The organism is Actinomadura sp. NPDC049753 (assembly GCF_040674655.1).
GTDB lineage: Bacteria > Actinomycetota > Actinomycetes > Streptosporangiales > Streptosporangiaceae > Spirillospora > Spirillospora verrucosospora.
Genome location: NZ_JBFARL010000050.1, coordinates 1 through 43,155 on the forward strand (window position 1 = coordinate 1; position 43,155 = coordinate 43,155).

The 43,155-nt window shown below is 71.6% G+C and carries 47 protein-coding genes; 29 read left to right on the plus strand and 18 right to left on the minus strand.

Annotation, left to right across the window (positions count from 1 at the left end):
- From rho to AB0K37_RS15790, 7 genes are all read left to right on the plus strand, one after another.
- The coding region (rho, locus tag AB0K37_RS15760; protein ID WP_363980742.1) for a transcription termination factor Rho at window positions 1-1,517 on the plus strand (1,517 nt) is incomplete at its 5' end.
- A gap of 209 nt (window positions 1,518-1,726) precedes the next feature.
- Window positions 1,727-3,112 (plus strand): sensor domain-containing protein, encoded by a 1,386-nt coding sequence (locus tag AB0K37_RS15765; protein ID WP_363980745.1) that lies wholly within the window; start codon window positions 1,727-1,729, stop codon window positions 3,110-3,112.
- 40 nt (window positions 3,113-3,152) lie between these two features.
- The gene (locus tag AB0K37_RS15770) at window positions 3,153-3,800 is read left to right on the plus strand and encodes a response regulator transcription factor (RefSeq protein ID WP_345182627.1); all 648 of its coding nucleotides are present in this window, start codon (window positions 3,153-3,155) and stop codon (window positions 3,798-3,800) included.
- Window positions 3,801-3,987: 187 nt separating this feature from the next.
- Window positions 3,988-4,206, plus strand: coding sequence for a 50S ribosomal protein L31 (rpmE, locus tag AB0K37_RS15775; protein ID WP_121434040.1), 219 nt, complete (start codon window positions 3,988-3,990; stop codon window positions 4,204-4,206).
- Between the two features lie 112 nt (window positions 4,207-4,318).
- The gene (gene prfA, locus AB0K37_RS15780) at window positions 4,319-5,383 is read left to right on the plus strand and encodes a peptide chain release factor 1 (RefSeq protein ID WP_363980750.1); all 1,065 of its coding nucleotides are present in this window, start codon (window positions 4,319-4,321) and stop codon (window positions 5,381-5,383) included.
- Between the two features lie 106 nt (window positions 5,384-5,489).
- Window positions 5,490-6,350 (plus strand): peptide chain release factor N(5)-glutamine methyltransferase, encoded by an 861-nt coding sequence (gene prmC / locus AB0K37_RS15785; RefSeq protein ID WP_363980753.1) that lies wholly within the window; start codon window positions 5,490-5,492, stop codon window positions 6,348-6,350.
- A gap of 61 nt (window positions 6,351-6,411) precedes the next feature.
- Window positions 6,412-7,233 carry an L-threonylcarbamoyladenylate synthase gene (locus AB0K37_RS15790; protein WP_363980756.1) on the plus strand — a complete coding sequence of 274 codons (822 nt, stop codon included), beginning with the start codon at window positions 6,412-6,414 and terminating at the stop codon, window positions 7,231-7,233.
- Here the strand turns inward: AB0K37_RS15790 and AB0K37_RS15795 are convergent.
- The gene (locus AB0K37_RS15795; protein ID WP_363980759.1) at window positions 7,230-7,547 is read right to left on the minus strand and encodes a hypothetical protein; all 318 of its coding nucleotides are present in this window, start codon (window positions 7,545-7,547) and stop codon (window positions 7,230-7,232) included. The two genes, AB0K37_RS15790 and AB0K37_RS15795, sit on opposite strands and share 4 nt — an antisense overlap.
- Before the next feature lie 113 nt (window positions 7,548-7,660).
- On the opposite strand from AB0K37_RS15795, the gene AB0K37_RS15800 reads away from it, so the two are divergent.
- A complete protein-coding gene (locus AB0K37_RS15800) occupies window positions 7,661-8,029 on the plus strand; it encodes a hypothetical protein (protein ID WP_363980762.1) in 369 nt (122 codons plus the stop codon).
- Between the two features lie 221 nt (window positions 8,030-8,250).
- The gene (locus AB0K37_RS15805; RefSeq protein WP_363980765.1) at window positions 8,251-8,637 is read left to right on the plus strand and encodes a hypothetical protein; all 387 of its coding nucleotides are present in this window, start codon (window positions 8,251-8,253) and stop codon (window positions 8,635-8,637) included.
- 83 nt (window positions 8,638-8,720) lie between these two features.
- On the opposite strand, the gene AB0K37_RS15810 is transcribed toward AB0K37_RS15805, so the two are convergent.
- Window positions 8,721-9,149: a hypothetical protein gene (locus AB0K37_RS15810; protein WP_363980768.1), complete on the minus strand. Its 429-nt coding sequence runs from the start codon at window positions 9,147-9,149 to the stop codon at window positions 8,721-8,723.
- A gap of 238 nt (window positions 9,150-9,387) precedes the next feature.
- On the opposite strand from AB0K37_RS15810, the gene AB0K37_RS15815 reads away from it, so the two are divergent.
- The 14 genes from AB0K37_RS15815 (at window position 9,388) to AB0K37_RS15880 (ending at window position 21,945) form a co-directional block, all read left to right on the plus strand.
- Entirely contained in the window at window positions 9,388-10,467 is a 1,080-nt protein-coding gene (locus AB0K37_RS15815; protein ID WP_363980770.1) for a DUF2207 domain-containing protein, read from the plus strand.
- 87 nt (window positions 10,468-10,554) lie between these two features.
- Window positions 10,555-11,721, plus strand: coding sequence for an MraY family glycosyltransferase (locus tag AB0K37_RS15820; protein WP_363980773.1), 1,167 nt, complete (start codon window positions 10,555-10,557; stop codon window positions 11,719-11,721).
- A 228-nt stretch (window positions 11,722-11,949) separates the two neighbouring features.
- A complete protein-coding gene (locus AB0K37_RS15825; protein WP_363980776.1) occupies window positions 11,950-12,366 on the plus strand; it encodes a hypothetical protein in 417 nt (138 codons plus the stop codon).
- A gap of 87 nt (window positions 12,367-12,453) precedes the next feature.
- Entirely contained in the window at window positions 12,454-12,678 is a 225-nt protein-coding gene (locus tag AB0K37_RS15830; protein ID WP_185027641.1) for an AtpZ/AtpI family protein, read from the plus strand.
- Between the two features lie 61 nt (window positions 12,679-12,739).
- A complete protein-coding gene (gene atpB, locus AB0K37_RS15835) occupies window positions 12,740-13,531 on the plus strand; it encodes a F0F1 ATP synthase subunit A (protein ID WP_363980779.1) in 792 nt (263 codons plus the stop codon).
- Between the two features lie 103 nt (window positions 13,532-13,634).
- The gene (gene atpE, locus AB0K37_RS15840; protein ID WP_089310093.1) at window positions 13,635-13,868 is read left to right on the plus strand and encodes an ATP synthase F0 subunit C; all 234 of its coding nucleotides are present in this window, start codon (window positions 13,635-13,637) and stop codon (window positions 13,866-13,868) included.
- A 32-nt stretch (window positions 13,869-13,900) separates the two neighbouring features.
- A complete protein-coding gene (locus tag AB0K37_RS15845) occupies window positions 13,901-14,458 on the plus strand; it encodes a F0F1 ATP synthase subunit B (RefSeq protein WP_345182602.1) in 558 nt (185 codons plus the stop codon).
- Window positions 14,455-15,276 (plus strand): F0F1 ATP synthase subunit delta, encoded by an 822-nt coding sequence (locus tag AB0K37_RS15850; RefSeq protein WP_363980783.1) that lies wholly within the window; start codon window positions 14,455-14,457, stop codon window positions 15,274-15,276. Before AB0K37_RS15845 ends, AB0K37_RS15850 begins: the two co-directional genes overlap by 4 nt.
- Window positions 15,277-15,317: 41 nt before the next feature.
- A complete protein-coding gene (gene atpA, locus AB0K37_RS15855) occupies window positions 15,318-16,952 on the plus strand; it encodes a F0F1 ATP synthase subunit alpha (protein ID WP_363980786.1) in 1,635 nt (544 codons plus the stop codon).
- Window positions 16,953-16,957: 5 nt separating this feature from the next.
- A complete protein-coding gene (locus AB0K37_RS15860) occupies window positions 16,958-17,854 on the plus strand; it encodes a F0F1 ATP synthase subunit gamma (protein ID WP_363980789.1) in 897 nt (298 codons plus the stop codon).
- Between the two features lie 7 nt (window positions 17,855-17,861).
- A complete protein-coding gene (atpD, locus tag AB0K37_RS15865; protein WP_363980792.1) occupies window positions 17,862-19,292 on the plus strand; it encodes a F0F1 ATP synthase subunit beta in 1,431 nt (476 codons plus the stop codon).
- Window positions 19,293-19,370: 78 nt separating this feature from the next.
- A complete protein-coding gene (locus AB0K37_RS15870; RefSeq protein WP_363980795.1) occupies window positions 19,371-19,757 on the plus strand; it encodes a F0F1 ATP synthase subunit epsilon in 387 nt (128 codons plus the stop codon).
- 22 nt (window positions 19,758-19,779) lie between these two features.
- Window positions 19,780-20,244, plus strand: coding sequence for a DUF2550 domain-containing protein (locus AB0K37_RS15875; RefSeq protein ID WP_363980798.1), 465 nt, complete (start codon window positions 19,780-19,782; stop codon window positions 20,242-20,244).
- Window positions 20,245-20,403: 159 nt separating this feature from the next.
- A complete protein-coding gene (locus tag AB0K37_RS15880; protein WP_363980859.1) occupies window positions 20,404-21,945 on the plus strand; it encodes a M28 family peptidase in 1,542 nt (513 codons plus the stop codon).
- Window positions 21,946-21,972: 27 nt separating this feature from the next.
- On the opposite strand, the gene AB0K37_RS15885 is transcribed toward AB0K37_RS15880, so the two are convergent.
- From AB0K37_RS15885 to AB0K37_RS15895, 3 genes are all read right to left on the minus strand, one after another.
- Window positions 21,973-22,539, minus strand: coding sequence for a DUF4913 domain-containing protein (locus AB0K37_RS15885; RefSeq protein WP_363980801.1), 567 nt, complete (start codon window positions 22,537-22,539; stop codon window positions 21,973-21,975).
- Window positions 22,540-22,648: 109 nt separating this feature from the next.
- On the minus strand, window positions 22,649-23,581 hold the full coding sequence (locus tag AB0K37_RS15890; RefSeq protein ID WP_363980804.1) for a DUF4097 family beta strand repeat-containing protein: 933 nt from the start codon (window positions 23,579-23,581) through the stop codon (window positions 22,649-22,651).
- Between the two features lie 122 nt (window positions 23,582-23,703).
- Entirely contained in the window at window positions 23,704-24,318 is a 615-nt protein-coding gene (locus tag AB0K37_RS15895) for a cob(I)yrinic acid a,c-diamide adenosyltransferase (protein ID WP_363980806.1), read from the minus strand.
- 70 nt (window positions 24,319-24,388) lie between these two features.
- Here AB0K37_RS15895 and AB0K37_RS15900 point away from each other — a divergent pair, with 70 nt between their 5' ends.
- The 3 genes from AB0K37_RS15900 to AB0K37_RS15910 all read left to right on the plus strand — a co-directional run bounded on the left by AB0K37_RS15900 (window position 24,389) and on the right by AB0K37_RS15910 (window position 27,961).
- Window positions 24,389-25,981 (plus strand): GMC family oxidoreductase N-terminal domain-containing protein, encoded by a 1,593-nt coding sequence (locus AB0K37_RS15900; RefSeq protein WP_363980809.1) that lies wholly within the window; start codon window positions 24,389-24,391, stop codon window positions 25,979-25,981.
- A gap of 417 nt (window positions 25,982-26,398) precedes the next feature.
- Complete coding sequence (locus tag AB0K37_RS15905; RefSeq protein WP_363980812.1) at window positions 26,399-27,493, plus strand: DUF6745 domain-containing protein; 1,095 nt, start codon at window positions 26,399-26,401, stop codon at window positions 27,491-27,493.
- Window positions 27,494-27,526: 33 nt separating this feature from the next.
- Window positions 27,527-27,961: a hypothetical protein gene (locus tag AB0K37_RS15910; RefSeq protein ID WP_363980815.1), complete on the plus strand. Its 435-nt coding sequence runs from the start codon at window positions 27,527-27,529 to the stop codon at window positions 27,959-27,961.
- A 40-nt stretch (window positions 27,962-28,001) separates the two neighbouring features.
- On the opposite strand, the gene AB0K37_RS15915 is transcribed toward AB0K37_RS15910, so the two are convergent.
- The 4 genes from AB0K37_RS15915 to AB0K37_RS15930 form a co-directional block, all read right to left on the minus strand.
- Window positions 28,002-28,481, minus strand: a complete 480-nt coding sequence (locus AB0K37_RS15915) for a GNAT family N-acetyltransferase (RefSeq protein ID WP_363980818.1) — start codon at window positions 28,479-28,481, stop codon at window positions 28,002-28,004.
- Window positions 28,482-28,534: 53 nt separating this feature from the next.
- The gene (locus AB0K37_RS15920; protein ID WP_363980821.1) at window positions 28,535-30,034 is read right to left on the minus strand and encodes an aldehyde dehydrogenase family protein; all 1,500 of its coding nucleotides are present in this window, start codon (window positions 30,032-30,034) and stop codon (window positions 28,535-28,537) included.
- Between the two features lie 66 nt (window positions 30,035-30,100).
- Window positions 30,101-31,459, minus strand: a complete 1,359-nt coding sequence (locus tag AB0K37_RS15925) for a carotenoid oxygenase family protein (RefSeq protein ID WP_363980824.1) — start codon at window positions 31,457-31,459, stop codon at window positions 30,101-30,103.
- Between the two features lie 37 nt (window positions 31,460-31,496).
- On the minus strand, window positions 31,497-32,114 hold the full coding sequence (locus tag AB0K37_RS15930; protein WP_363980827.1) for a hypothetical protein: 618 nt from the start codon (window positions 32,112-32,114) through the stop codon (window positions 31,497-31,499).
- A 95-nt stretch (window positions 32,115-32,209) separates the two neighbouring features.
- On the opposite strand from AB0K37_RS15930, the gene AB0K37_RS15935 reads away from it, so the two are divergent.
- Window positions 32,210-32,770 carry a PadR family transcriptional regulator gene (locus tag AB0K37_RS15935; protein ID WP_363980830.1) on the plus strand — a complete coding sequence of 187 codons (561 nt, stop codon included), beginning with the start codon at window positions 32,210-32,212 and terminating at the stop codon, window positions 32,768-32,770.
- Between the two features lie 24 nt (window positions 32,771-32,794).
- Here the strand turns inward: AB0K37_RS15935 and AB0K37_RS15940 are convergent, their stop codons facing one another.
- The gene (locus tag AB0K37_RS15940; RefSeq protein WP_363980833.1) at window positions 32,795-33,616 is read right to left on the minus strand and encodes an NAD(P)H-binding protein; all 822 of its coding nucleotides are present in this window, start codon (window positions 33,614-33,616) and stop codon (window positions 32,795-32,797) included.
- Between the two features lie 82 nt (window positions 33,617-33,698).
- Between AB0K37_RS15940 and AB0K37_RS15945 the strand changes: the two genes are divergently transcribed.
- Window positions 33,699-34,322, plus strand: a complete 624-nt coding sequence (locus AB0K37_RS15945; protein WP_363980836.1) for a TetR family transcriptional regulator — start codon at window positions 33,699-33,701, stop codon at window positions 34,320-34,322.
- On the opposite strand, the gene AB0K37_RS15950 is transcribed toward AB0K37_RS15945, so the two are convergent.
- The 6 genes from AB0K37_RS15950 to AB0K37_RS15975 all read right to left on the minus strand — a co-directional run bounded on the left by AB0K37_RS15950 (window position 34,319) and on the right by AB0K37_RS15975 (window position 38,952).
- Window positions 34,319-35,140 (minus strand): site-2 protease family protein, encoded by an 822-nt coding sequence (locus tag AB0K37_RS15950; RefSeq protein ID WP_363980839.1) that lies wholly within the window; start codon window positions 35,138-35,140, stop codon window positions 34,319-34,321. The genes AB0K37_RS15945 and AB0K37_RS15950 overlap by 4 nt on opposite strands.
- A gap of 52 nt (window positions 35,141-35,192) precedes the next feature.
- Entirely contained in the window at window positions 35,193-35,780 is a 588-nt protein-coding gene (locus tag AB0K37_RS15955) for a TetR/AcrR family transcriptional regulator (RefSeq protein WP_363980842.1), read from the minus strand.
- A gap of 31 nt (window positions 35,781-35,811) precedes the next feature.
- Window positions 35,812-36,219: a DUF3224 domain-containing protein gene (locus tag AB0K37_RS15960; protein WP_363980844.1), complete on the minus strand. Its 408-nt coding sequence runs from the start codon at window positions 36,217-36,219 to the stop codon at window positions 35,812-35,814.
- 22 nt (window positions 36,220-36,241) lie between these two features.
- Complete coding sequence (locus AB0K37_RS15965) at window positions 36,242-36,655, minus strand: GNAT family N-acetyltransferase (RefSeq protein WP_363980862.1); 414 nt, start codon at window positions 36,653-36,655, stop codon at window positions 36,242-36,244.
- A 207-nt stretch (window positions 36,656-36,862) separates the two neighbouring features.
- Complete coding sequence (locus AB0K37_RS15970; RefSeq protein WP_363980847.1) at window positions 36,863-38,290, minus strand: amidase family protein; 1,428 nt, start codon at window positions 38,288-38,290, stop codon at window positions 36,863-36,865.
- Window positions 38,291-38,511: 221 nt separating this feature from the next.
- Window positions 38,512-38,952 (minus strand): nuclear transport factor 2 family protein, encoded by a 441-nt coding sequence (locus AB0K37_RS15975; RefSeq protein WP_363980850.1) that lies wholly within the window; start codon window positions 38,950-38,952, stop codon window positions 38,512-38,514.
- 159 nt (window positions 38,953-39,111) lie between these two features.
- Between AB0K37_RS15975 and AB0K37_RS15980 the strand changes: the two genes are divergently transcribed.
- A complete protein-coding gene (locus AB0K37_RS15980) occupies window positions 39,112-40,938 on the plus strand; it encodes a serine/threonine-protein kinase (RefSeq protein WP_363980853.1) in 1,827 nt (608 codons plus the stop codon).
- Between the two features lie 54 nt (window positions 40,939-40,992).
- Here the strand turns inward: AB0K37_RS15980 and nucS are convergent, their stop codons facing one another.
- Together nucS and AB0K37_RS15990 are read right to left on the minus strand one after the other, a co-directional pair.
- Window positions 40,993-41,673: an endonuclease NucS gene (gene nucS / locus AB0K37_RS15985; protein WP_345184112.1), complete on the minus strand. Its 681-nt coding sequence runs from the start codon at window positions 41,671-41,673 to the stop codon at window positions 40,993-40,995.
- A 33-nt stretch (window positions 41,674-41,706) separates the two neighbouring features.
- On the minus strand, window positions 41,707-42,831 hold the full coding sequence (locus AB0K37_RS15990; protein ID WP_363980856.1) for a HEAT repeat domain-containing protein: 1,125 nt from the start codon (window positions 42,829-42,831) through the stop codon (window positions 41,707-41,709).
- Between the last annotated feature and the right edge of the window lie 324 nt (window positions 42,832-43,155).

The following is a 43,155-nucleotide window of genomic DNA, read 5'->3' on the forward strand; positions in this document are numbered from 1 at the left end:
ACGCGCCCCGCGGCGGCGAACATCTCCTCCACGGGCGCCCCCTCGTGGTCGGGGTAGCACGGGAGCGCGGCGAGGGCCGCGACCGCGGCGAGCGTGGCGACCGAAGCGAGCGTGGCGACCGCGGCGACCGTGGTGACCGTGGTGAGCGCGGCGACCGTGGCGACCGTGGTGAGCGCGGCGACCGTGGTGAGCGCGGTGAGCGCGGCGACCGCGGCGACCAGGGCGGCGGACGTCAGCGCGGCCAGGGCGGCGGCGGTCAGGGCGGCAGCGGCCAGCACGACGATGACGACGGCGGCGGCCGGGGCCGTCGCGGGCGCCGGTTCCGGGAGCGCAACCGCGGCCGTGGCCGCGAGCGCTACGAGGAGCCGGTGCTCAGCGAGGACGACGTCCTCATCCCCGTCGCGGGCATCCTCGACATCCTCGACAACTACGCCTTCGTCCGGACGACCGGCTACCTGCCCGGCCCGAACGACGTGTACGTCTCGCTCGCGCAGGTCCGCAAGAACGGGCTGCGCAAGGGCGACGTCATCACCGGCGCCGTCCGGCAGGCGCGCGAGGGCGAGCGGCGCGAGAAGTTCAACGCGCTGGTCCGCCTCGACACCGTCAACGGGGTGGAGCCCGACCAGGCCAAGGGCCGCGTCGAGTTCTCCAAGCTGACCCCCCTGTACCCGCAGGAGCGGCTGCGCCTGGAGTCCGACCCGGGCATCCTGACGACCCGGATCATCGACCTGGTCTCGCCGATCGGCAAGGGCCAGCGCGGCCTGATCGTCTCGCCGCCGAAGGCCGGCAAGACGATGGTGCTCCAGGCGATCGCCAACGCGATCACCAAGAACAACCCGGAGTGCCACCTCATGGTCGTCCTGGTGGACGAGCGTCCCGAAGAGGTCACCGACATGCAGCGGACGGTGAAGGGCGAGGTCATCCACTCGACCTTCGACCGTCCCGCCGAGGACCACACCACGGTCGCGGAGCTGGCCATCGAACGCGCCAAGCGGCTCGTCGAGCTCGGCCACGACGTCGTGGTGCTGCTTGACTCGATCACCCGCCTGGGCCGGGCCTACAACCTGGCGGCGCCGGCGTCCGGCCGCATCCTGTCCGGCGGTGTCGACTCGACCGCGCTGTACCCGCCGAAGCGGTTCTTCGGCGCGGCGCGCAACATCGAGAACGGCGGCTCGCTGACGATCCTCGCCACCGCGCTGGTGGAGACCGGGTCCCGCATGGACGAGGTCATCTTCGAGGAGTTCAAGGGCACCGGCAACATGGAGCTGAAGCTCAACCGGTCGCTCGCGGACAAGCGGATCTTCCCCGCGGTGGACGTCGACCAGTCCTCCACCCGCAAGGAGGAGATCCTCATGGCTCCGGAGGAGCTGCGGGTCGTCTGGCAGCTGCGCCGGGTGCTGCACGCGCTCGACACGCAGCAGGCGCTGGAGCTCCTCATCGAGAAGATGAAGGAGACCAAGTCCAACGCCGAGTTCCTGCTCCAGGTGCAGAAGACGACCGTTTCCGACGATCGCTGAGTCTCCGGCGATCGCTGAGACGCGCCGCGCACGCCCCCGTCCGGTCCTCCGGGCGGGGGCGTCGCCGTCCGCGCCGCGGGGGGAGGGGTGGGGTTAGCCCCACCTCCGATCGGGCGGCGGACGTCATGGCGGGCCCGGGTCCCGCCCGGCACGCTTGACGCGTAAGACGGAAAGGGCCAGCGCAGGTCGGAGCGGCACGGAGGGACGACGTGGGCGAGTTGAGCAAGGACCCCGGCGCCGCGGGCGGCGGCGCCGTCCAGTGGGCCGCGGCGCGGTGGGCGACGGCGACGGGGGCCGGCGGGGAGTCGGCGTCCGTCATGAACCGGTCCTGGCATCCGCTCGCGATGGCGAGGTCCTCGCTGACGTGGCGCTCGGCGCTGTGCCTGGGCGTCAGCCTGGCCTGGGGGCTGGCGTGGTTCGTCGTCCTCGCCGTGGGGCTGACCCTGTCGGTCGCGCTGCTGATCATCTGGGTGGGCGTCCCGCTGCTGGCGCTGCTGATGGTCGCGTGGCGGTTCGGCGCGGTGCTGGAGCGGCGGTTCGTCCGGGCGGCGTTCGGCGTCCGGATCCCGGCCCCCTACCGGCGTATGCCGGCGGGCCGCAACCCGCTGGCCAAGCTCAAGGGGATGGCGGGGGACCCGGCCACCTGGAAGGACCTGGTCTACTTCGCCGCGCTGTTCCCGATCACCCTGGTCGAGTTCTTCGTGTCGGCGACCGCGTGGGCCGGGACGGGCACGCTGCTGTTCCTCCCGGCGATCGTGGCGGTGTCCGGCGGGGCCGAGGTCAACTTCGGGGTCTCGTACTGGGCGGGCAACCCCGTGGAGGCGCTGCCGGTCTCGCTCCTGGGGCTGGCGCTCCTCGTCCCGGCGATGTACGTGACGCGCGTGATCGCGATGGGGCACGCCGCGTTCGCCGCGCTGATGCTGGGCCCGAGCCCGTCGCAGCGGGAGAACGCCGCGCTGCGCGAGCGGACCGAGCACCTGCGGGCCAGCCGGGCCCGCGGGGTGGACGCGGCCGAGTTCGAGCGGCGCCGCATCGAGCGCGATCTGCACGACGGGGCCCAGCAGCGGCTGCTGGCCGTGGCGATGGACATCGGCCGCGCCCGCGCCAAGCTCGACGAGGACCCCGAGGGGGCGCGGGCGCTGATCGAGCAGGCGCACGCGGGCACCCGGGAGGCGATCTCCGAGCTGCGCGACCTCGCCCGCGGGATCTACCCGGCGATCCTCACCGACCGCGGCCTGGACCCGGCGCTGTCCGGGCTGGCCGGGCGGGCCCCGGTCCCCGTGGAGGTGGAGGTCGACCTGCCCGAGCGCCCGCCGGCGGCGGTCGAGAGCATCGCCTACTTCATCGTCGCCGAGTCGCTGGCCAACATCGCCAAGTACGCCCGCGCGACCCGCGCGTCCGTCCGGGTGGCCCGCGAGGACCGCTGGGTGGTCGTCGAGGTGGTCGACAACGGGGTGGGCGGCGCGGTCGCGCGGCCGGACGGCGGCCTGGCCGGGCTGGCCGACCGGGCGGCGACGATCGACGGCATGCTGATCGTGGACAGCCCGCCCGGCGGCCCCACGATCGTCCGCGCGGATCTGCCCTGCACGTGGTGACCGCGGCGCGCGGCGCCGCGCCGGGCACGATAATGGCCGGATGCGGGTAGTGATCGCCGAGGACTCGGTGCTGTTGCGGGAAGGGCTCGTCCGGCTGCTCGCCGACGCCGGGATCGAGACGGTGGCGACCGTGGGCGACGGCCCCGGCCTGCTCGGGATCGTCGAGGAGCACGCCCCCGACCTCGCCATCGTGGACGTCCGGATGCCGCCCTCGTTCACCGACGAGGGGCTGCGCGCGGCCCTCGGCGTCCGGGAGCGCCGCCCGGGCACGCCGATCCTGGTGCTGTCCCAGTACGTGGAGGAGCGCTACGCCACGGACCTGATCGGCGGCGGCGCCCAGGGGGTCGGCTACCTGCTGAAGGAGCGGGTGTCGGACGTCGAGGAGTTCATCGACGCGGTGCGCCGCATCGCCGCCGGCGGGACGGTCATCGACCCCGAGGTGATCGGCCAGCTGCTCGGCCGGCGCCGCACCGGCGACCCGCTGGAGGCGCTGACCCCGCGCGAGCGCGAGGTGCTCGGGCTGATGGCGCAGGGACGCTCGAACGGCGCCATCGCCGCGGACCTCGTCGTCACCGAGGGCGCCGTGGAGAAGCACATCTCCAACATCTTCATGAAGCTGGGCCTGCAGCCCGCCCAGGGCGGCCACCGCCGCGTCATGGCCGTCCTGGCCTACCTGGGGCTGCACTAGCCCGGGGGCGGCGGGCCCCCGCGCCTCCCGCCCCGGATCGGGAATGCCCGGTGACCTCGCGACGTTCGGGTATCTGGCACACTTGGTGTGCAACCGCTGCGGTACCGGTTCACGCCTCCCACATCTCCCATGGCATCGCCATGCGGATCCGGGGGCGCCCGGCGACCGCCTGAGGCGAGGAGAACCGATGAAGCCCGACATCCACCCGAACTACGTCGTCACGACCGTGACGTGTACGTGCGGCAACACCTTCGAGACCCGCAGCACCGCCGAGAACGGCGTGATCCACGCGGACGTGTGCTCGAACTGCCACCCGTTCTACACGGGCAAGCAGAAGATCCTCGACACCGGTGGCCGGGTCGCGCGCTTCGAGCAGCGCTTCGGCAAGAAGAAGGCCGACAAGTAGGGCGAGCCGCACGGCGGACATCAGGGGCGGCCCCGGGACTCCACGGTCCCCGGGCCGCCCGAAACCGGTGCGGGGGCGGCCGTCCCCGCACCGCAACGGGCCAGGACACAGCGTGAATCTCGACGATCTGATCAGCGAATACGCGGGCATCGAGGAACGGCTCGCCGACCCGTCCGTCCATGCCGACCAGAGCCTGGCGCGCAAGCTCGGCAAGCGTTACGCGGAGCTGCGCCCGATCGTCGAGACGCACCGCGAACTGTCCTCGACCGAGGACGACCTCGCCACGGCCCGCGAGCTGAGCGGCGAGGACGCCGCGTTCGCCGCCGAGGCGGACGACCTCGCGAAGCGCCGCACGGAGCTGGAGGAGCGGCTGCGGCGGCTGCTCGTCCCCCGCGACCCGAGCGACGGCAAGGACGTCATCCTGGAGGTCAAGGCGGGTGAGGGCGGCGAGGAGTCGGCGCTGTTCGCCGGCGACCTGCTGCGGATGTACCTCCGCTACGCCGAGCGCGTCGGCTGGAAGACCGAGATCCTCGACTCCCACCCCTCCGACCTCGGCGGGTACAAGGACGTCACGGTCGCGGTGAAGGCCAAGGGCACCCAGGAGGAGGGGGTCTGGACGCGGCTGAAGTTCGAGGGCGGCGTCCACCGGGTGCAGCGGGTGCCCGCGACCGAGTCGCAGGGGCGCATCCACACCAGCGCCGTCGGCGTCCTGGTGACGCCCGAGGCCGAGGACGTCGACGTCCAGGTCGACCCGAACGACCTTCGCATCGACGTGTACCGCTCGTCCGGGCCGGGCGGGCAGAGCGTCAACACGACCGACTCCGCGGTCCGCATCACGCACCTGCCGACCGGCGTCGTCGTCTCCTGCCAGAACGAGAAGAGCCAGCTGCAGAACAAGGAGCAGGCGCTGCGCATCCTGCGGTCCCGGCTGCTGGCGATGGCGCAGGAGGAGGCCGACGCGGCCGCCTCCGCCGAGCGCAAGAGCCAGGTCCGCACCGTGGACCGGTCCGAGCGGGTGCGCACCTACAACTACCCGGAGAACCGGATCTCCGACCACCGGGTCGGCTACAAGGCCTACAACCTCGACCAGGTGCTGGACGGCGACCTCCACAACGTCACGCAGGCGCTGGTCGACGCCGAGATGGAACGCCGCCTGGCCGAAGCCCAGAAATCATGAGCGCAGCGGACCGGGGGGCGTGGGGGGTCGTCCCCCCTCGGAAGGCGCGCATGAGCGCAGCGGACCGGGGGGCGTGGGGGGTCGTCCCCCCTCGGAAGGCAGGATCATGAACCTGCTGCTCGACGAGATCGCCAGGGCCACCGCGCGGCTCGCCGACGCGGGCGCCGCCTCGCCCCGCGCCGACGCCGAGGAGCTCGCGGCGGCCGTGCACCGGGTGCGGCGCTCGGAGCTGCACGGCGTCCCCGACAGCGCGTTCGACGCCCGGTTCTGGGAGTTCGTGGCGCGCCGCGAGGCGGGGGAGCCGCTGCAGCACATCACCGGCCGCGCGTTCTTCCGGTACCTGGAGCTGAAGGTCGGGCCCGGCGTGTTCGTGCCGCGCCCGGAGACCGAGGTGATGGTCGGCTGGGCGCTGGAGACGCTGCGCGACATGGACGTCCGCGACCCCTTGGTCGTCGACCTCGGCACCGGCTCCGCCGCGATCGCGCTGTCCATCGCGCTGGAGGCGCCCCGCGCCCGCGTGCACGCCGTCGAGAAGGACCCGACCGCCTTCGTCCACGCGACCCGCAACGTGGAGGAGCTGGACGAGCGGGGCCGCGTCCGCCTGCACCTGGACGACTTCGCGACCGCCCTCACCGAGCTGGACGGCACCGTCGACCTCGTCGTCAGCAACCCCCCGTACATTCCGATGAGCGAGTGGGAGTACGTCCCGCGCGACGTCCGCGACCACGATCCCGCCGACGCGCTGTGGGGCGGCGGCGACGACGGCCTGGACGCGATCCGCGTCGTGGAGCGCACCGCCCGGCGCCTCCTGCGCCCCGGCGGCTACGCGGCCGTCGAGCACAGCGACCTGCAGGGCAACGGCGTGTACTGGGTCTTCGCGGAGGAGCACGGCTGGCGCGACGTGCGCAACCGGCGCGACCTGGCGAACCGGGACCGCTTCGTCACCGCGCGCCTGGCCGCCGACTAGCCCCGCTATCCTGGGCGGTGCCATACCCGCGAGCGCTGTGCAGATGGGAAGACGGGCGACCGTGAGCCGACGTTACGACTGCTCTGAGCCGATGGAGCGCAGCCGGGGGATCGCCGAGGCCTTCTCGGCCGTCCGGCGGGGCGAGCTGATCGTCCTGCCGACCGACACCGTGTACGGCGTCGGCGTGGACGCGTTCATGCCGCCCGCCGTGACCGCCCTCCTGGACGCCAAGGGCCGGGGCCGCGAGATGCCGCCGCCGGTGCTGGTCGGCTCCGTCCGCGCCGCCACGGCCCTCGTGGACGACCTCGGCACCTACGGGCAGGACCTCATCGACGAGTTCTGGCCGGGTGCGCTGACCCTCGTCTGCCGGGCCAACCCCAACCTGATGTGGGACCTCGGCGAGACCAAGGGCACCGTCGCGATCCGGATGCCGATGCACGAGTTCGCCGTCGAACTGCTCAAGGAGACCGGGCCGCTCGCCGTCAGCAGCGCGAACCTGTCCGGGCGCCCGGCGGCCCGCACGGCCGACGAGGCCGAGAAGATGCTGGGCGACTCGGTCGCGGTCTACCTGGACGGCGGCACCTCCGGCCACGCCGACCCCTCCACGATCATCGACCTGACCGGCCCCGTGCCCCGCCTGCTGCGCGCCGGCGCCATCCCCGAGGACAAGATCCGCGCCGTGGTCGGCGTCCTGCTCACCGAGGAGGACGAGCCCGAGAAGCCCGCAGAGGCCCCCTCCATCACCGAGGCGGCCAAGCCTTCCCTCACCAAGGAAGAGCCTCCGCAGACTCCCCGAGAGCCTTCTGAGCCCCTCCAGGAATCCCCTGCCCCGAACCCGGCGCCGTCGCTCCGCAAGGACGAGGACGACCCCGGCGCCGCCTAGCGCCGGAGCCGTCCCGGGTACCCGGCGGCAGCTCGATCAGGGGTCCCTGCGCCGACCGGCGACCATGCCGAGAGCCAGCACGGCACAGGGCGACGCCGTCGGCGAGCACCGGGACGGGCGCCACGGCGCCACACCAGCGCCGCGGCCGTCAGGACGATGGAGCCAGCGACCAGAGGCCAGGGGGCGCCGTCGAGCGGCTCCGCGCCGCCCTCGGCCAGGAACCGGGTGCCCGAGAGCTGGACGCCCTCGACGGCGAGCGGGACGCCCACGTCGGCCGGGCGGGGCCACCGCCCGAGGCTCTCGTCCGTGCGCACCCCGACCCTAAGACGCGCGTCCTTGGGAGCCCAGCGGCCCAAGGCCGGACGTCTCCGGCCTTGGGCCGCTGGGCTCCCACCTCGATCTGAGCGATGACGAGGTCTCCGCGGCCATGGGCATCCGGCCCGCGACGGTGCAGAAGGTCCCCACGATGCCCCGCTTCTTCGCCGGCTACCTGGCCGGGGCGGGGAGCCCCCGCGTCGAGGTCCGCGAATCCCGCACCGGCCGCCTCCTGGACACGAGATCCGCCCCCAGAGGAACGACTTTCCTCGATCTGGCTGTCGCCGGAGACGGCCGAACGCTCTTCGTATTCGCGAAGCAAGGCGGGCGGGGAAGGTGCGTGAGCACGCTCCACCGCCTTCTACTGAATGATCACGGGAAGATAACCGCCGACCGGTCGGTGCAGGACGGATCGATCTCCGGCAGCCCGGCCGGGCGGGACTCGCTCGCTGCCGACGCTGACGGGGGCAAGCTGGCCTAAAGCGTCGAGCCGTGCAGGCAGGAGCCGGAACCGGGGCAGATGAGCGCGGGCGCCCGCATGGGGTTCTCGACGTGGCGAGCGGAGCGCGGAGGGAATGGCGGGAATCGCATGGCGCCGTCGCTTAGAGACTCGCGTGGGCGGGAGACAGTGAGCAACTGTTCTTCGTCCGATCGTGGTACGGGAGCGCCGATCGCACGATCCACGAACTGCGGTCACCGCGGGTGAGCGGCGGCGCGAGGGCGGCGGCGGTCGGGCGTCCCACCAGGAGAATCACCTCGCCACGAACGATCGACGGGGTGGCGGCCTCCGCGGACGACCGCCGGGTCCTGGTCCTGGAGGGGGCCGTCGGGGCGGTCTCGGCGGGAGCGGACGACGGCCCGGAACCGGATACCGGACGCGGTTTCGTGGTTCTGGAACTGTCGACCGGAGACGGCAGCGTACTGAGGTCGATCAGGCGTCGGAGCCCGCTCTTCGCAGGAGACTCCGTAATGAAGGGCGATCCTTCCGGCAGGTATCTCCTGACCGTCCCTGGGATGGTCGATCTCGGAAAGCCGGACGGGGTGGCCGGATTCCGTGTCGGCGAGGATTTCTACGACTTGGAATGGTGAGCCGGGGAGACCGGGCCGGAGAAAACGCGAAGGCCCCGCCGGGCCGGGCGGGGCCTGTGTCGTCAGGCGGAAGGGGGAGGAGATCAGAAGATCTGCTTGCCCTTGCCGTAGTAGTACTTGCCGGTCTTCTTGTTCCGGCCGCACTCCTGCACCCACATGTGGCTGCCGTAGGACGACTTCACGCTGATCTTGACGGTGGCCTTGCCGTCGAAGTTGTACCGGGTGCCGTCGGGCGCCACGCCGATGATCTTGAAGCGCGACCAGTACACCTTGGAGCCCTCGGTGAACTTGAAGCGGACGCAGGAGGTCCAGCCGTTCTTGGCGTCGTCGGCGAGGTAGCCCGTGACGGCGGTGCTGCCGCCGCTGCGGGTGTAGGAGCCCCATGCGGCCACGTGGCTGTAGGAGTTGTAGGGCTTCCAGCTGCCGGTGGCGGCTTCGGCGGGGGCGCCGACGGCGGCCATGCCGGCCATCAGGGTGCCGGCGGTCAGGGCGACTGCAGCGATTCGCCGCATAGGTCCCTCCGTGTTCGGATTGGGGGGGTTAGCGAGCGATAACCTAGCAGCCCCTTACCAGCGATTTTCCGTAGGGATGTGCATCTGACCGGGGCAGGACGGATCCGGCGGTTCGGCGAACCGATCCGGCGTTGGAAGCGTCCAAGGCGCCCCTGAGCGGCCGCGCGAGGGGCAAAGGGCTTACCGGGCGGCCGCATCGACCGCGTTACGCCGCCACGATCATGGCAACGGTGGAAACATGCCCGACGTGCGTGGCCGTGTCCGGCGCTCCGCGACCATCGCGGGGGTGCTGCTGCTGTCCCTCGTGCTCGGCCTGCCCGCCTGCGCGGGCCGGCCGGCCGGCGCCGAGCCCGCGCCCGGGTCCTCGGGCGTCGCGCCGCCCCCCGAGCCGGCCTACCGCGGCGAGAGCATCCCGGCCTACGACGTCGTCCTCACCATCGGCACCGACGGCGTGCTGTACGTGCGGGAGACGATCACCTACGACTTCGACCAGGCGGGGGAGCACGGGATCGTCCGGCACGTGCCGTTCCGCCGCGGCGACCGCCTCTACGAGGTCCGCAACGTCAGCAGCAGCTCCTCCACCGGCGCCCCGGCCCGCGTCCGGACGACCCGTTTCCTGCACGACGTGCAGATCAGCGTCGGCGACCGGCACCGCGAGGTCCGCGGCCGCCAGGCCTACGTGATCGAGTATGAGGTGCGCCGCGCGTTCACCCCCCGCGCCGACCACGACGACCTGCTGTGGGACGCCATCGGGACGAGCTGGGACGTCCCCATCGGGAACGCGGCGGTCCGGGTGCAGGCGCCGGTGCCGCTGCGGCACGCGACGTGCCGGGCGGGCGCGCCCGGGGCGACGATCCGGTGCCTGCGCGACCGCGACGGCCCGTACGCGATCGACTTCGTCCAGAACGCGCTCGCCCCGCACGAGGGGATGCGGATCCGGGTCCGGCTGCCCAAGCACGCGATCGCCGTTCCGCCGCCCCGGTACGTCCCGCCGCGATGGACGGGGCACTGGACGGGCACCGCCGTGCTGGCCCTCGCGCTGGCCGCCGTGCCCCTGCTCGCGCGCCGTCCGGCGCCGCGGCGGGGGACCGGCGCGGGCCTGGCCGCCGCCGGGACGCTGCTCGTCGTCGCCGACGCAGGGGACGACGTCGCGGCGAGCGGCCCGTGGGCGTTCTCGCTGGGCGACCGGTGCGTCGCCGGCCTCGCGCTCGTGATCGTCGGAGCCGGGATCATGTGCGTTCAGCGGATCCGTAGTGCCCGATTTGCGGCGGAAGACCGTCCGGGAGGACTACAGTTGGTCGGTCGCGACGTGAACTGATCGTTCCGGCGGGTCGTCTACCTAGGTGAACTCCGCCCCGGACGGGGCACGTAGGCATCGTTGATCGGCGAAAGGAGGCGCAGGGGAGTGCGGGAGTACCTGCTCACGATCCTGGTCGCCGCTCTCGTCGCCTACCTGCTGACCCCGTCGGTGCGCAGGTTCGCCGTGTGGTTCGGGGCGCAGGCCGTCCCGCGCGACCGCGACGTGCACGTGATCCCGACGCCCCGGCTGGGCGGCCTCGCGATGTTCGGCGGGATGGTGGCGGCGCTGGTGGTCTCCACCGGGCTGCCCGAGATGCGCAAGGTCCTCGGCGACGGCGGGATCAGCGTGAGCAAGGCGCTGCTGCTGTCGGGCGGGCTGATCGTGCTGATCGGCATCGCCGACGACCGGTGGGAGGTGGACGCGCTCACCAAGTTCGCGGGGCAGGTCGCGGCCGCCGGGATCTTCATCATGCAGGGCATCCAGGTCTACGTGATCCCGCTGCCCACCGGCGACTCGCTGTCGCTGCCCCCCGCCTACGGGGTCCCGCTCACCGTCCTCCTCGTCGTCGCCACGATCAACGCGGTCAACTTCATCGACGGGCTGGACGGCCTCGCCGCCGGCGTCGTCGGGATCGCCGCGCTGGCGCTGTTCTCCTACGCCTACCTGCTGTCGAAGGCGCACGGGCTCACCACGCTTTCCGCCGCGACGCTCACCGCCGCGGTGCTGTTCGGCATGTGCGCGGGCTTCCTGCCGCACAACTTCAGCCCGGCCAAGATCTTCATGGGCGACACCGGCTCGATGCTGATCGGGCTCCTGCTCAGCGCCTCCACGATCATGCTGACCGGGCAGTTCGACGCGGCCGTCCTCGCCAACGGGCTGTTCCCGTTCTTCGTCCCGGTGCTGCTCATCCCGGCGGTGGCGGCGGTCCCGTTCATGGACATGCTGCTCGCGGTGTGGCGGCGCACCAACCAGGGCCGCTCCCCGTTCGCCCCGGACAAGCAGCACCTGCACCACCGGCTGCTGGAGCTCGGCCACTCCACCCGCCGCGCCGTGCTGATCATGTATTTCTGGGTCGGGCTGCTGGCCTCCGGGCTGGTCGGCCTCGCGCTGTTCGACGCCGCCTGGATCACCCTCGGTGTCACCCTGCTGGTGGCGGTCGCGGGCGTGCTGCTGATGCTCCGCATCCCGGGTCGCCGCAGGTCCGCCCGTGCGAAGGCCGCGGACGCCGGCGCCGGCGACCAGCCCGCCGAGCGCCCCTCGATGCCCGTCTGACCTGCGCGGAAACGCCACCGGGCGGGAGCGGCGCGGACCGCTCCGCGGGCCCCGAACGGGCGTGGGCACAGGGCGGGCTCGGCTACAGTCCCTCGTGCGGGTGTCGCGCGCGGTAGCGCCGCGCACGCCGGATCGCATTACCTCTAGGGTAATTGTGGACATTCCGGACGCTTGTGATACCTTTCACGAACAAGAGACGACCACTGAACGTGACCAGCCGGAGCCCTCATGCATACCTCCGACGCCCGGATGCTCCGCGGCGCCGTGATCCCGACGTCGGTCGTCGGGGTGGGTGCCGTAGTGATCGGCCTGCTGACCGCCGGCGCCAAGGGCGCCCTCGCGGCGGCGCTGGCCTCCGTCGTGGTGATCGCCTTCTTCTCGGTGAGCGCGCTGGTGGTCTCCTGGGCCTCCCGCCTCTCGGCGCAGACGATGATGCTGGCCGCCCTCGCCAGCTACGCGGTGAAGATCCTCGCGGTGATGGTGCTGGTCACGGCCATCGACGGCGTGTCGATCTTCAACACCCAGGTCTTCGGCTGGACGGTCATCGGGCTCGCGCTGCTGTGGATCGGAGCCGAGTTCCGAGTCGTCCTGCAGCGGAGGCCCTACATTGACGACCCCGAGAACGTGCTGGACCGGAGTCCGTGATGAAGCGCTCGCGGACGGTACCGGCCCCCATGACGGACTACTCCAATATGACCACCGCAGGCATGGCCTGCTATCGTCCGGAGCGCGATGAGCGAGCAGAAACGCCGGCCGGAGGACGGCCAGCGGGAATTCGCCGACGCCGCCTGGTCCGTGCCCAGCTACCTCCTTTCCGGGATGCTCATCTGGGGCGGTCTCGGGTGGCTGCTGTCCAAATGGACGCACCAGACCTGGCTGGTCCCGATCGGCCTGGTCATCGGCGTCGTGCTCGCCGTCTACCTGGTCTACGTGAAGTTCGGTCGCCACTCCTCCTGAGCGGCCCCGCCGCCGAGGAAGCCTTCGTGAAACATCACCACATTGATGAAGGGAACGCCGCGTGAACGCGCTGACGGTCCTCGCCTCCGGCGGAGAAGAGTTCCAGGCCCCCGGACCGGAGCTGTTCGACTTCCCGCCCCTGTTCGCCGGCGGCCCCGCGTGGCTCACCAAGCCGGTCGTCTTCGCGGTCGTCGGGTCGCTGGTGGTCTGCGTCTTCTTCTGGAGCGCCTTCGCCAAGCCGAAGCTCGTGCCGCGGGGCGTGCAGAACCTCGGCGAGGTCGGCTACATGTTCGTGCGGGACGAGATCGCCCGCCCGTTCCTCGGCAAGAACACCGACCGGTGGATGCCGATGCTGATGTCGATGTTCTTCCTGATCTGGATCTGGAACATCTTCGCGGTGGTCCCGATCATCCAGTTCCCGATCGCCTCGCACATCGCGTTCCCGATCGTCCTGGCGCTCTTCGTCTACATCGTCAAGGTCTACCTCGGTCTGCGGCACCAGGGGATCCGGTACTTCACGAACATGATCCCCAGCGGCCTGCCGCTGCCGGTCTACTTCCTGCTGGTGCCGATCGAGTACCTCTCGACCTTCGTCCTGGCCCCCTTCACCCACGCGGTCCGGCTCTTCGCCAACATGTTCGCGGGCCACACGATCCTGGCGTTCTTCAGCCTGGTCGGCTTCTGGTTCATGTTCGAGAAGCCCACGGTCGCCGGGTTCGGCGTCGGTGTCATCGGCGTGATCGTCACCATCGCCATGACGGCGCTGGAGCTGCTGATCCAGTTCCTGCAGGCGTTCCTGTTCACCATGCTGGCCGCCATGTACATCCAGAGCGGCCTGGAAGCCGACCACTAAGACCCGCGGGGCACGCGACGCCCCGGCTCCGCGGACCCCATCGGACAACCTCGTAAGCCCAGACCGGCGGAGCTTCCGCCGGCCGACAGAAAAGGGAAAGAAAATGGGAGACCTCGCTGCCCTCAGCGGTAACGTCACCTCGATCGGTTACGGCCTCGCGGCGATCGGCCCGGGCATCGGCGTCGGCATCATCTTCGGCCAGGGCGTGAACGCGATCGCCCGCCAGCCCGAGCTGACCGGTGTGATCCGCACCAACATGCTGCTGGGCTTCGTCCTTACCGAGGCGCTCGCCCTGATCGGCCTGGTCGCGCCGTTCATCTTCCAGGGCATCAAGTAGTAGCCGTCCGAACCTGAGGAAGGGCTGCAGACATGATCACAGCAGCTTCCGTCCTGGCGGCGGAGGAGAACAACCCTCTCATTCCGCACCCGTTCGAGCTGGTCGTCGGCATCTTCTCGTTCCTGGTCGTGCTGATCGTCCTCGGCAAGATCCTTACGCCGCGCATCCAGCAGACGCTGGAGGAGCGGACCGAGGCGATCGAGGGCGGCCTCCTGCGGGCCGAGCAGGCGCAGAAGGAGGCCCAGCAGGTCCTCGAGCAGTACAAGGCCCAGCAGAAGGCGGCCGCGGTCGAGGCGTCGAACGAGCGGCGCAAGGCCGAGGAGCAGGGCGCGCAGATCATCGCCCAGGCCAAGGAGCAGGCCCAGGTCGAGGCGCGCCGCATCGTCGAGAACGCCAAGGCGCAGATCGAGGCCGAGCGGCAGCAGGCGCTGCAGTCGCTGCGCGCCGAGATCGGGGCCATGTCGGTCGAGCTGGCCGGACGCGTCGTGGGCGAGTCCCTCGAGGACAGCGCGCGGCAGAGCCGGGTCGTCGACCGGTTCCTCGAGGAGCTCGAGGAACGCGCTCGCACCCAGGAGCAGATCACATCATGACCATCACGGGAGCGGTGAGCAGGGCGTCGCTGGCCGAGGCCAAGGAACGGCTGGAGGCCGTGATTCCCTCCGCCGACCTGGCGCGGCTCGGCGGCGACCTGTTCGCGGTGCTGCACCTGATCGACCGCGAGCACGGTGTGCGGCGGGCGGTCTCCGACCCGTCGCGCGACGGTGCCGAGAAGGCGCAGCTCGTCCAGATCCTGCTGGAGGGCAAGGTGTCGCCGGCCGCTCTCGGGCTGGTCGCCGACGTCGCCCGGCTGCGGTGGTCCACGCCGTCGGAGATGTCGGACGCGCTGGAGATCCTCGCGGTCACCGCCGAGGCGGCCCGCGCCGAGGCCGGCGGCCGCATCGACGACCTGGAGGACGAGCTGTTCCGGTTCTCCCGGGTCGTCGAGGGGGAGCCGGAACTGCGCGGCGCCCTCGCCAACCCCGGCCTGCCGGGCGAGCGCAAGCTCGGGCTGGTCAACGCGCTGGTGGAGGGCAAGGTCACCGACGCGACGCTGGCGCTGCTCACGGAGCTCGTGCTGCGTCCGCGAGGACGTAGCCTGGAAAGCGGGCTCGCCGACTACGGCAAGCTGGTCGCCCAGCGCAGGCAGCGGCTGGTCGCCCTGGTCCGCTCGCCGGCGCCGCTGTCGGCGGCGCAGCGGACCCGGCTCGCCGCGGTGCTCGCCGCCGCCTACGGCCACGAAGTACACCTGAACATCGAGATCGACCCCACCGCGATCGGCGGCCTTTCGGTCCAGATCGGGGACGAGATCATCGACGGCACGATCGCCGGACGGCTGGACGACGTCCGCCGGCGGCTCGGCACCGGCTGACCCGCCGGCTAGCTGACCCCATAGGGAGCAAGAGAGGAATCATGGCGGAGCTGACGATCCGTCCGGACGAGATCCGGAACGCGCTGGAGCGCTTCGTCCAGTCGTACGAGCCCGAGGCCGCCGCGCGCGAAGAGGTCGGCACCGTCGTCGATTCCGGCGACGGTATCGCCCACGTCGAGGGCCTGCCCTCCGCGATGGCGAACGAACTCCTTGAGTTCGAGGACGGTACCCGTGGCCTGGCTCTGAACCTGGACGTACGTGAGATCGGCGCCGTTGTCCTTGGCGACTTCAGCAAGATCGAAGAGGGCCAGAAGGTCCGCCGGACCGGCGAGGTCCTCTCGGTCCCCGTCGGCGACGGCTTCCTCGGCCGCGTCGTGGACGCGCTGGGCAACCCGCTGGACGGCAAGGGCGCGATCGAGACGACCGAGCGCCGCGCGCTCGAACTGCAGGCCCCCACGGTCGTGCAGCGGCAGTCGGTGAGCGAGCCGCTGCAGACCGGCATCAAGGCCATCGACGCGATGACGCCGATCGGCCGCGGCCAGCGGCAGCTGATCATCGGTGACCGGCAGACCGGCAAGACGACGGTCTGCGTGGACACGATCATCAACCAGAAGGAGAACTGGGAGTCCGGCGACGAGACGAAGCAGGTCCGCTGCATCTACGTCGCGATCGGCCAGAAGGGCTCCACGATCGCCAACGTCCGCCGCTCCCTGGAGGAGGCCGGCGCGCTGGAGTACACCACGATCGTGGCGGCTCCCGCGTCCGACCCGGCGGGCTACAAGTACATCGCCCCCTACACCGGGTCCGCGATCGGGCAGCACTGGATGTACCAGGGCAAGCACGTCCTGATCATCTTCGACGACCTGTCGAAGCAGGCCGAGGCCTACCGCGCGGTGTCGCTGCTGCTGCGCCGCCCGCCGGGCCGCGAGGCCTACCCCGGTGACGTGTTCTACCTGCACTCGCGCCTGCTGGAGCGCTGCGCGAAGCTGTCGGATGACATGGGCGGCGGCTCGATGACGGGTCTGCCGATCATCGAGACCAAGGGCAGCGACGTGTCGGCCTACATCCCGACGAACGTCATCTCGATCACCGACGGGCAGTGCTTCCTGGAGACGGACCTGTTCAACCAGGGCGTCCGGCCGGCGATCAACGTCGGCATCTCGGTCTCCCGGGTCGGCGGCGACGCGCAGATCAAGGCGATGAAGACGGTCGCCGGCACGCTGCGCCTGGCGCTGTCGCAGTTCCGCGACCTGGAGGCGTTCGCCGCCTTCGCGTCCGACCTGGACGCCGCGTCGCGCGCACAGCTGGAGCGCGGCGCCCGCCTGGTCGAGCTGCTGAAGCAGCCGCAGGGCAGCCCGTTCCCGGTCGAGCAGGAGGTCGTGTCCGTGTGGGCGGGCACCTCCGGCGCGCTGGACGACGTCCCGGTGGCCGACGTCCGCCGCTTCGAGCGCGAGTTCCTCGACTACGTCGAGCGTGAGGAGGGCGGCCTGCTGACCTCCATCCGCGAGACCGGCAAGCTGTCCGACGACGGCCTCACCAGCCTCAAGAACACCATCACGGAGTTCAAGAAGGGCTTCCAGACCAGCGAGGGCGAGCTGCTCGCTGAGGAGCCCGTCGAGGCGATCGACGACGAGGACGTCAAGCAGGAGACGATCACCCGCGTCAAGAAGGGCTGACGGCCATGGCCGCACAGCTTCGTCAACTCCGGCAGAAGATCAAGACGGTCAAGTCGACCGCCAAGATCACTCGTGCCCAGGAGATGATCGCCACGTCGCGGATCGTCAAGGCCCAGCAGGCGGTGGCGGCCTCCAAGCCGTACGCCGACCAGATCACGCAGGCCCTGACCGCGCTGGTGAGCCACAACGTCGGGATCGACCATCCGCTGCTGGAGGAGCAGCCGGCCGACAACCGCAGCGCCGTGCTGATCATCACGAGCGACCGCGGGTTCTGCGGCGCCTACAACGCCAACGTCATCCGCGAGGCGGAGTCGCTGATCAAGGCGCTGCGGGACGAGGGCCGCGAGCCGGTTCCCTACGTCGTCGGCAACAAGGGCATCACCTGGTACCGGTTCCGGGGCCGGGACGTCGCCGAGACCTGGAACGGGTTCAGCGACCGCCCCGAGTTCGGCAACGCCGAGCGGATCGGGCGGCGGCTGGCCGAGGACTTCCTCAAGACCGACGCCGAGGGCGGGGTCGGGGAGATCCACGTGGTCTACACCGAGTTCGTCTCGATGCTGACGCAGGCCGTCCGGGTCACCCGGCTGATGCCGCTGGAGATCGAGGAGGCCGAGTCCTCCAAGGTCCCGCCGGCGTACGAGTTCGAGCCGTCCGCCCAGGCCGCGCTCGACCTGCTCCTGCCGAACTACATCGAGAGCCGCATCTTCCACATGCTGCTGCAGTCGGCCGCGTCCTTCCAGGCGTCGGTCCGGCGGGCCATGAAGTCGGCGACCGACAATGCCAACGAACTGATCGGGGTCTACACGCGCCAGATGAACCAGGCGCGGCAGGCGGCGATCACCCAGGAAATCAGCGAGATCGTCGGTGGCGCTGACGCGCTCGCCGATTCTGGCGGGGAGTGAGAAGGGTATGACTGCTCAGGTAGAGACGGCGACCGCGACCGGGCGCGTCGCCCGTGTCATCGGCCCGGTCGTCGACGTGGAGTTCCCCGCCGACGCCATTCCGGAGATCTACAACGCCCTCAACGCCCAGGTCACCCTGGGCGGCGAGGCGAAGACCCTGACGTTCGAGGTCGCCCAGCACCTCGGCGACAACATGGTCAGGGCCATCTCGATGCAGCCGACGGACGGCCTCGTCCGCGGCGCTCCGGTGACCGACTCGGGCGAGTCGATCGCGGTGCCGGTCGGCGACATCACCAAGGGCCACGTGTGGAACGCCCTCGGCGACGCTCTGGACGTCCCGACCGCCTCGCTGGAGGTCAACGAGCGCTGGGGCATCCACCGCAGCGCTCCGCCGTTCGACCAGCTGGAGTCCAAGACCGAGATGCTGGAGACCGGCATCAAGGTCATCGACCTGCTGTGCCCGTACGTCAAGGGCGGCAAGATCGGTCTGTTCGGCGGCGCGGGTGTGGGCAAGACCGTCCTCATCCAGGAGATGATCCGCCGCGTCGCCCGCAACTTCGGCGGCACCTCGGTGTTCGCCGGTGTGGGCGAGCGCACCCGTGAGGGCAACGACCTCTGGGTGGAGATGGCCGAGGCGGACGTCCTCAAGGACACCGCGATGGTGTTCGGCCAGATGGACGAGCCGCCGGGCACCCGGCTGCGGGTGGCGCTGTCCGCGCTGACGATGGCGGAGTACTTCCGCGACGTGCAGAACCAGGACGTGCTGCTGTTCATCGACAACATCTTCCGGTTCACGCAGGCCGGTTCGGAGGTCTCCACGCTGCTCGGGCGCATGCCGTCCGCGGTGGGGTACCAGCCGACGCTGGCCGACGAGATGGGCGTGCTCCAGGAGCGGATCACGTCGACGCGCGGTAACTCGATCACCTCGATGCAGGCGATCTACGTTCCCGCCGACGACATCACCGACCCGGCGCCGCACACCACGTTCGCGCACCTGGACGCCACCACGACGCTGTCGCGGAGCATCTCCGAGAAGGGCATCTTCCCGGCGGTGGACCCGCTCGACTCCACCTCGCGGATCATGGACCCGCAGATCCTGGGGAACGAGCACTACGAGGTCGCCCAGGAAGTGATCCGGATCCTGCAGAAGTACAAGGAGCTGCAGGACATCATCGCGATCCTCGGCATCGACGAGCTCTCCGAGGAGGACAAGGTCACCGTCCAGCGGGCGCGGCGCATCGAGCGCTTCCTGTCGCACCCGATGTACGTGGCCGAGCAGTTCACCGGCCAGCCCGGTGAGACGGTGCCGAAGGACGAGACGATCTCCTCGTTCAAGGCGCTCGCGGAGGGCAAGTACGACCATCTCCCCGAGCAGGCGTTCTTCATGTGCGGCGGCATCGAGGATGTCGAGAAGAAGGCCAAGGAGCTGGAGAAGTAGTCCGCTTCGGCGGGCCGCGCCCGGGCTCCGCGCCCGGGCCGGCCCGCCGGATCCGCTCCAGTAGTCGGAGGGAAAGACGTGGCAACCCTGAAGGTCGGGCTGGTCTCGCCGGAGCGCGAGGTCTGGTCCGGCGAGGCCAAGATGGTGGTCGCGCAGACGATCGAGGGCTCGCTCGGCATCCTGCCGGGGCACGCCCCGGTGCTGGGCGTCCTCCTCGACGGCAGCGTGGTGAAGATCGAGCCCGCGGACGGCGGTGCGCCGGTCCTGGCGGCGGTCGGCAGCGGGTTCTTCTCCGTCGCCGCCAACGAGGTGTCGGTGCTGGCCGAGCAGGTCGAGCGGGCCGAGGAGATCGACGTCGACGAGGCCAAGCGGGCGCTCGACGCGGCCCTGTCCGCCGAGGGCGAGGACGCGACGCCGGAGCGGCGCGCCCGGGCGCGGCTGCGCGCGGCGGGCGTCGAGGCCTAGGTCCGGGCGAACGGCGGGGGACTTGGGCGAGCACCTGGCACTGGACGTCGGCGGGGTGCTCGCCGTGCTCGTTCTGGGGGCGGCGCTGCTGTTCGCCTCCATGGCGGTGCGCCGCTGGCTGTTCACGCGCGGCGGCGGCACCGTGGAGTGCAGCCTGCGCGAACTGCCCCGGGAGGGCGGAGCCCCTGGAGTGTGGAGGCTCGGCATCGGCCGCTACAAGGGCGATGTCCTGCACTGGCACCGCGTGTTCGGTTTCCGCAGACGGCCCCGGCAGGTGATCCACCGCCGGGGCCTCGTCGTGTCCAACCGGCGCGTCCCGGACCGGGAGGAGGCCGAGGGCCTGCTGCCGGACGTGAGCGTCATCGAGGTCAGGAACGGCGATCTCGTGGTGGAGCTGGCGATGGGGGCGGCGGCCCTGACCGGTTTCCTGGCGTGGCTGGAGGCGGCTCCGCCCGGCTTCCCGGTCGACCTGCACTCCTCCGAATGAGGGGACGGGCGGGCGCGATGGGGGCGGCACGGGAATGAGCTGGTAAGACCTCGGTATCGAATCGGCCTGACCGTGCCGCCGCTGCTTGAGGCGGCCGGGGCGCGGGGTGAGGATCGCGCTGGTCCGCTCCCTTCTCCGTCCGCTGGAGTGCTCGTGCGCATGCTCCTCACCGGCCGCAGGCATCCCGTCGTCCGCAGGCTCTCGTTCGGCACGGCCGTGGCGCTGCCCGCCCTGTTCCTGCCCGCCGCCCTGCCGATGGCCGGGGCCGCGCCGGCGCGTCCCGATCTCGCCGCGCTGGTCACGCTGAGGGACATCAGTCCGCACCTGGCCGCGTTCCAGGAGATCGCCGACTACAACGGCGGCGACCGCGCGGCGGGGAGGGCCGGCTACGACGTGTCCGTGCGGTACGTCACCGGGCGGTTGAAGAGGTTCGGGTTCTCGCCGAGGGTCCAGAAGTTCACCTATCCGTACTGGCGGGAGCGGACGCCCGCGGCGTTCGCGCGGACGGCGCCGTCCAAGGCGTCCTACAGGCGGGAGGCCGACTTCCTCACGCTCGCGTACTCGGGTTCGGGTGATGTGACGGCGCCGGCGGCGGCGGTGGACGTCCCGTCCAAGGGGGAGGGGACGAGCGGCTGCGAGGCCGGTGACTTCAAGGGCTTCAGGAAGGGCTCGATCGCGCTCGTCCAGCGGGGGACCTGCACGTTCGCGGCCAAGGCCGCCAACGCGCGGGCGGCCGGAGCGTCCGCCGTAGTGATCTTCAACAAGCCGGGGGAGCGCGGGCCGGTGAACGGGACGCTGTCGAGGCCGGCCGCGGTCCCGGTCGTCGGGCCGACGCACGCGGTGGGGGCCGCGCTGGTGAAGGCCGCGCGGAAGGGCGCCCTGAAGCTGCGGGTCAGGACCGACGCCGTGCACGGGAGGCGGTCGTCGGCCAACGTCATCGCCGACACCCGGCAGGGGCGGGCCGACAACGTCGTGGTCGTGGGCGCGCATCTGGACAGCGTCCCGGCGGGGCCAGGGATCAACGACAACGGCACCGGCGCCGCCGTCCTGCTCGCCGTCGCCGCCAAGATCAAGCAGCTCGGCGGGGACGGCCTGCGCAACCGGGTGCGGTTCGCCTGGTGGGGAGCCGAGGAGGAGGGCCTGCAGGGGTCGGAGCAGTACCTGCGGTCGCTGCCCGCGTCCCAGCGGGCGCGGATCGCGCTGAACCTGAACTTCGACATGCTCGGTTCGCCGAACGGCACCCGGGGCGTCTACGACGGCGACCACTCGACCGGCGCGGGCACGCGGGCGCCCGCCGGGTCGGGGGCGATCGAGCGGATGTTCCGGCTGTACTTCAAGGGCCGCCGCCTGCCGGTCACCGAGAGCCAGTTCAACGGGCGTTCCGACTACGGGCCGTTCGTCGAGCGGGGCATCCCGGCGGGCGGGATGGACACCGGCGCCGAGGGAGTGAAGACCGCCGCCGAGGCCAAGGTGTTCGGCGGCAGGGCGGGCAAGGCGTACGACCCGTGCTATCACGCGAGGTGCGACCGCCTGAAGAACGTCAACCTCAGGCTGCTCGACAGCAACGCCGACGGGATCGCGCACGTTCTGCAGCACCTGGCCCGGACGACGGTCGCGGTGAACGGCGGCGCCCGCTTCGGCCCGGCGGCCGTGGACCCGTCCTACGCCCCGCTGTGGCAGGGCCCTTACCTGCTGCGTTGACGGCGGGCGGGCTCGGCGGGCCCGGCGTCACGCCGGAGGGAACCCGAAGTCTTCGACCGGGGTGGCGGGGCCCGCGTTGTGGACGGGCCGCTCGGGGTCGGTCATGCAACCCGCGAAGGGGCCGTCGGGGGCGCGGAGACGTGCGAGCGTGGGGTCGAGATGGTCGCGGTGCCAGATGCTCGGGCCGGTGTGCCCGCATCCCGGTGAGTCGGTGAGCCCCTGCCAGGCCATCCAGAGGGCGTGGAGGCGGGCGAGCGCCTCGGGATGTTCCCACCAGCGCGAGCACCACGGCCGGAGCGGGCTCACCTGGTTGACGTAGACGGGGACCAGGAGCACGTTGACCCAGGTGGCCATGGTCTCGAGTTCGAGGGTGTGCTCCGGGCCGTCCAGGTACAGGAGGAAGGTCGGCACGACCGGGCCTTCGTCCTCCGGCCGGCCGGCGGGGTCCTCGGGGTCGATCGACGTGGGCGAAGCGAGCCGATCGCGAAGTCCCTTGATGACCTCCGCGTGCCTGGCGAGACCGTGACCGTGGATCTCGACGACCGCGCGCAGGTCGGCGAGGTCCTCGGCGAGGCCGTCGGGTGAGTCGGTCATTGATGCGTCTCCATCGGGCTACTGGCTGCGAGCGCCATGGATGACCGTCCGGAGACCGTGGACCGAGTCAAGTTCGGCGTGACCGTTAGTCCGGTATGCCGGTGATGCCCTAGTTTGGCGTCACGGCGATGTCGCCGTCGCGGGTGCGCAGGTCGAGGTGCCGCGCGGACCGCGAGTCCTGGCGGACGCCCGGGTCGATCCTCCTGGCCCCCTGGGCGGACAGCGCGATGGCGTAGCCCTCCCCGCCCGGCAGGCGCAGCCGGATCGGGCCGCTCCCGGCGACGGCCCGGACGTCGGCGGGCGGCGAGTCCAGCCGCATCGTGATCCTGCCGTCGTCGGTCCGGGCGGTGATCCGGTCGGCGGCGAGCCCGTCCAGGGTGATCGAGCCGCTGCCGGTGCCGAGGTCGGCGACGCCGACGCGTCCGCTCACCTCCATCCGGCCGTCGGACGCGCGGGCCTTCAGCCGGTCGGCGGTGAGGTCCCGGGCCGTGACGGCGCCGCTGCCGCTGCGCAGGTCGGCGGTGGCCACGCGGCCCGTCACGTGCACCGCCCCGTCGTCGGCGCTGATCGACACCGTCGCGGCCCGCAGGTCCGTCGCCTGGATCGCGCCGCTGTCGCTGCGCAGCCGCACCGTCCCGGCGAGACCGGACACCTCGATCCTCCCGTCCCGGCTGTCGACCTGAACGGGCGTGCTGCGCGGCACCTGGACGCGGTAGGAGACCCCGCACGCGGAGAACCCCATCACGTTCCTGCCGCACGAGGACGACAGGGCCAGCGTGGAGCCCTCGGAGACGTGCCGCGCCTTCGGCCTGTTCTTGTCGTTGGACCAGCGCAGCCGCTCGGTGATCCTGATGCCGGGGGAGTCGGACGCGGTGACCTCGACCCGGCCCCCGTGCGTCGTGATCTTCAGCCCGGCGGTGCCCGCGGGCGCGGAGTAGGAGCGGTCCTGCTGGTGCCGGCCGACGCTCACGTTGCCGCAGCCCGTCAGGGCCGCCGCGGTCAGCGCGGCGGCGGCCGTGGCCGTGGCTGTCAGAGTCCTCACGTGGTCTCTCCCCGTCGTCGGCGTGCGGCCCGTACAGGGCAAGCCTGCTCCAGGCGCGCCGGCGCCCGCCAGGAGGGGAGCCGGTCAACCGGGGGTGGGGTTAGCCCCACCCCCGTGACGCCTCAGCGCTCGCCGCCGGGCTTCCACATGACGTCGCCGGTCTCGGCGTTGGCGACGCGGCACAGGATGAACAGCAGGTCCGACAGCCGGTTGAGGTACTTGGCCGTCAGCGGGTTCACGCCGCCCTCGGGCGTGACGCCGGCGTCGCCGTGGGCCTCGATCGCGGCCCAGGCGGACCGCTCGGCCCGGCGGGTCACCGTCCGCGCGACGTGCAGGAGCGCGGCGCCGGGCGTCCCGCCGGGGAGGATGAAGCTGCGCAGCGTCGGAAGGTCGGCGTTGTACTCGTCGCAGGCCTCCTCCAGTCGCTCGATGTAGGACGGCTCGATGCGCAGCGGCGGGTACTGCGGGTCGGGGACGACGGGCGCGCACAGGTCGGCGCCCACGTCGAACAGGTCGTTCTGGACGCGGGTCAGCAGCGCGACCAGCGCCTCGGGCAGGGACCCGAGCGCGAGCGCCGTGCCGATCGCGGCGTTGGCCTCCTCGACGTCGGCGTACGCGGCGAGGCGCGGATCGGTCTTGGACGTGCGGGACGCGTCCCCCAGCGCGGTGGTGCCGTCGTCTCCCGTGCGGGTGTAGATCCGGGAGAGCACAACGGGATTGTCCCTGTTCTTCGCCATGGGGGCAGCCTAGCCCTGCCGCTGGCAGAAGCCCGTTCGGTAGGGTTTCGGAAAGACCCCGGAGGCCGCCGTGTACGACTACATCATCGTGGGAGCGGGCAGCGCGGGCTGCGTCCTGGCCGCCCGACTGACCGAGGACCCCTCCGTGAAGGTCCTGCTGCTGGAGGCGGGCCCGCCCGACGACGCCCCCGAGATCCACATCCCGGCCGCGGTGGCCGCGCTGATCAAGGGCCCGTACGACTGGGACTACGCGACCGTCCCGCAGGAGCACGCGGCCGGGCGCAGCGTGTACTGGCCGCGCGGGCGCACGCTCGGCGGCAGCTCGTCCACCAACGCGATGATCTACATTCGCGGCGCCCGGCACGACTACGACACCTGGCGCGACTCCTACGGCTGCGAGGGCTGGGGCTACGAGGACCTCCTGCCCTACTTCGTCCGCGCCGAGGACCAGCAGCGCGGCGAGCTGCCCTACCACGGCGTCGGCGGCCCGCTGCGCGTCGAGGACCTGCGCTACCGGCACCCCCTGACCCGCGCGTGGGTGCAGTCGGCCAAGGCGTACGGCCTCGCCGCCAACCACGACTTCAACGGCGCCGACCAGGACGGCGTCGGCTTCTACCAGGTCACCCACAAGCGCGGCCGCCGCTGGTCGACCGCCGCCGGCTACCTGCACCCGATCGAGCACCGCCCGAACCTGACGGTCGTCACCGACGCCCTCGCCACCCGCGTGGTGATCGAGGACAGCCGCGCCGTCGGCGTCCGGTACGAGGCGCGCGGCGAGACGATGTCGGCCCGCGCGGAGGCCGAGGTGATCCTGTCGGGCGGCGCGGTGAACAGCCCGCAGCTCCTCATGCTCTCCGGCGTCGGCCCTGCCGACCACCTGCGCTCCCTGGGCATCGACGTCCTGGTCGACTCCCCGGTGGGACGGCGCCTCCAGGACCATCCGTTCGTGAACGTCATGTTCGCCACGCCCCGCACCAAGCCCCTCTGGGAACTGGCGAACGCCCGCTCCTTCGCCCTCTACCAGGCCCTGGCGCGCGGCCCCTACGCCTCGAACGTCGCCGAGGCCGGGGGGTTCGCCCGCACGGTGGAGGGCCTGCCCGCCCCCGACCTGCAGTACCACGTCCTGCCGACCCCGTTCGTCAACCAGGGCCTCACCGAATCGTCCGAGCGCCTGCTGTCGGTCATGGTCACCGCGGTGGCGATCGCGAGCCGCGGCGCGCTGACCCTCCGCTCCGCCAGCCCCCACGCCAAGCCCCTGATCGATCCCGCCTACCTCGCCGACAAGGCCGACCTGGACATCCTGGTCGCCGGCGTCCGGCAGGCCCGCGAGATCGCCTCCACCGGGCCGCTGGCGTCCCTGATCGGCGGCGAGTGGGCCCCCGGCGAGCAGGTCGACTCCGATGAGGCCATCGCCGACTTCGTCCGCCGCGAGGCCGCGACGCTGTTCCACCCCACCAGCACCTGCGCGATGGGCGCGGACGACTCCGTCTGCGACACCGAACTGCGCGTCCGGGGCGTCGAGGGCCTGCGCGTGGTCGACGCCTCGGTCATGCCGGCCGTCCCGCGGGGCAACACCAACGCCCCGACCATCGCGATCGCCGAACGCGCCGCCGACCTGATCCGGGGCCGCGCCCCCCTCGCGCCCGCGGGCGCCCCGAAATGAGGAACGCCCCCGTCGGAGACGACGGGGGCGTGGCCGCTGGGGTACAGGCTGCGGGGCTCACCGCTTGAGCGCCTTCGCGATGCGAGCGCGACGGCTGTTCTTCCCCTCCGCCCGCAGCACCCGTACGCGGTCCTCGATGACGACCTTCATGAACTCCTGGCTGAACATCAGCTTCTCCTCGTTTCCGCCGGGCCCTCTTGGCCCGACATGTACAAGGTTCGTCCTAAGGCCCCACCCTGAGCATCGGGACGAAGCCTTATCTAGGCATGCCTAGGACGCCTTAGACCCGGCCGTCCCGCCGGCAGGACCGGCTAGGACGCTCAGACGCGTCCGCCGGGCCCGGGTGTGGACAGGCGGGGCGCGATGTGTCACCATCCTGCGCATGATCAATGAAAGGGGCGTCTCCGCCCTCATCCGGTGAGCGTCGACGCGCAGCGGGAAGCTGCCGCCGTCCGCGCGGAGTGGCTCGGGCATCTGCTCTCCACCGCGCCCGCCGACCGTCCGGCCGCCGAGGCGGCCATATCCGAGCTGTACCGGCTGATCGGTCTCGATCCGCCTCGTTTCCATTGGGTCCCGTCGCCGCTGGCGGCCCTGGAGACCGTCCCGCCCGGCATCCGGCCGCGGGCCCCCGAGAGCGCGGACCGGCTTTCCGAATGGCCTCTTCCAGCACGCTTCCGCAGCCTGATCGGCGGGTTGTCCGTGCAGCTGGAGGCTCGGGTCCTGCGGAATTCCCGGTCGCTGGGCCCGATGCTGTCGCAGCTGGTGAGGATGCCGATCGTCAGCTCGGCCAGGAGCACGGTCCGCATGGCGCTCCGGTCCGCGCACGAGAGGGCCGAGAGGGGCGCCGCCTGGCACGGGGCCCTGTGCGCCTCCTGGGGCGCGAACTATGACGCGGTCCGCCGGACGTCCGGTGTGGTCTTCACTCCCGAGCAGAATCGGCTGATCGACCTGTGGGCGACGCCGGCCCGGTCGTGCGGCTGGTGGTGGCCGCGCGAGGACGTCTGCGTCGTGTCCGAGCGGCCCGTCGAGATCCATACGGAGGTCTGGGGCGACGAGGGCGAGGTGCGCCTGCACCGCTCGGACGGACCCGCGCTCCGGTACGCCGACGGCTGGGACGTGCACGCCTGGCACGGCACGAGGGTGCCGGCCTGGGTGGCGGAGGATCCGAGCGTCGAGCGGATCGCGCGGGAGGCCAACATCGAGGTCCGCCGGTGCGCGGTCGAGAACATCGGCTGGGGCGAGTACATCGACCGGGCGGGGCTGCGGCTCGTGGCGGCCGCGCCGGATCCCGGGAACCCCGGCTCGGAGCTGCGGCTCTACGAGCTCGGGGTCGACGATCCGAGCGAGAAGGCCAGGGTGCTGCTCGCCGTCAACGGCTCCGTCGAGCGCGACGGGAGCCGCCGCCGGTACGGGCTGGCCGTTCCGGGCGTCTTCGACGACCCGCTCGCCGCCGCCGGATGGACCTACGGGCTGTCCGCCGACCAGTACGCACGACTCGTCCGCCGAACCTGAAAGGTGATCTCTTTGACCGTGAACTCCGGGAACGTGACTCTCGACTCCCTGTCCGAACAGACCGGACTCGCCGTCCTCGACCACCTCGACCGGTCGGTGAGCATCCCCGTCGTCGACGGGATCCAGGCGCAGGGCGATCTGATCGTCGTCCCCCGGTCCGAAGCCTCGTCGACGGCCGTCCCGTCGAGCGCCGTATGGACGGACGTGCCGCCCGAGGGCGTCGAACTGCTGCGGGGCGTGGCGGGCGGAAACCCGCACACGCTGGTCGCCGACCCCGGCACCTGCCGCTGGACGAGGGGCGTGTCGGAGCCCGGCGGCCTGGCCATCGGCGTCTTCGAGGCGTCCGCTACCGTCTACCTGCTGCATCCCGAGCACGGCGCGTCCGGCTGCGCGCCGGGCCGCTACGTCGTCCGCCGCCAGCGCGAGTACGCCCCCGGCGGCTGGGGCTCCCGCCTCGTGGCCGACTGATCCGCGCCCGCGCAGGGCCCTTCCGCCGGCCGCGCCGCGGCTAGGCGGTCTCGATGAAGCCCAGGCGGTCGTAGAGGCGGCGGGCGCGGCGGTTGCGGCGGGTCACGGCCAGGGTGAGGGTGTCGTGGCCTTGCCCGGCCAGGGCGTGCATGACGGCCTGGACGAGCCCCTGGCCCAGGCCACGGCCCGCGTGGGCGGGGGCGGTGAAGAGGAACGCGAGCAGGGGGACGGCTCTGTAAAGGGTGACGAGCGCCCCTCCCACCGGGCGGCCCTCGTGGTCGGCCACGAAGGACGCCTCGGGAAGGAACGTGCCGTACTCGCCGGCCATGGTGAGGTGGATCTCGCGGACGGCGCCCTGGACGTCCCCCACGTCGGCCTCGTCGGGAGTGCCGCGGTAGGCGTCCCACATCAGGGCGGCCAGGGCCGGGACGTCGGCGTCGGTGAACGGCCGGAAGCCGGGCGGGGGCGGGGGCGGGGTGCCCAGGGCCACCTCGAGACGGCTCCGCGCGGGGGCGTTCATGGTTTCGAGTCTAGGCGGCGCCCCCGCCGGGGACCGGCGGGGGCGTTGCCGGGTCAGCGCTTGTAGCGGCGGCCGTGGATCATGTTGATCATGCCGAGGACGCGCGCCATCTCCTTCTCGGTGCGGGCGAACGTGGTGAGGTTCATGGTCGCGAACCGCTGGCGGGTGATGGCCTTCGGGCGGGCGAACTCGCGCAGGCCGTCGGCGCCGTGGATGCGGCCGAAGCCGGACTCGCCGACGCCGCCGAACGGCAGGGCCGCGACCTGGGCGAAGGCGGCGAACGCGTTGATGGACGTCATGCCCGACCGCATCCGGCGGGCGGCGTCCATCGCGCGGGACTTGTCGCCGGAGAAGATCGTCCCGGCGAGGCCGTAGCTGGTCCTGTTCGCCTTCTCGACCGCCTCGTCCATGTCCTTCACGCGGTGGACGGTGATCGTGGGTCCGAACGTCTCCTCGCACACGGCCGAGGAGTCGTCCGGGACGTTCGTCAGCACGACCGGCTCGACGTAGGGCTTGCGGACGGACTCGGCGCCGCCGACGACCGCCTTTCCGCCCTTGTCCAGCGCGTCCTTGATGTGGCGCTCGATGACGTCGAGCTGGGCCGGCATCGTGATGGGGCCGTAGGCGGCCTCGCGGTCGAAGCCGGGACGCAGGTCGCGGGCCTTCTCGGTCAGCTTGCCGAGGAACCGGTCGTAGGCCTCGTCCACGACGTAGATCCGCTCGACGCCGATGCAGGTCTGGCCCGCGTTCGACATGGCGCCCCACAGCGCGGCGTCGGCGGCGGCGTCGAGGTCGGCGCCGGTGTCGACGATGCAGGCGTCCTTGCCGCCGCACTCGGCGACGATCGGGGTCAGGTTCTCGGCGCAGGCCGCCATGACGCGCTTGGCGGTGCGGGCCGAGCCGGTGAAGGCGATCTTGTCGACGTGCGGGGACGAGGCGAGCGCCGCCCCCGTCTCGCCGAGCCCGGTGACCGTCTGCAGGACGGGATGCTCGGGGATCACCGCGGCGAACAGCTCGGCGAGGAGCACGCCGACGCCCGGGGTGTACTCGGACGGCTTGAACACCACGGCGTTGCCGGCGGCGAGCGCGTAGGCGATCGAGCCCATCGGGGTGAAGATCGGGTAGTTCCACGGCCCGATGACCCCGACGACGCCGAGCGACTGGTACTCCAGCACGCAGCGCTGGTTGATCGCCATGAGCCCGGGGTAGACGTTGCGCGGCCCGAGGATCTTCTGCGCGTTGCGCGCCGCCCAGTCCAGGTGGGTGATCGCCATGATCGTCTCAAGCTGGGCGTCCTGGACCGGCTTGCCGGTCTCCTGGTGGATGAGCTCGGCCATCCGGTTCAGGTTGCGGGTGAGCGAGCCCTTGACGTTCAGCAGCCGGAGCCGGCGCTCCTTCCAGCCGAGGGCGCGCCACCAGCCGGCCGCCTCGCGGGCGCGCTCGACCGCCGCGGCCACGGCGGCGCCGTCCTGGACGGGGTGCTCGGCGACGACCTCGCCGGTGGCCGGGTTCAGCGACGCGAAGGTCTCGGCGTTCTCCGTGGCCACGGACATGGGGAACCTCCCGGGAGGGGCCTGGTAAGTGACTGCTTGCACAGCAGTACCGGCTAGTAAACCACCCTATGTGCCGGGTCGGGCGTCGGGGATCCAGCTTCCGTGGAATCCGGCCGGGACGCGGCGCGGCAGCCGGACGCTCGCGGCGGGCGAGAGGTCCGCCGCGTCCAGCACCAGCAGCTCGGACGCCTGGGCGCGGGTGACGATCGACAGCAGCCAGCCCTCGTCCTCCGCGCGGGCGCCCGCCGCCGGGACGAAGACCGCCTCGCCGACGTGCGCGTCGTCGCCGAGCTCGTGCGCGGACGTCCCCCGCCCGCGCAGGTCGTACTTCACGATCGACTCGCCGCCCACCGTGTAGAGGTAGCGGTGCTCCCTGCCGGTGCGGGCGTCGTCGTGCGTGGGGAACTCGACGCCCCGGTCGTCGAGCGGCTCCTCGGTCGCGCGGCGGGTCGCGGGGTCGAGGACCCAGCGGTGCAGGTGCGCGTTCTGCGAGCGCGCCGCGCCGGTGGCGGGGTCGACGGTTCCGCCGATGTCCTCCCAGAGGGTGACGAAGTTCTCGGGCCGGTAGCGCGCCCCGTCCACCACGATCCGTCCGGCGGCGTCCTCGTGGGCGTTGCCGACGTGGAAGACGTAGCAGGGGTCGATGTCATACCAGGTGACCCCGGCCGTGCCGTCCCGGCGCATCACGCCGAGCCGGGCGCCGTAGGCGTCGTCCCAGACGTACGGCATGCCGGTCGACCCGGACATCGCCAGGTCGACGTCGAACACCACCGGCAGGTCGAGCCAGACGACGTGGTTCTCGGTGATCGCGAAGTCGTGCATCATCGTCGGGCCCGCCACCTCGACCTCGCGGCTCTCGGCCAGCGTCCCGTCCGGAGTCAGCCGGTGGTAGGTGAGGTGGGGCTCGAACGCCCCGTACCCGAAGAACAGCAGGTCGCCGGTGACCGGGTCCTCCTTCGGGTGCGCGGTCATGGCGGTGGTGAGCCGCCCGCCGAAGTCGCAGGCGCCGACGGTCTCCAGCTCGGGCGTCACCTCGTAGGGGAAGCCGGCCTCCACCAGCGCCCAGATCTTGCCCGCGTACGGGACGACGTGGGTGTTGGCCTGCACCGAGCGGCGGTCGAAGGTGAGGTCGTCGCGGACGAACGGCGTCCCGTTCAGGTAGGCGTCGGTCCGCACCCACCGGTTGCGGTACCACTCGGCGCGGCCGTCCCGCAGCCGGATGCCGTGGATCATCCCGTGGCCGGTGAACCAGTGCCGGCTCGGCTCTCCCGGCTTGGGGTTCGGCCCGTTGCGCAGGTAGCGGCCGGTCAGTTCGGGGGGCAGCGCGCCGGTGACCTCAAGGCCGCGGGCGTCGGTCTCGTCGGGGACGGGGGCCAGGTGACCGTCCAGCCAGGTGGCGGGGCGCTCGGTGGTGTTCTCGCCCATCTCGGTGCTCCTTTCCGGGCCGCTCCTCGGCGAGGGGTCAGCGGGAGGACGGCTCGGGCTGCGACGTGGCGGGCGCCTCCGCCAACGGTAGCCCGAGCCGGTCGTGGCGGCGCCTGCGCGCGAACTCGGGGTACCGCGCGGTGAAGACGGCGGGGACCGTGAAACCGGTGACCTTGACGGCGACCAGCAGTGCCGTGGCGTCCGGTGTCCAGTGCTGGACGCAGCCGAGGGCGGCCGCCAGCGCGGTGAAGCTCGCCGCCCACACGGAGGTGAGCACGCGGTTGACGCTCCGGAACGCGTCCGTCGCGGCGGTCCCCGCGGTGACCTGGCGGCGCGCGACGCCCGCGGTGAAGGGGCGTCCGAGAAGGAGCGTCGCCCAGGCGGTGAGCGCCAGCCACCCGATCGCGAGGGACGCGCCGTAGTCCAGCGCCGGCGAGCCGGGGACGGCGAACGCGAGCGCGGTGAGGGCGGCCATGAACACCGAGGTCGAGATCTCCAGGATCAGCGAGTCGGCGCGGTGGCCCCGGCGCAGGTCCTGGCCGAGCAGGGCCAGCGCGGCGACGAGCCCGGCCGCGGCCCCCGCGCGGTCGTCGAAGCCGCTGACGACCGCGAGCAGGATCCAGGGGAGGAAGGTTCGGGCGTAGTACTTCGACATGGCCGGGGCTCCTGGCTTCACGTTCCAACTTTGACATGTCGAAGATAGACAGTCCAGTTTCGACATGTCAACTGTGAAGGGTTAGAGTGCGGGGCATGAGTTTGCGACATGCGGTGCTCGGGCTCATCGCCGAGATGGACGGCGCCAGCGGCTACGACCTGCTGAAGATGTTCGAGATCTCACTGGGGAACGTGTGGCCGGCCCGGCAGAGCCAGCTCTACGGCGAGCTGGGCAAGCTCGCCGACGCCGGGCTGATCGAGGTCGCCGAGGAGGGGCCCCGCGGCCGCAGGGCGTACCGGATCACCGAGTCCGGGCGCGCGGAGCTGCGCCACTGGCTGGTGGACGTCCCCTCGAAGGGGAGCCGCAAGGACGAGTCGCTGCTGCGGGTCTTCTTCCTCGGCATGGTCGAGCCGGAGGAGGCCCGGCGCTACATGCGCGGGCACGCGGCGGGGCTCGGGGAGTACCTCGACGAGCTGACCGCCCTGGAGAAGAACGTCGACTGGGGTGAGGACGACCTGTCCGTCTACGGGCGGCTGGTCATCGAGTACGGCAAGCGGTTCGCCGCGATGCGCCGCGACTGGTTCGAATGGGCTTCGCGTGAGATCGAGTCCCTCGGCGAGCGCGGCGCCGAGGGCGGGCGGGGCCGCGGGCACTGAGGCTCGCGGCCCCGCGGGACGCGGTCAGCGGAAGTCGTGGGCGTGGTCGGCGGCCCACTCCTTGAACGTCCGGCCGGGACGGCCGGTGATCCGCTCGACCTCCCCGGTCGGCTCCGTCGGACGGTCGACGGCGCGGGCGCGCAGGCGGAGCAGGATGTCCACCAGCCCCTCGCGCATGTAGGGGCGGCCGAGCATCTCCTCCCGCGCCCGCTCGGGGGAGATCTCCTCGAACCGCGCCGGGCGGCCGGCGGCCTCCCCGATCAGTTCGACCATCTCCGGATGCGAGATCAGTTCGGGACCGCTCAGCACCGGCTTGGCGCCGACCAGGGCGTCGGTGAGCAGGGCCTTCGCCGCGACGGCCGCGATGTCGCGCTCGTGGATCGGCGTGCTGCGCGCCGCCGCGTACGGCTCGCGGACCGGCTCGCCCGCGCGGATCGCCTCCCGCCACGCCAGCGCGTTGGAGGAGAACTCGCCGGGACGCAGGAACGTCCACTCCATCCCGGTCTTCTCGATCGCCCGCTCGATCGCGAGGTGGTGCACCGCCAGATGGTTGGACGGGTCGTCGTCCAGCGCGGCGGCCGACGAGAGCATGACGGCGCGCCGGACGCCGTGGTCGACCGCGCGGGTGAGCAGGTCGTCGAGGCCGTTCCAGAACACGGCCGGGTTGAGGAAGAGCGACGTGACGCCGTCCAGCGGCATCTCGTCGGTGCGGGCGACCTGCGCCTCGCTGGGCAGGTCCGCGGTGGCGGGGTCCCGGGACAGCGCGCGGACGGCGGCGCCCGCGGTGAGCAGTTCGCCGACGAGATGGCGTCCGACGTTGCCGGTCGCTCCGGTTACGAGAATCATGCGGCCAGCTTCAACCAGATGGATGAAGTTGTCAAACAGTCGGATGGTTGAACTCCTCAGAAGCTTGGCTACCATGGGGAACGTGACGGAACCGACGAAGCGGCCGGCGACGAAGCAGGCGCGGCGCGCCCCGGCCCCGGACGAGCGCACGCTCGACGCCGAGCGCTCGCGCCGCCTGCTGGTGGACGCCGCGCTGGAGGAGTTCTCCGCCAAGGGCTACGCGGGCGCCCGCGTCCAGGACATCGCCGACCGCGCCGGCGTCAACAAGCAGCTGATCAACTACTACTTCGGCGGCAAGGAGGGGCTGTACTGCGAGCTCCACCGCCGCTGGCTGGAGCGGGAGGCCGAGTTCAACGACCCGGACGCCCCGTTCGACGAGATCGTGGTGCGGTACCTGCGGCACGTCCTCGACGACCCGCGCGGCACGAGGCTGAACGCCTGGCGCGGCCTCACCGAGGATCTGAAGGACATCCCGTCCGGCCCCCGCGAGGACCTGTCCGACATCGAACGCCGCCAGACCGCCGGGGAACTGCCCGCCGACCTGGACCCCGCCGCGATCATGTTCGCCGTGATGGCGATGGTGTCGGCGCCGGTCACCAAGCCGCTCGCCGTCCGCCACGTCTTCGGGATGGACCCGGAGTCACCCGAGTTCCAGCGCCACTACGCCGAGCAGCTGCGCCGCATCGTCCGCCACCTGACGGGCTAGCCCTTCCACCACTGGAACAGGTAGTGCCCGAGCTCGATCGGATGGTTGATCCGCTCGTCGAAGACCTTGAACGGGAACTCGCCGAGGCCGATCGCGTCGGTGAGGTAGTAGATGACGTTGAAGAAACCCTCGTTGATCGGACCCAGCCACAGCAGCGCGATCAGGACGAGGAACGCGTAGCCGCCGTAGGCGTTCGCCTGATCGACCCAGCGGCGCGGCAGGTACGGCTCGACGATCCCGAAGCCGTCCAGCCCGGGGATCGGCAGCAGGTTCAGGATCGTGGCGGTGACCTGGAGGAACGCCAGGAACGCCAGGCCCGACCAGAACAGCGCGTGGTCGGCGTCGGCGAAGTTCTTGAAGATCACCGCGAGCATGATGGCGAACAGCGCGTTCGACAGCGGGCCCGCCGCCGAGATCAGGCTGTGCCGCAGCCTGCCCTGGATCACGTGCCGGTCGATCCAGACGGCGCCGCCCGGCAGGCCGATGCCGCCGAGCACGATGAACACGACGGGGATGAGGAAGCTCAGCGTGACGTCGGAGTACTTCAGCGGGTTCAGCGTGAGGTAGCCCTTGGCCGCGACGCTGCGGTCGCCCGACCGGAAGGCGGTGTACGCGTGCCCGAACTCGTGCAGGGACAGCGACAGGATCCACGATGCGAGCACGAACCCGAACAGCGCGATCCGGCCCGGCTTGTCCAGGATCGCCTCGTACCGCCAGGTGATCAGGCCGCACAGGATCGTCGCCGCCACGACCGCGAGGAACACCGGGCTCGGCCGGACGGCCGCGCCTCCCCGCCTCTCGCTCGCAGTGCCATTCATCGGTTCCGGCCCCTCTCGCCGCGCCGTCTCCGCGGCGTCCCGTCCCAGGTCCTCATGCCGGCGCCGCGATGACCGGCACGACGTAGGTGCGCAGGAAGCGGCGCAGCCCGTCGGCGTCCCGGTCCCGGTCCATCACGATCAGCGAGGTGATGATGCGGAAGAGGAACTCGACCGTGCCCTCCACCTCGATGTCGGCGCGCAGCGTCCGCTGCCGCTGCGCCTGCTCGAAATGGGGCCGCACGTACTCGCAGCACAGCGCGAGCACGTGCTCGGCCGCCCCCGCCACCGCCGCCTGCATGTGCCCCGCCGCCTCCGGGACGAGGAAGTGCGCGATCGCCGGCTCCTCGCGGACGTAGTTCACCGCGTCCAGCGTCCCCTCGACGATCGCCTCGGAGACCGACCGCTCCCGGCGCAGCCGCTCGGCGAGCCGGTCGAGGAACCGCCGCAGGTCGCGCACCACCACCGCGAGGATCAGCTCGTCCCGCCCGCCGGTGACGCTGCGGTACACGGTCGCCCGCGACAGCTTCGCGGCGGCGGCGATGTCCTCGACCGTGGTCTTGGCCACGCCGAAGCGGCCGAAGCACGCTTCGGCCGCGTCGATGATGCGCTCGCGCGTGGCGTCGCCGGTGACCGGGGGCATGACCCGAACATTACCGGCCGCTGGTCGGCGCTCAGTCCAGCGTGTACTCCAGCGCCCAGGTGTGCCCGCCGTCCTCGGCGACGGAGATCTGGCCGACGCCGCGGATCCCGGCGAGCTCCCCCGTCCCCGAGGTGGGGACGATCAGCCACCGCAGCCACTGGGTGTCGGCCGTCCCGTCCTCGCTGCCCGCGCTGTGCTGGAGGACGAACGTCCCCTCCCGGCCGTGCAGGATCCCCTGGACGTGCTCGATCCCCACATAGGCGACGGGCCCCGCCGGCGACTCCACCGTGATCAGCTCGGTGGAACTCGTCCCCACGAGGTCGCCGTGGAAGGTCTTGCCCACGTGGACCCGGGTCATCCGGTTGCCGCCCTGCTCGTCATAGGGCTTGTCGGCGTCCCACGCCTCGATGTCGAAGCTGCCGCTGGCTTGAAACGTCATGCCCGCAATGATGCCCGCCCCGTCAGACGCCCGGGGAGACCCCGGGGAGTCGGAGCCGGAAGACGACGCGGTCGACCGCCGGGCCGTCGTAGTCGGCGACGGGGCCGGTGACCGTGAAACCCATCGCGGTGTGGAAGGCGATGGAGCCGCGGTTCTGCGGAGAAGTGATCGCCTTCACCTCCGTGCGCTGATCGGCCGCGGCCAGGTCGAAGAACCGGTGGTAGAGGCGACGGGCCAGGCCGTGGCCGCGAAGACGGGGCGCGACGCCGACGAAGTGGATGTAGGCGGTGTCGGGCATCGACGGCGACAGGAACCCGATGAGGAACCCCGCCAGGCCGCCGCCGTCTTCGGCCACCAGGCTGGTGCGGTGGAAGTGATCCAGGAACAGGCGCGGCAGGATCGACCTGATTGGCCGTCCCCACCAGTCGTCCACCACACCGACGATACGGTCGTAGTCATCCGGTTCGGCAGGTCGTAGACGCACGCTCTGGTTCACGGCCACGAATCGTCCCGGCAACGCCCGCTCGCTGTCCAGCGTCCAGGCCGTGAGTTCCGCTGGACGGGCGGCGGTGGCGGTGAGAGAGCACCGGCCCCAGCGGGTGGCTGGGGCCGGCGGGTGTCACCTACCGCACGTGCCCGGTCGTCAGGCCGGGAGCGTGGGCAGGAACAGGGGCCGCTTGCGGGCTCGGGTCGCCTGCTCGAACGAGTAGGCGAGGCTCAGGAGCTCTTCGTCGCGGTTCCTGTGGCCGATGAACGAGACCCCCAGCGGCAGATAGGTGTCGGCATACCCGGCCGGGACCGTGATGCTCGGATACCCGGCGACCGCCGCCGGGGTGTAGGAGTACACCCAGGTTTTGCGGCGCTCGGAGAGCCCCGTAGCCGGGTCGTTGGACGGAGCCATGACCGCATGCAGGCGGTGTCCCCTGAAGAGGCGGTCGATGGTTCCGCGAGTCTCTCTGCTGATCCGGGTGCGTTCCTCCTGGTACTGCCGCGGTGAGCGGGCGATGTCCGAATCTTGAGCTTCTTCGAGTCTGGCGATCCCGAACTCGGACGTCCGCTCGGCGGGATGACCGCGGAAAGCGATCAACTCGTCGAGATCGTGAGGGTGTTCGCCGCCGAGCGAGTTCAGGTAGGCATTGAGGCTCACCTTGAACTCGTAGGGAAGTACACCGGACGTGTCAGGTTCGGGCAGGTCCACCTCAACGGTGGTCGCGCCCATCTCGTGGAGCTTCGCCGTGGCTTCGGCGAGAACACGATCCACGTCCGGGTGGCTTCTGCCTCCCCTGATCCCGCGCCACACACCGATCCTGGTCCCGGGTGGAAGGTCCGTTTCCAGGCGGATGGCGAAGCGAGGGGTTGCGATCACCTGGAACACCGCGGCGGCATCCGCCACGTTCCGGGTGATCGGCCCGGCGGTGTCCTGGTACGGCGAGACCGGCACGATGCCGGTCCCGCTGACCCGTCCCAGGGACGGTTTGAAGCCCACAACACCGGTCATCGCGGCGGGCGCGATGATGGAGCCGCAGGTCTCGGTGCCGAGCGACACCGGGGAAAAACCTGCGGCCTCGGCTGCCGCGGAACCGCAGGAAGACCCGTTCGTGATCCGATCCAGAACGCAGGGGTTCCGGGTCTGGCCGCCGATCGGACTCCAACCGATGAGGGCGGTGGAGCTTCGGTAATTGGCCCACTCCGACGTGTTCGTCTTGCCGAGGAGGATCGCGTTGCTTCGGCGCAGCCGGACCACCACCTCCGCGTCGCGGTGCGGCATGGCGTGCCGCATGGCCTCGGAACCCGCCGTCGTGGGCGTACCTTTGGTGTCGATGAGGTCCTTCGCCAGGTACGGAATCCCGGCGAGCGGTCCGAGTGGGATACCTGAGGCTCGAAGCCGGTCGATCTGACGGGCCTCTGCCAACGCGTTCGGATTCACGGTGATGACCGCGTGCAGTACGGGGTTCAGCCGCTCGATGCGCTTCAGGCAGTGCGCGGTGAGCTCTTCTGCGGTCAGCAGACCGGTCGCCATTGCTCTCAGCAAATCGCGAATGGTCATTTCCTCGAAAAAGGCCGCTTCCATCGGCCCTCCTCCTGTCTGGATTGCGTCCGCCGTACGGCGGGGCCGCCTTTGGCGACCATCCAGGACAGTCCGAGCTTGGAGCACTGCGTCAAGAAGTTGCTTCTGGCTGATCGCGTTTGTCAGCGGAGGTCGTACTCTGCATAACCGTGCCCCTGATCCGCCACGGCAAGTCAGGGGCACGACGGGCGACACAGGCCCTGGAGGTTCGGGTCAGCGTCTCGTCAGGGGTGGAGGTCGACCACGCCCTTGCCGCTCGCCATGTCGAGGGGGACGGAGACCTGGTCGTGCGCGATCAGCCAGTCGTCGCCGGCCTTCCGGAAGCAGAAGGTGGCGCGGACCCACATGCCGCTCGTCGCCGTTCCGTTCTTCAGCGTGCCGCTGAGCCGGCCGAAGCAATGCCCGAAGGCCACGTCCCCGCCCACGGTGATCGTCAGGTCGCGGACCTCGTAATCCACCTCCTCAAAGAACGTGAACACGTTCGTCCAGTTCTTCATCTTCGCGGCGATCCCGACGTGCTGGAGCGGCGGTTCGACGTCGAAGGACACGACGTCCTCGGCGTAGAGCCGCTCCAGGGCCTTCAGGTCCTTGGCGCGGATCCCTTCGACGATCTTGTCGATCTGCTGCCGGATCCTGCCTTCGTCGACCTCGTGCTGCGCGGTCATGGACACCCACCCCTTCGATCAGTGAGGAACATCGGCCTTCTCCCCTATGACGGAGCGGAGCCCGGAAATGTGATGCCCTCGCGGAGACGATCGCGTCCGAACCTCCTCGCGGACGGTCGCGTCACATGATCAACACGGCCGGGGCGGCGAGGAGAGCACGTGGGCGAGTGGAAGATCTCCGGTTTTCGCGAGGTGCGCGAACTCGGGGCGGGGGCGCAGGGACGCGTCGTCCTGGCGCAGCACGAGGAGACCGGGTTCCCGGTCGCGGTGAAGTACGTCGTCGCCGGGCCCGACACGGCCGCGTCGGAGGCGTTGCGGCGCGAGGCCGAGATGCTGGCCCGGGTGGAGAGCCCGCACGTGGCCCGGCTCTACCAGCTGGTGGAGGGCGAGCACGGCGCCGCCCTCGTGATGGAGGCGGTCGACGGCGTCTCGCTCAAGGTGGTCCTCGCCGAGCACGGGCGACTGGATCCGCAGGCGGCGCTGACCGTCCTGAAGGGGTCGCTGCTCGGCCTGGCGGCGGCGCACGCGGTGGGCGTCGTCCACCGGGACTACAAGCCCGCCAACGTGGTGGTCCCCGAGGACGGGCGAAGCAAGCTCATCGACTTCGGCATCGCGTCGGCCGCCGGTTCGGCGTCGCGGTCGGGCACGCCGTCCTACATGGCGCCGGAGCAGTGGCTGGCGGGCGAGGCCGGCCCGTCCGCCGACGTGTACGCGGCGACCTGCGTCTTCTACGAGTGCGTCATGGGCCGGCGCCCGTTCGGCGCGGACAGCGCCGTCGGGCTGCGCGGGCAGCACCTCACCGCCCCCGTTCCGCTGGAGGACTTCCCCGTCCCGCTGCGCCCGCTGGTCGCCCGGGGCCTGGCGAAGAACCCGGCGGAGCGGCACGCCGGGGCCATGGAGTTCGTCGCCGAGCTTGAGAGCATCGCCCGCGCGGCCTACGGGGACGACTGGGAGGGCCGCGGCATCCGCACGCTCGCAGCGGCGGCGGCGGGGCTGTCCGTGCTGTTCCCGCTCGCCGCCGCGGGGATCTCGGCGCCGGCGGGCACCGCCGCCGCGGGAGCCGCCGCCGGGACCGCGGGCGCGGGAGGCGCCGGAACGGCCGGGACCGTCGCCGCGGGCGCCGGGAACACCGCGGCGGGCTTCCTCGCCAAGGCGAGCGTGGTCAAGGCCGCGCTGGTCGTCGCGGGGGCGACCGCGGCGGGGACCGTCGGTGTGGTCACCTACGAGACCACGCGCCCGGAGGCGGCGGAAGCACCCGCGATCACTCTCGCCGCCCTGAACCGGACGTACGCCGACGGGGTGCTGGAGGTCAAGGGCGGCCAGTATGCCCAGGTCACGGGGATGAAGAACGCGTCGGTCCAGACCGCGGCCAACAGGGCGCTGCGCGTCCCGCTCGACCAGGCCATCACGTTCTACAAGGAATGGGGCAGGACGGCCGGCGCGCGCGCCGCCTGCGGCGGCCGGACGAACCTGCTGAGCACGACCGTCGTCAAGGGGCTGACCGGCCCGGACCTCGTGTCGGTGCGCTACGTCCCGAAGTTCCAGCGCAGATGTGGCAAGGGGCCCGGACACTTCCCGGGCTTCGTCGTCACCGTCGACCTGCGCACCGGTCGCGCGCTGACGGCCGACGACGTCTTCAAGCCCGCCTCGTTCGGCGCGACCGGGATGAAACGGCTGTGGGACGGGCTGCCGGAGGGGGACGACAAGCAGCAGTTGATGCGCGGCCACTCCGGCTCGGGCGGTTTCTTCAACCCCTTCCAGCGCTCTTCGTTCTTCCCGAGTCCCCGGGAACCCGGGTCGCCGCCGTGGGCGCAGCCGTTCTTCGGTGTGAAGCGGTTCGACCTCATCTACGCCGGGCTGGACGACGGCCCGGCCACCTCGGCCTTCGATCTGGGCCGCACGAGTTGCTACGACTTCGCCATCCCGTACGGGAAGGTGAAGGACCTCTTCAAGCCCGAACTGGCGGCCAGGCTCCCCGTCGCGTGACCCTTCGCCGTCACCGGACGCCCCGGGCCGCGTGACCGCGGCCCGGGAGGGGCGTCAGAAGAGGGTTCCCTCGTGCTCGATGCCGCGCAGGGCGTCGTAGTCGAGGGTGACGCAGGTGATGCCGCGGTCGGTGGCGAGGACGCGGGCCTGGGGCTTGATCTCCTGGGCCGCGAAGACGCCGCGGACGGGGGCCAGGTGCGGGTCGCGGTTCAGCAGCTCCAGGTAGCGGGTGAGCTGCTCGACGCCGTCGATCTCGCCTCGGCGCTTGATCTCGATGGCGACGGTGGCGCTCGTGGCGTCGCGGCAGAGGATGTCGACCGGGCCGATGGCGGTGGGGAACTCGCGGCGGATCAGGGTGTAGCCGTCGCCGAGGGTGGTGATGTGCTCGGCGAGCAGTTCCTGAAGGTGCGCTTCCACGCCGTCCTTCTGGAGGCCGGGGTCGATGCCGAGCTCGTGGCTGGTGTCGTGCACGAGCTCCTCGATGGTGAGGATCAGGCGCTCGCCCGACTTGCCGTGCGTGACCGTCCAGCGTGCGATGGCGCCGTTCTCCTCATAGACCTCCTCGCGCAGCGAGCAGGGCGGGTTCATCCAGTTGAGGGGCTTGTAGGCGCGGTCGTCGGCGTGCACGCTCACGCTCCCGTCCGCCTTGATCAGGATCAGGCGGAGGGCCATCGGCAGGTGGGCGGTGAGCTTGCCGGCGTAGTCGACGCTGCAGCGGGCGATAACGAGACGCACGGTGCATCACCTTAGTGCGACGTCAGGCCTGGTTCAGGCGAGACCGGCGTACCGGCGGCACTCGTCGTGGTCGGCGGGCAGGCCCCAAGCGCGGAGGATCTCCATCAGATTTCCCCACCGCCAGCTCTCGGGCGGCAGTTCGGCGATCGTGCGGACAGTCCGCTGCTGCGCGGAGGTGAGGTCGGCGAACCGGGGGAGGGGGAGGGCCGGGGCGCGGAACGTCAGTCTGAGCGCCGCCCCGGCCATCGGGAACGACGCCTCGTCGGACGTGCGGGACAGGCCGTCGAGGACGGCGTCGACGGCATCGGGCGGCGCCTCGTCCAGCGCGGCCAGCGTCAGGGCCGAGTAGAGGCGCAGGTCGCCCTCCAGAAAAGCCGCCTCGCCCTCGGGCGGGGACGCGCTGGAGGCCGCCAGCTCGGCGATGACGGGTGCGTCGGCCGCCCCCAGCCGGGCGAGCGCGATCGCGGCGGCCCAGCGCGGCAGTGGCTCGGCGGCGGCCAGGTGCCCGCGGAACCGGGGGAGCAGCGCCCGGCCCTCCAGCAGCCCGGCGGCGACGAGCGCGTGCGCGACGACGATGGGGTCGTGCTCGGCTTCGAGCAGCGCCTCCAGCGCGGGGAGGGTGGTCGCCGCCTCCTCGGGGAACCAGCCGGCCGTGTACGCGGCGGCGGCCCGCACTCCGGCGTCGTCATCACCGAGCAGGGTCCGCACGGTGGGCAGACCGGCGCGGACGGCGTCGTAGGCGGCGAGTTCCGCCTCGACGGAGCGCAGCGCCCACGCGAAGTCGAGGTGGTCCCGGTCGCCGGTCTCCCGCAGCCGCGCGGCCTCCTCACGCCAGGTCGTGATGTCGACGCCGGACGGCAGGTGCGCCTCGTCGTACCCGATGGCCAGCGCGGCCGTCAGGTAGAGCGGCCAGGTGCGTTCCGGAGCGCCGGGGTGGGACGCCAGCCCGAGCAGGAACGGGACCGCTGCGGCGGACGCGCCGTACCGGCTCCCCTGATGGAAGATGGTGGTGAAGAGCTCGCCGAGCGCCGCTTCCCGCTCGTCCTCGTCGGGCGAGGAAAGCGCGCGCAGCAGGTCGGGCACGTCCTCCGCCGAGCCGTAGGCGTGGTCGAGGCCCGCCCAGTCGATGCCGTCCAGTCCCGCCAGCGGTTCGCCCATGCCGCGATCATGCCACCGGCGCCGGACCGTCCGCCCTAAGCACGCCTAAGCCCACTGACCGGGCGATATAAGGCGTCGTGCCCATGTGGGGACGGGCGCCTTAGCGAGAGTCTCTTGGATGTCGGGCCGTGCCGAATCGGCCCGCACCATTCGGGAGGGGCCGTGTACCACCACGAGATCATGCAGTCGCTCATGAGCGAGCGGGTCCGCGCGCTGCGCGCGGAGGCCGGGGCCGAGCGGGACGCGCGACTGGTGCGCCGGGCCCGCGAGTACTGGGCCGAGCGCGCCGAGCGGATCGCCGCCCGGCCGGCCGCGCGGCGGCGC

Excerpts from the sequence above, each read along its gene's own strand:
- AB0K37_RS15770 (WP_345182627.1), top strand. The coding sequence starts at position 3,153 with ATGCGGGTAGTGATCGCCGAGGACTCGGTGCTGTTGCGGGAAGGGCTC.
- rpmE (WP_121434040.1), top strand. The coding sequence starts at position 3,988 with ATGAAGCCCGACATCCACCCGAACTACGTCGTCACGACCGTGACGTGT.
- prmC (WP_363980753.1), top strand. The coding sequence starts at position 5,490 with ATGAACCTGCTGCTCGACGAGATCGCCAGGGCCACCGCGCGGCTCGCC.
- AB0K37_RS15800 (WP_363980762.1), top strand. The coding sequence starts at position 7,661 with ATGGGCATCCGGCCCGCGACGGTGCAGAAGGTCCCCACGATGCCCCGC.
- AB0K37_RS15810 (WP_363980768.1), bottom strand. The coding sequence starts at position 9,149 with ATGCGGCGAATCGCTGCAGTCGCCCTGACCGCCGGCACCCTGATGGCC.
- AB0K37_RS15815 (WP_363980770.1), top strand. The coding sequence starts at position 9,388 with ATGCCCGACGTGCGTGGCCGTGTCCGGCGCTCCGCGACCATCGCGGGG.
- AB0K37_RS15825 (WP_363980776.1), top strand. The coding sequence starts at position 11,950 with ATGCATACCTCCGACGCCCGGATGCTCCGCGGCGCCGTGATCCCGACG.
- AB0K37_RS15830 (WP_185027641.1), top strand. The coding sequence starts at position 12,454 with ATGAGCGAGCAGAAACGCCGGCCGGAGGACGGCCAGCGGGAATTCGCC.
- atpE (WP_089310093.1), top strand. The coding sequence starts at position 13,635 with ATGGGAGACCTCGCTGCCCTCAGCGGTAACGTCACCTCGATCGGTTAC.
- AB0K37_RS15845 (WP_345182602.1), top strand. The coding sequence starts at position 13,901 with ATGATCACAGCAGCTTCCGTCCTGGCGGCGGAGGAGAACAACCCTCTC.
- AB0K37_RS15850 (WP_363980783.1), top strand. The coding sequence starts at position 14,455 with ATGACCATCACGGGAGCGGTGAGCAGGGCGTCGCTGGCCGAGGCCAAG.
- atpA (WP_363980786.1), top strand. The coding sequence starts at position 15,318 with ATGGCGGAGCTGACGATCCGTCCGGACGAGATCCGGAACGCGCTGGAG.
- AB0K37_RS15860 (WP_363980789.1), top strand. The coding sequence starts at position 16,958 with ATGGCCGCACAGCTTCGTCAACTCCGGCAGAAGATCAAGACGGTCAAG.
- atpD (WP_363980792.1), top strand. The coding sequence starts at position 17,862 with ATGACTGCTCAGGTAGAGACGGCGACCGCGACCGGGCGCGTCGCCCGT.
- AB0K37_RS15880 (WP_363980859.1), top strand. The coding sequence starts at position 20,404 with ATGCTCCTCACCGGCCGCAGGCATCCCGTCGTCCGCAGGCTCTCGTTC.
- AB0K37_RS15885 (WP_363980801.1), bottom strand. The coding sequence starts at position 22,539 with ATGACCGACTCACCCGACGGCCTCGCCGAGGACCTCGCCGACCTGCGC.
- AB0K37_RS15895 (WP_363980806.1), bottom strand. The coding sequence starts at position 24,318 with ATGGCGAAGAACAGGGACAATCCCGTTGTGCTCTCCCGGATCTACACC.
- AB0K37_RS15915 (WP_363980818.1), bottom strand. The coding sequence starts at position 28,481 with ATGAACGCCCCCGCGCGGAGCCGTCTCGAGGTGGCCCTGGGCACCCCG.
- AB0K37_RS15920 (WP_363980821.1), bottom strand. The coding sequence starts at position 30,034 with ATGTCCGTGGCCACGGAGAACGCCGAGACCTTCGCGTCGCTGAACCCG.
- AB0K37_RS15925 (WP_363980824.1), bottom strand. The coding sequence starts at position 31,459 with ATGGGCGAGAACACCACCGAGCGCCCCGCCACCTGGCTGGACGGTCAC.
- AB0K37_RS15930 (WP_363980827.1), bottom strand. The coding sequence starts at position 32,114 with ATGTCGAAGTACTACGCCCGAACCTTCCTCCCCTGGATCCTGCTCGCG.
- AB0K37_RS15935 (WP_363980830.1), top strand. The coding sequence starts at position 32,210 with ATGAGTTTGCGACATGCGGTGCTCGGGCTCATCGCCGAGATGGACGGC.
- AB0K37_RS15940 (WP_363980833.1), bottom strand. The coding sequence starts at position 33,616 with ATGATTCTCGTAACCGGAGCGACCGGCAACGTCGGACGCCATCTCGTC.
- AB0K37_RS15950 (WP_363980839.1), bottom strand. The coding sequence starts at position 35,140 with ATGAATGGCACTGCGAGCGAGAGGCGGGGAGGCGCGGCCGTCCGGCCG.
- AB0K37_RS15955 (WP_363980842.1), bottom strand. The coding sequence starts at position 35,780 with ATGCCCCCGGTCACCGGCGACGCCACGCGCGAGCGCATCATCGACGCG.
- AB0K37_RS15960 (WP_363980844.1), bottom strand. The coding sequence starts at position 36,219 with ATGACGTTTCAAGCCAGCGGCAGCTTCGACATCGAGGCGTGGGACGCC.
- AB0K37_RS15970 (WP_363980847.1), bottom strand. The coding sequence starts at position 38,290 with ATGGAAGCGGCCTTTTTCGAGGAAATGACCATTCGCGATTTGCTGAGA.
- AB0K37_RS15975 (WP_363980850.1), bottom strand. The coding sequence starts at position 38,952 with ATGACCGCGCAGCACGAGGTCGACGAAGGCAGGATCCGGCAGCAGATC.
- AB0K37_RS15990 (WP_363980856.1), bottom strand. The coding sequence starts at position 42,831 with ATGGGCGAACCGCTGGCGGGACTGGACGGCATCGACTGGGCGGGCCTC.